Source organism: Mucilaginibacter sp. UR6-1, assembly GCF_020880975.1.
GTDB lineage: Bacteria > Bacteroidota > Bacteroidia > Sphingobacteriales > Sphingobacteriaceae > Mucilaginibacter.
The window spans coordinates 57,672-115,342 of record NZ_JAJIWP010000002.1; the positions used below are offsets into that span (position 1 = coordinate 57,672).

General features: G+C 45.0%; 46 protein-coding genes (1 of these 46 only partly in view). 28 read left to right on the forward strand and 18 right to left on the reverse strand.

Features of this window, described 5'->3' with window-relative positions; genetic code table 11:
* The 4 genes from recG to LJ707_RS05560 all read left to right on the forward strand — a co-directional run.
* A protein-coding gene (gene recG, locus LJ707_RS05545) for an ATP-dependent DNA helicase RecG (protein ID WP_228949818.1) crosses the window boundary here: on the forward strand, positions 1-1,375 show its 3' portion. 746 nt of this gene lie to the left of the window's left edge; the window shows 1,375 of its 2,121 coding nt (coding positions 747-2,121); its start codon lies beyond the left edge, outside the window; its stop codon occupies positions 1,373-1,375.
* 179 nt (positions 1,376-1,554) lie between these two features.
* Positions 1,555-2,934 carry a M20/M25/M40 family metallo-hydrolase gene (locus LJ707_RS05550; RefSeq protein WP_228949819.1) on the forward strand — a complete coding sequence of 460 codons (1,380 nt, stop codon included), beginning with the start codon at positions 1,555-1,557 and terminating at the stop codon, positions 2,932-2,934.
* A 41-nt stretch (positions 2,935-2,975) separates the two neighbouring features.
* A complete protein-coding gene (locus tag LJ707_RS05555; RefSeq protein WP_228949820.1) occupies positions 2,976-3,500 on the forward strand; it encodes a hypothetical protein in 525 nt (174 codons plus the stop codon).
* Between the two features lie 86 nt (positions 3,501-3,586).
* The gene (locus LJ707_RS05560) at positions 3,587-4,876 is read left to right on the forward strand and encodes an MFS transporter (protein ID WP_228949821.1); all 1,290 of its coding nucleotides are present in this window, start codon (positions 3,587-3,589) and stop codon (positions 4,874-4,876) included.
* Here the strand turns inward: LJ707_RS05560 and LJ707_RS05565 are convergent.
* The 3 genes from LJ707_RS05565 to LJ707_RS05575 are packed head-to-tail and all read right to left on the reverse strand — an operon-like array spanning position 4,869 to position 6,791.
* Positions 4,869-5,672, reverse strand: coding sequence for an ABC transporter permease (locus tag LJ707_RS05565; RefSeq protein WP_228949822.1), 804 nt, complete (start codon positions 5,670-5,672; stop codon positions 4,869-4,871). The genes LJ707_RS05560 and LJ707_RS05565 overlap by 8 nt on opposite strands.
* Before the next feature lie 13 nt (positions 5,673-5,685).
* A complete protein-coding gene (locus LJ707_RS05570; RefSeq protein ID WP_228949823.1) occupies positions 5,686-6,585 on the reverse strand; it encodes an ABC transporter ATP-binding protein in 900 nt (299 codons plus the stop codon).
* Complete coding sequence (locus LJ707_RS05575; protein WP_228949824.1) at positions 6,579-6,791, reverse strand: hypothetical protein; 213 nt, start codon at positions 6,789-6,791, stop codon at positions 6,579-6,581. The genes LJ707_RS05570 and LJ707_RS05575 overlap by 7 nt, the downstream gene beginning before the upstream one ends.
* A 243-nt stretch (positions 6,792-7,034) precedes the next feature.
* On the opposite strand from LJ707_RS05575, the gene LJ707_RS05580 reads away from it, so the two are divergent.
* Positions 7,035-8,048 (forward strand): sensor histidine kinase, encoded by a 1,014-nt coding sequence (locus LJ707_RS05580; RefSeq protein ID WP_228949825.1) that lies wholly within the window; start codon positions 7,035-7,037, stop codon positions 8,046-8,048.
* 35 nt (positions 8,049-8,083) lie between these two features.
* Here LJ707_RS05580 and LJ707_RS05585 read toward each other — a convergent pair whose 3' ends face one another.
* Positions 8,084-8,362, reverse strand: a complete 279-nt coding sequence (locus LJ707_RS05585) for a hypothetical protein (protein ID WP_228949826.1) — start codon at positions 8,360-8,362, stop codon at positions 8,084-8,086.
* 158 nt (positions 8,363-8,520) lie between these two features.
* On the opposite strand from LJ707_RS05585, the gene LJ707_RS05590 reads away from it, so the two are divergent.
* Positions 8,521-9,255 carry a LytTR family DNA-binding domain-containing protein gene (locus tag LJ707_RS05590; RefSeq protein ID WP_228949827.1) on the forward strand — a complete coding sequence of 245 codons (735 nt, stop codon included), beginning with the start codon at positions 8,521-8,523 and terminating at the stop codon, positions 9,253-9,255.
* Positions 9,256-9,312: 57 nt separating this feature from the next.
* Here LJ707_RS05590 and LJ707_RS05595 read toward each other — a convergent pair whose 3' ends face one another.
* Together LJ707_RS05595 and LJ707_RS05600 are read right to left on the reverse strand one after the other, a co-directional pair.
* Entirely contained in the window at positions 9,313-10,044 is a 732-nt protein-coding gene (locus tag LJ707_RS05595; protein ID WP_228949828.1) for a lysophospholipid acyltransferase family protein, read from the reverse strand.
* Between the two features lie 194 nt (positions 10,045-10,238).
* Entirely contained in the window at positions 10,239-10,664 is a 426-nt protein-coding gene (locus LJ707_RS05600; RefSeq protein WP_228949829.1) for an SRPBCC family protein, read from the reverse strand.
* Between the two features lie 270 nt (positions 10,665-10,934).
* Between LJ707_RS05600 and LJ707_RS05605 the strand changes: the two genes are divergently transcribed.
* From LJ707_RS05605 to LJ707_RS05630, 6 genes are all read left to right on the forward strand, one after another.
* Positions 10,935-14,153, forward strand: coding sequence for a TonB-dependent receptor (locus tag LJ707_RS05605; RefSeq protein ID WP_228949830.1), 3,219 nt, complete (start codon positions 10,935-10,937; stop codon positions 14,151-14,153).
* A gap of 25 nt (positions 14,154-14,178) precedes the next feature.
* On the forward strand, positions 14,179-16,074 hold the full coding sequence (locus LJ707_RS05610; RefSeq protein ID WP_228949831.1) for a RagB/SusD family nutrient uptake outer membrane protein: 1,896 nt from the start codon (positions 14,179-14,181) through the stop codon (positions 16,072-16,074).
* Between the two features lie 16 nt (positions 16,075-16,090).
* Positions 16,091-16,789 carry a DUF3823 domain-containing protein gene (locus LJ707_RS05615; protein WP_228949832.1) on the forward strand — a complete coding sequence of 233 codons (699 nt, stop codon included), beginning with the start codon at positions 16,091-16,093 and terminating at the stop codon, positions 16,787-16,789.
* 81 nt (positions 16,790-16,870) lie between these two features.
* A complete protein-coding gene (locus LJ707_RS05620; RefSeq protein ID WP_228949833.1) occupies positions 16,871-18,712 on the forward strand; it encodes a glycoside hydrolase family 2 protein in 1,842 nt (613 codons plus the stop codon).
* A 5-nt stretch (positions 18,713-18,717) separates the two neighbouring features.
* A complete protein-coding gene (locus tag LJ707_RS05625; RefSeq protein WP_228949834.1) occupies positions 18,718-19,734 on the forward strand; it encodes a family 43 glycosylhydrolase in 1,017 nt (338 codons plus the stop codon).
* A gap of 12 nt (positions 19,735-19,746) precedes the next feature.
* Entirely contained in the window at positions 19,747-21,756 is a 2,010-nt protein-coding gene (locus tag LJ707_RS05630) for a beta-L-arabinofuranosidase domain-containing protein (protein WP_228949835.1), read from the forward strand.
* A gap of 47 nt (positions 21,757-21,803) precedes the next feature.
* On the opposite strand, the gene LJ707_RS05635 is transcribed toward LJ707_RS05630, so the two are convergent.
* Complete coding sequence (locus LJ707_RS05635; protein ID WP_228949836.1) at positions 21,804-22,838, reverse strand: LacI family DNA-binding transcriptional regulator; 1,035 nt, start codon at positions 22,836-22,838, stop codon at positions 21,804-21,806.
* A gap of 197 nt (positions 22,839-23,035) precedes the next feature.
* On the opposite strand from LJ707_RS05635, the gene LJ707_RS05640 reads away from it, so the two are divergent.
* The gene (locus LJ707_RS05640) at positions 23,036-24,115 is read left to right on the forward strand and encodes a formylglycine-generating enzyme family protein (protein ID WP_370632392.1); all 1,080 of its coding nucleotides are present in this window, start codon (positions 23,036-23,038) and stop codon (positions 24,113-24,115) included.
* 25 nt (positions 24,116-24,140) lie between these two features.
* The gene (locus tag LJ707_RS05645) at positions 24,141-25,829 is read left to right on the forward strand and encodes an arylsulfatase (RefSeq protein ID WP_228949838.1); all 1,689 of its coding nucleotides are present in this window, start codon (positions 24,141-24,143) and stop codon (positions 25,827-25,829) included.
* 223 nt (positions 25,830-26,052) lie between these two features.
* On the opposite strand, the gene LJ707_RS05650 is transcribed toward LJ707_RS05645, so the two are convergent.
* Complete coding sequence (locus tag LJ707_RS05650; protein ID WP_228949839.1) at positions 26,053-27,855, reverse strand: DNA mismatch repair protein MutS; 1,803 nt, start codon at positions 27,853-27,855, stop codon at positions 26,053-26,055.
* 64 nt (positions 27,856-27,919) lie between these two features.
* Here LJ707_RS05650 and rlmH point away from each other — a divergent pair, with 64 nt between their 5' ends.
* A complete protein-coding gene (gene rlmH, locus LJ707_RS05655; protein WP_228949840.1) occupies positions 27,920-28,393 on the forward strand; it encodes a 23S rRNA (pseudouridine(1915)-N(3))-methyltransferase RlmH in 474 nt (157 codons plus the stop codon).
* Between the two features lie 79 nt (positions 28,394-28,472).
* The gene (locus LJ707_RS05660) at positions 28,473-29,393 is read left to right on the forward strand and encodes a cation diffusion facilitator family transporter (protein WP_228949841.1); all 921 of its coding nucleotides are present in this window, start codon (positions 28,473-28,475) and stop codon (positions 29,391-29,393) included.
* Between the two features lie 60 nt (positions 29,394-29,453).
* On the opposite strand, the gene LJ707_RS05665 is transcribed toward LJ707_RS05660, so the two are convergent.
* Positions 29,454-29,960, reverse strand: coding sequence for a DUF5606 domain-containing protein (locus LJ707_RS05665; RefSeq protein ID WP_228949842.1), 507 nt, complete (start codon positions 29,958-29,960; stop codon positions 29,454-29,456).
* Positions 29,961-30,064: 104 nt separating this feature from the next.
* Entirely contained in the window at positions 30,065-30,526 is a 462-nt protein-coding gene (locus LJ707_RS05670) for a peptidylprolyl isomerase (RefSeq protein ID WP_228949843.1), read from the reverse strand.
* Between the two features lie 326 nt (positions 30,527-30,852).
* Here LJ707_RS05670 and LJ707_RS05675 point away from each other — a divergent pair, with 326 nt between their 5' ends.
* Positions 30,853-32,034, forward strand: coding sequence for an asparagine synthetase B (locus tag LJ707_RS05675; protein WP_228950758.1), 1,182 nt, complete (start codon positions 30,853-30,855; stop codon positions 32,032-32,034).
* A gap of 137 nt (positions 32,035-32,171) precedes the next feature.
* Here the strand turns inward: LJ707_RS05675 and LJ707_RS05680 are convergent, their stop codons facing one another.
* The 3 genes from LJ707_RS05680 to lpxK are packed head-to-tail and all read right to left on the reverse strand — an operon-like array spanning position 32,172 to position 36,119.
* Positions 32,172-34,280, reverse strand: coding sequence for a putative porin (locus LJ707_RS05680; RefSeq protein WP_228949844.1), 2,109 nt, complete (start codon positions 34,278-34,280; stop codon positions 32,172-32,174).
* Positions 34,280-35,095, reverse strand: a complete 816-nt coding sequence (locus LJ707_RS05685; RefSeq protein WP_228949845.1) for a purine-nucleoside phosphorylase — start codon at positions 35,093-35,095, stop codon at positions 34,280-34,282. Before LJ707_RS05685 ends, LJ707_RS05680 begins: the two co-directional genes overlap by 1 nt.
* Complete coding sequence (lpxK, locus tag LJ707_RS05690; RefSeq protein ID WP_228949846.1) at positions 35,058-36,119, reverse strand: tetraacyldisaccharide 4'-kinase; 1,062 nt, start codon at positions 36,117-36,119, stop codon at positions 35,058-35,060. The genes LJ707_RS05685 and lpxK overlap by 38 nt, the downstream gene beginning before the upstream one ends.
* A 172-nt stretch (positions 36,120-36,291) precedes the next feature.
* On the opposite strand from lpxK, the gene LJ707_RS05695 reads away from it, so the two are divergent.
* The 3 genes from LJ707_RS05695 to can all read left to right on the forward strand — a co-directional run bounded on the left by LJ707_RS05695 (position 36,292) and on the right by can (position 39,257).
* Positions 36,292-36,621 (forward strand): hypothetical protein, encoded by a 330-nt coding sequence (locus LJ707_RS05695; RefSeq protein WP_228949847.1) that lies wholly within the window; start codon positions 36,292-36,294, stop codon positions 36,619-36,621.
* Positions 36,622-36,717: 96 nt separating this feature from the next.
* The gene (locus LJ707_RS05700; protein ID WP_228949848.1) at positions 36,718-38,325 is read left to right on the forward strand and encodes a SulP family inorganic anion transporter; all 1,608 of its coding nucleotides are present in this window, start codon (positions 36,718-36,720) and stop codon (positions 38,323-38,325) included.
* Between the two features lie 263 nt (positions 38,326-38,588).
* Complete coding sequence (gene can, locus LJ707_RS05705; RefSeq protein WP_228949849.1) at positions 38,589-39,257, forward strand: carbonate dehydratase; 669 nt, start codon at positions 38,589-38,591, stop codon at positions 39,255-39,257.
* 358 nt (positions 39,258-39,615) lie between these two features.
* On the opposite strand, the gene LJ707_RS05710 is transcribed toward can, so the two are convergent.
* Positions 39,616-39,783, reverse strand: a complete 168-nt coding sequence (locus tag LJ707_RS05710) for a hypothetical protein (protein ID WP_228949850.1) — start codon at positions 39,781-39,783, stop codon at positions 39,616-39,618.
* Positions 39,784-39,905: 122 nt separating this feature from the next.
* Between LJ707_RS05710 and leuS the strand changes: the two genes are divergently transcribed.
* Positions 39,906-42,728 carry a leucine--tRNA ligase gene (gene leuS, locus LJ707_RS05715; protein ID WP_228950759.1) on the forward strand — a complete coding sequence of 941 codons (2,823 nt, stop codon included), beginning with the start codon at positions 39,906-39,908 and terminating at the stop codon, positions 42,726-42,728.
* A gap of 266 nt (positions 42,729-42,994) precedes the next feature.
* Here the strand turns inward: leuS and LJ707_RS05720 are convergent, their stop codons facing one another.
* The 3 genes from LJ707_RS05720 to groES all read right to left on the reverse strand — a co-directional run bounded on the left by LJ707_RS05720 (position 42,995) and on the right by groES (position 46,195).
* Positions 42,995-43,780 carry a mechanosensitive ion channel family protein gene (locus LJ707_RS05720; RefSeq protein WP_228949851.1) on the reverse strand — a complete coding sequence of 262 codons (786 nt, stop codon included), beginning with the start codon at positions 43,778-43,780 and terminating at the stop codon, positions 42,995-42,997.
* 362 nt (positions 43,781-44,142) lie between these two features.
* Complete coding sequence (groL, locus tag LJ707_RS05725) at positions 44,143-45,783, reverse strand: chaperonin GroEL (RefSeq protein WP_194103638.1); 1,641 nt, start codon at positions 45,781-45,783, stop codon at positions 44,143-44,145.
* Positions 45,784-45,919: 136 nt separating this feature from the next.
* The gene (groES, locus tag LJ707_RS05730; RefSeq protein WP_228949852.1) at positions 45,920-46,195 is read right to left on the reverse strand and encodes a co-chaperone GroES; all 276 of its coding nucleotides are present in this window, start codon (positions 46,193-46,195) and stop codon (positions 45,920-45,922) included.
* Between the two features lie 363 nt (positions 46,196-46,558).
* On the opposite strand from groES, the gene LJ707_RS05735 reads away from it, so the two are divergent.
* Both LJ707_RS05735 and dctA read left to right on the forward strand, forming a co-directional pair.
* A complete protein-coding gene (locus tag LJ707_RS05735) occupies positions 46,559-49,087 on the forward strand; it encodes a TonB-dependent receptor domain-containing protein (RefSeq protein ID WP_228949853.1) in 2,529 nt (842 codons plus the stop codon).
* A 106-nt stretch (positions 49,088-49,193) separates the two neighbouring features.
* Complete coding sequence (gene dctA / locus LJ707_RS05740; protein WP_228949854.1) at positions 49,194-50,441, forward strand: C4-dicarboxylate transporter DctA; 1,248 nt, start codon at positions 49,194-49,196, stop codon at positions 50,439-50,441.
* Here dctA and LJ707_RS05745 read toward each other — a convergent pair.
* Positions 50,438-52,198: a hypothetical protein gene (locus tag LJ707_RS05745; protein WP_228949855.1), complete on the reverse strand. Its 1,761-nt coding sequence runs from the start codon at positions 52,196-52,198 to the stop codon at positions 50,438-50,440. The two genes, dctA and LJ707_RS05745, sit on opposite strands and share 4 nt — an antisense overlap.
* 157 nt (positions 52,199-52,355) lie before the next feature.
* On the opposite strand from LJ707_RS05745, the gene LJ707_RS05750 reads away from it, so the two are divergent.
* From LJ707_RS05750 to secG, 5 genes are all read left to right on the forward strand, one after another.
* Positions 52,356-53,849 (forward strand): MiaB/RimO family radical SAM methylthiotransferase, encoded by a 1,494-nt coding sequence (locus LJ707_RS05750; RefSeq protein ID WP_228949856.1) that lies wholly within the window; start codon positions 52,356-52,358, stop codon positions 53,847-53,849.
* A gap of 102 nt (positions 53,850-53,951) precedes the next feature.
* Positions 53,952-55,220, forward strand: a complete 1,269-nt coding sequence (locus tag LJ707_RS05755) for a sigma-54-dependent Fis family transcriptional regulator (protein WP_228949857.1) — start codon at positions 53,952-53,954, stop codon at positions 55,218-55,220.
* A gap of 6 nt (positions 55,221-55,226) precedes the next feature.
* Complete coding sequence (locus LJ707_RS05760) at positions 55,227-55,745, forward strand: LptE family protein (protein ID WP_228949858.1); 519 nt, start codon at positions 55,227-55,229, stop codon at positions 55,743-55,745.
* 21 nt (positions 55,746-55,766) lie between these two features.
* On the forward strand, positions 55,767-57,143 hold the full coding sequence (locus LJ707_RS05765) for a hypothetical protein (RefSeq protein ID WP_228949859.1): 1,377 nt from the start codon (positions 55,767-55,769) through the stop codon (positions 57,141-57,143).
* 10 nt (positions 57,144-57,153) lie between these two features.
* Positions 57,154-57,522, forward strand: a complete 369-nt coding sequence (secG, locus tag LJ707_RS05770) for a preprotein translocase subunit SecG (RefSeq protein WP_228949860.1) — start codon at positions 57,154-57,156, stop codon at positions 57,520-57,522.
* Positions 57,523-57,671 lie beyond the last annotated feature (149 nt).

Below are 57,671 nucleotides of genomic sequence, written 5' to 3' on the forward strand. Positions count from 1 at the left end.
GACGCAAAAATTCAAGGGGAATATATTTGATAAGGTAGGGCACTACTTTAATGGTTTTTATAATGATAAGTTGCCCTTTCCGCTTACTAATGCGCAAAAGCGGGTATTAAAGGAGATCAGGATTGATACCCAGCGCGGCGTGCAAATGAACCGCCTGCTGCAGGGAGATGTAGGCAGCGGTAAAACCGTGGTAGCGTTGATGAGCATACTCATCGCTATTGATAACGGTTTTCAGGCCTGTATGATGGCACCGACCGAAATTCTCGCCAATCAGCATTATCAAACGGTAAAAAGCCTGGTAGGTGATAATTTTGTAGAGGTGGCGTTGCTTACAGGGTCCACCCCTAAAAAGCAGCGTAAGGTAATGCATGAACGCCTGCTTAGTGGTGAGCTAAAAATACTCATAGGTACCCATGCCCTTATTGAGGATGCCGTACAATACCAAAACCTTGGCTTTGTAGTGATTGATGAGCAGCACCGCTTTGGTGTTGAGCAACGGGCTAAATTATGGCGCAAAAACATAGTGCCGCCGCACGTGCTGGTAATGACGGCCACACCCATACCGCGTACCCTGGCCATGACTATGTACGGCGATCTGGATGTATCGGTAATTGACGAATTGCCCGCAGGGCGTAAACCTATAGAAACCGTGCATTTTTACGAAAGCCAGCGCCTGCGCATGTTCGGCATGATGCGCGAGGAAATAGCTAAAGGCCGACAGGTTTACGTAGTTTATCCCCTGATAAAGGAAAGCGAAAAACTCGATCTTAAAAACCTGGAGGAAGGTATTGAAACCATGCGCCGCGAATTTCCGCTGCCAAAATACCAAATAAGCATTGTGCATGGTAAAATACCGGCTGCTGTAAAAGAAGAGGAAATGCAGCGATTTATCCAGGCCCAAACACAAATTATGGTAGCCACCACCGTTATTGAGGTGGGTGTGAACGTACCTAACGCCTCAGTTATGATCATTGAAAATGCCGAGCGGTTCGGGCTGTCCCAATTGCACCAGTTGCGGGGCAGGGTAGGCCGTGGTGCCGAGCAATCGTACTGTATATTGATGAGCAGTAACAAGCTGAGCAATGATGGGCGTATACGCCTGGATACTATGGTGAAAACCAACAACGGTTTTGAAATATCAGAGATAGACCTGCAACTGCGCGGCCCCGGTAATATTGAAGGTACCCAGCAAAGCGGTGTGCTCGACCTTAAGGTAGCCAACCTCGCTACCGACCAGGAATTGCTGATGCAGGTACGCAAATGTGTTGAAGAGATATTTGAAAATGATCCGCAGCTCACCAACCCCGAAAACCAGATACTGCACCAGGCTACCCAATCAAAAAATGCCGGCCTTTCGTGGGATAAAATATCGTAGACCTCACCTAAATCCTCCCCAAAGGAGAGGACTTTAAATTACTCAACCATTTTATATTCCCTCCCTCGGCAGGGTCAGGGAGGGGTAACAGATGCCATATTCTAAATTCCACACAATCTTCACCTCATCTGCATAAAATCTCCGTTAAAATTTATCTTTGTTGAAACTGACTTCAACACATGAAAAAACTCCTACTCTCTGCTGCTATATTGTTCGGTGGCCTGTCACTCCAGGCGCAGGACTCGCTGATGATGCGTAAAATTTACGATGAAGCCCTGGTTAACGGTCAGGGATATGAAAACCTGCGTTACCTGTGTAAAAAGATCGGGCCTCGTTTAAGCGGTTCGCCCAATGCCCAAAAAGCGGTTGAGTGGGGCAAAAAGCTGATGGAAGATTACGGTTTTGACCGTGTTTACCTGCAGGAAGTTATGGTGCCGCATTGGGTACGTGGTGCAAAAGAGCAAGGCGCTATAATTGATGGTGATAAAAAAATATCGGTGCCTATTTGCGCGCTGGGCATGTCAATAGCCACATCGTCGGCAGGTATTACCGCCAATGTTATCGAGGTAAAGAGTATTAAGGAGATGCAGGATTTGGGTGAGAAAGTGATAAAAGGCAAAATAGTTTTCTTTAACCGCCCGTTTGATCCGCGTTATATTGAAACCGGCCAGGGTTATGGTGCTGCCGGCGATCAGCGTTTTGTTGGCCCGGCCGAGGCTGCCAAGCTGGGCGCGGTAGGGGCTATCGTTCGTTCGTTAAGTCCGGCGTTGGATAATTACCCGCATACCGGCGGTACATTGAGTGAGCCGGGTACTAAAATGATACCTGCAGCGGCCATATCAACCATGGCTGCTGATAAGCTGAGCGGCATGTTGAGGCTGCGTAAATTGCCGCTGATCAAATTCTGGTTCAAACAAAGCTGCCAAACGCTGCCCGAAGTAAAATCATACAACGTAATAGGCGAACTTACAGGTACCGAGAACCCGAAGAAAGTGATCACTGTTGGCGGCCATTTGGATTCATGGGATCTGGCTGAAGGCGCGCATGATGATGGCACCGGCATTGTACAATCAGCCGAGGCATTACGCATACTGAAAGCCTTGAAGTACAAACCTAAAAATTCGGTACGTGCGGTGTTTTTTATGAATGAGGAGAACGGCACCCGCGGCGGTTTAAAATACGCTGAACTTGCAGCCAAAAATAAGGAAGACCATATTGCCGCTATTGAAACTGATGAAGGTGGTTTTGTGCCCCGGGGTTTCGGGTTTGATGCCTCGCCGGAAGTAGTGGCTAAGATTAACAAAAACTGGAAAAAATTATTTGAGCCTTATGAGGCCGATAGATTGGTGAAGGGCGAGGGTGGTACGGATATTGAACCTTTAAAAGAAACGGTACCAAACATTACCCTGATCAGCTTTTTACCCGATTCGCAGCGCTATTTTGATCTGCACCATACAGCAGCCGATGTATTCGAGAAAGTACATAAGCGCGAACTTGAATTAGGCTCGGCAGCCATGGCTTCACTGATCTATCTGATTGATCAGCACGGCTTAAAATAAATTGAATTTTATAATATAACAACTAAATCTTATCTCAATTAATGAAAAAATTAGTATTACTGGTAGTGACTTTTTTAAGTTTTATATCTATTGTATCTGCTCAAACTACGTTAAAGCAATACAAGGCTGGCCATACATTCAGCATCAGTTTGCCTGATTATATGTCAAAAACCATTGGTCTTAACAGTGACGCTACTATACAATACAAAAGCAAAATAAAAGATGTTTATGGCTTTGTAATAGTGGATAGCAAAGAAGATTTGGCTTTAGCCGAAATGAATTTTTCATCATTAAAAGAATTTTATGAAAACTTTATTGCCAAATTTTTAAAAGATGAAGAGAAGCGTGTGGTTTCTGCCCCGGTTTACAAAAAAGTTGGTGATATTAATTTTGTTGAAACTGATGTGACCTATTATGATAAAGAAGCTGAAGCCGAAATATATTATTTGGCCGGTGTAGTTGAAACCAAGGCGGCATTTTATAAAGTAATGTCATGGGCTACAAAGGAAAATAAGGATACTTTTAAAGCCGACTTTCAAAAAATACTTTATAGCTTAAAGGATTAAAATCACATAATAATATTACAAAGGCAGAACACTTTACAGGTTCTGCCTTTTTCATTTATCCTTATTTTTGCACAAAACATACACAAGTGCCCGAAGCTGACAGTACCACACCTCCCAAAACCGACTCGTTTGCCGCCCTGCGGTTCAAAGATTTCCGTTCGTACCTAACCATGCGTTTCTTTTTTACGTTCGCTTACCAGATGCAGAACGTAGTGCTGGGCATCTACATTTATGATGTTACGCATGATAAGTTTGCCCTGGGGTTGATAGGTTTGTATGAAGCTATTCCGGCAATCGGCTTATCGCTTTACGGCGGTTACATTGCTGATAAGCTGGAGAAGCGTAAAATGCTGCTGCTTATATTCGGTACCATCTTTTTTTCCTCATTAGTGATGATGGCTGCCACACACAAAGGCGCGGGTGATTACCTGCACATGCACACCGTTGTACCTATAATTTACGGGATGCTGTTTATTAACGGATTGGCACGCGCCTTTTATGCACCCGCTGCCTTTTCGGTACTCGCTAACAGCGTACCGCGTGAGGTATACCCAAACTCCAGCACCTGGAATAGTTCGAGCTGGCAAATAGCCTCCATTATAGCGCCGGTTGTGGGCAGTTTTATTTATGCTTACATGGGCATTACAGGTGCTTTTACCACTATAGTGATTTTTTTAGCGGTAGCTTTTATATCGGTATGCCTGCTTAAAAAAGTGCCGCCGGTATATACGCCTAAAGAGGGGATATGGAAAAGCCTTACGGAAGGGATACGCTTTGTATTTAATACCAAAATGATGGTGGGTGCACTAAGCCTGGATATGTTCTCGGTATTTTTTGGTGGCGCGGTGGCTTTGCTCCCGGTATTTGCCAAGGATATTTTGCATGTAGGCCCGGAAGGGGTAGGCGTTATGCGCGGTGCAACCTCATTAGGCGCGGTGCTGACCATGCTGAGCATGACCCGCTTTTCGCCAATGGGCAAACCCTGGCGAAACCTGCTTATAGCGGTAGCAGGCTTTGGCTTATCGATAATATGTTTTGGCCTGTCGCGAAATTTCTATTTGTCGTTGATATTCCTGTTCACCGAGGGAGCCTTTGACAGTATCAGCGTGCTGATCCGTGGCACCATTATGCAGATGCTTACGCCTGATGAGATGCGTGGCCGGGTATCGGCAGTAAACCAAATGTTCATCGGTTCATCAAACGAGATTGGCGAGTTTGAATCGGGCGTGGCGGCTAAGTTGCTGGATACCGTACCGGCGGTGGTATTTGGCGGCACCATGACGTTGATCGTAGTAAGCATCACCTATCTTAAAACCAAAAAACTGATACCGCTTACCCTGACAGATATTAACAAGAAGCCCGAACTGGCTACTTAATGCTCCGCTTTTGCAAAATAAAATATCCGGCAAAAAACACCACAACGGCTATGGCAAGGCTTACATAAACATCATCAGTAAGTATGTTGATAACCAGTTGCCTTGATTGAGCGGGAGTTTTGGTACGTGGCATCATGTTGGTTAATGCCAGCATTGGGTGCGAATAAGGGAAAAGGTATGCATATTTCCAGCCGGCCGAAGCCATGATAACGCCCGATATGGTACCTACAAAGCCGATGCCCATCGGTTTCAAAAAATCTTTCCATAAAAGGCTGAACAAAAACTGTATCGATAATATACCCAGCGACGAAAGGAACAGTTTAAAATACACCTGCAGCAGTGCGTACTCCATATGGTATTCGTTAAACCGCAGTTCGGGTTTTAATGCTGATAACAGGTTGGCAAACCCAAGCGTAAATATCACGAACAGTGCGAGGCTGATTAATATCAACAGCAAAGCGTAAACATACTTAGCCGCATAAACCGCGAACTTTGGCAGCGGCAGGCTGAACAGCATTTTCCAGGTATCGGCTTTATGCTCAATATTGTTAACCGAATAGGCGGTAAAAATTACAAATATTGGTAACAATAAAACACCCATAATATTTAATACACTACCAACATAACGTAGCCAAAGCAACTCGCCCGGCCAACTGGCCATTTTTTCGGCATTGGTTAAAAAGCCAATGGTCATTAACAGGCAAATGAGCAGGGGCAGCAGTATAGCACACCAAAAAGCCAGCGTTTTGCGGGTTTTATAAAATTCAGACCGTAGGGAGAGTAAAAATGCTTTCATGGTGATGCAGGGTTCAGACTTTTTTGGTGATAGATAAAAATAGGGTTTCGAGGTCTTGCTGCTGTTTACCGATACTGTAAACGGTGTATCCACTATTTATCAGCAGGGTATTGATCTCGCCGCTTTGCTGTTTTGACAGGTATGGTAGTCCAACCAACGTTTCAGTTACCTGCGCAACCTCATACTGATGGCGCTTTAACAGGTTGGCGGCATCAACCGTATTATCAACTTCTATCAGTAACAAAGCCTGGTTAAGCGCTTCCAGCTCGGCAATACTGCCCTGAAAAAGCATGGTGCCGTTATTAATGATGCCCACATGTGTAGCCATACGCTCTATCTCTGACAGTAAATGGCTACTGATAAACACTGTTTTGCCATGGTGGCGTGTTAGGTTAATCAGCAGTTCGCGTATCTCGATAATGCCATTAGGGTCGAGGCCGTTGGTGGGTTCGTCCAATATCAGCAACTGCGGGTCGCTTAGCAGGGCCAGGGCAATACCCAGGCGTTGTTTCATGCCCAGCGAGTATTGCCCGGCTTTTTTATTGGCTGCATGTTGCAGTTGCACCAATTCAAGCATCTCATCAACCCTGCTTGCAGGCAGTTGCAGCAGGCCCACACGGTTAACCAGGTTTTCGCGCCCGGTAAGGTGCAGGTATATAGCGGGCTGCTCAATCAGCGAGCCTATTTTTGAAAGTATCTCAATGCGGTTACGTTTCAGGTCTTTCCCAAAAACAGAAATGCTGCCTTCGTCCGTTTTTAACAGATTGAGCAGCAATTTAATGGTGGTGGTTTTACCTGCGCCGTTTGGCCCTAAAAAACCATATATACTTCCTTGCGGAACTTGTAACGATAGGGAGTTAACAACCTTTTGGTTGCCAAAATTAAAGGTTAGCCCCTCGGTGCTGATTACCATACATTCTCCTGGCTAATACCGCACACTGTTTTAAAAAGGCTTACACCTTTGTAAAATAATGAGGTGGCTTGTTTAGCTTTGATGCTGGCGCCTTTAATATTTTGTTGTTGTTGATTGAACTGGTAAGCAACACCCATCACCAGGGCAAACATTACTGGTACCAGTAGCATTACAAAAGGGTTTGAGTATTTGATTAACTTTTTCATTGCGATTGATTTGATGAAACAAAGAAATACTAAAAAATCAACCCCCTAAAAAGTATTAGACCAACAGGTTGTATTTATAGATAAACGCCCGCGCCTCGCCTTAAACCCGTTCGTCGAAGAAAAAGGCCAGTTCATCGAACAAACATCATCCTATATATAATAGACCACTGAATAAACCGGCTAAAACATTACTTTAGAACACTGAACAAGTAATAAAATAAATGCGCAGCACTATATAAAGGGATGAAGAAACAGTGGCAATTTTTCTGGCATGTATTTGTGTGGATATGCCTGATATCCTTCTTCTTTTTTATCGGTAAAATAAACAGCAAACTATCTACCGAGGCATTGCTGGTTTTGTTTGTGCTTTTTGGCGTGGTTAACATCAGCTTATTCTACACCAATTACTTGTTACTTATACCCAGGCTTTTGGATAAAAAGCGATACGGAACGTATATCATTATAGCGCTATTGGTAATATTAGCTTATGGTTTTATAAAATACGGGCTGGCCTTTGTTTACAAGGAGTATGCTTTAATGAAGCATAAAGGCGAAATGATCAGCTTTGCATCTTACTACCTCAGCGCGTTTTTTACCAGTTTAATATTTGTATTCCTGAGCATCGTACTAAAATTCTCAACCGATTGGTTTTTGAATGAGCGCATTCAGCGCGACCTGGAGAACCAGCGGCTAACGGCCGAATTATCATTCCTGAAATCGCAGGTTAACCCGCACTTTTTGTTCAATTCCTTAAACAGCATATACTCGCTGGCCTATCAACGGTCAGAAACTACGCCCGAGGCTATACTCAAACTATCGGAAATTATGCGTTATATGCTATACGAGAGTAATGATAACAAAGTTGACCTGGAAAAAGAGATCCATTATTTGCAGAATTATATCGATTTGCAAAAGATACGTTTTGGCTACAAAGCCTTTGTTGAGTTTGAGGTAAAGGGTGATGTTGGTATGCAGCGCATTGCGCCGCTGCTGCTCATCTCATTTATTGAAAACGCGTTTAAACATGGCGTGGCCAATGATCCTGAAACACCTATACGGATGAATATAGCGGTGGAAGACGGTATGCTCAACTTTCATATTGAAAATAAAAAACACACCAATAATCGTGATGCTTCGGGCGGTATTGGTTTAAGTAACGTAAAGCGAAGGTTAAACCTGTTATACCCTAAAAAGTATGATCTGCAAATTACGGATACCGAGGCTTACTACGTGTGTAATTTAAAACTTGTTCTTTAACAAAAAAAGCCGTTTGGTACGGCTTTTAACTGGGCTTATTTTCGTTTTTGCTTTGATTTGGTTGTGCCGGTTTTAGTGCTGTCAGTAGTAGGTGAGGCTAAAAAGGTTGAATTGTCTTTCTTTTTATCGGCATCACTTTTCAACCAATCGGGCGTTGAGGCAGGCTGCACCGGGTTGGCCGGAGATGATTGTGTGGTTGAACCGGCCTGACCTTTACTAACGGTATCGGCCTTTTTTGCCGGGCTTGTTTGTGCACTGGCGTTGTAACAAGCGAATGCAAATATGGCAACAATAGCTGCACTAAGTTTTTTCATGGGTAGCTAAGTGTTATGGTTAATATTATTTAGTTAACGTTGAATTTGATTAACTTGTTTTGCTGGTAAGTTGCTTTTTTAGAAATGTGTGTTGGTTGATTAGTGGCGTTGCGGATATTAAATTATTTATTTTAGCTTTTTAAAACTGATTATAGAAGATGATACGGTGCCTGGTTGTTGATGATGAGCCGCTGGCTTTGAACATACTTGAGGATTATATTGCCAAAATGCCTTTTTTACAATTGGTAAAGGCAACCACCAACCCTATTGAAGCGCTCACGCTGGTGCAGGCCGGTGAGGCCGACTTGGTGTTTTTGGATGTGCAAATGCCCGAACTTACCGGTATACAATTTTTAAAGATTGCCAACGGTAAGGCCAAGGTTATACTTACTACGGCTTACCCGCAATATGCTTTGGAAGGCTATGAACTTGATGTGGTTGACTATCTGTTAAAGCCTATCGCTTTTGATCGTTTTTATAAAGCGGTACAAAAGGCGCAGGGCATCATAAACCCGGCCGCCGCTGTAAGTACACCTGCCCCCGCTGCTACGCCCGCGCAGCAGCCCGATTTTTTGAGCGATTTTATTTTTGTAAAAACCGAGCATAAGATACAAAAGGTGTACCTGCACGATATTTTGTTTATTGAGGGACTGAAGGATTATATATCCATATTTACTACTAACGAGCGCATCATCACCCTGCAAAATATGAAGAAAATGGAAGATGCCCTGCCCGAAAAGCATTTTATCCGTGTGCATCGCTCATATATCGTATCGCTGGATAAGATAGACAGTATTGAGCGTAGCCGCATCTTTATCGGCGATAAGATCATTCCCGTAGGTGATACTTACCGCGACGATTTTTTCAGGATAATTGACGGGAAGAATGTTTAGTAGCCCCTAACCCCTAAAGGGGAACTTTTTTTATAACTCCCCTTTAGGGGCTGGGGGCTACCCCACCTTTTCCCTGATGCGTTCTTCGGCCAGTTTTACCAGCTCGTCAACAGGGGCGGTGCCGGGTTCAATAGGTTCAAGTACTTCCCAAGTCATGGGGGTAAAGGTATTTAGCGGGAACAGGCCGTAACGTGCCATCTCCCACGATCGGTTAATAGCTACCGGAACCAGCAACGCGTTAGGGCACTTTTTTAACAATGTGGCAATACCTGCCGATTGAAAGGCTTTTACATGGCCATCCTTTGAGCGTGTGCCCTCCGGGAATATCATGGCCGACCATCCTTTCTCCTTCATCCGTGTACTCAGCTTAAGCAGTTCGGTAACGGATTGACGCGGATCTTTACGGTCAATATTAGCGCCGCCGCCCACACGCAGGTTGTATGATATGGATGGTATGTTTTTAGCCAACTCTATTTTTGAAACAAACTTGGCGTGATACTTCCTGAAAAAATAGATCATCGGCGGTATATCTATCAAACTTTGATGGTTCGCCATAATAATCATCGGCCTGCCCTGCGGCAGGTTTTGATGATTGATAAATTTAACGGAGTTAAACAGGATATAGTAAGTACTCAGCAAGCATAAGTTAAGCGCATCTACCGATTTTTTGTGGGCTGAGTAGCCAAAGGCCTTATAACTTATCCACTGTATAGGCTGAAAAACAACCAGCACCAAAAAAAACGCGACAATAGCAAACGGCGAAAGGATGTATCCTAAAAACTTTCTCATAATGGAATGACAAAGTTAATAAAAGCCTGTAAATGTTGGTTGTGAGATGGTATCGATGTGAGTTAAAAATGCTTAGCTGTGTGTTATTCCAGATACTAAGGGTTGTCATTTTGAACGATAGCAAGAAATCTGTACGTATGCACATCAGGGGATATATTTTCCTCGTACCTTGTTCTAAGTAACATCGCGCCCGGTTAATTCTCCTCAGTATATTTTTTAAAACTATCCAATATAGCCTGCCAGCCGCCGCGCTGCATCTCAACAGGATTGGTGTTTTCCGGATCAAAGGTTTCAGTAACGGTAGTGGTTTGGCTATCGCCATTAAAGCTGATGTTTACCCTGCGGCCATCAGCCATGGTGTAGTTAATGTGTTTATATTCCTCAACCTTATCATATATACCCTCAAAATCAAAACTGAAGCTGCCATCCTTAGCTGCCATAGTAGTTTTGAATTTACCACCGGGGCGCAGGTCGTTATCAGCATAAGGCGCATGCCAGTCGGCAGATGCCTGGCACCATTGGGTAATATGTTCGGGCTGGTTCCAGTAGTTCCATACTTTTTGCACGTTGGCATTTACTGTGGCCTGTACGGTAATGGCTTTATTATTAATGGTATCCATGTTATTATCGTTTAGTGGTATTATACAAATGTAGCACGTATCTGCTAAAACCATAGTAGCCGTATGCGACAAATTTAGGGGGCATATGTGCATTGGCCAAATGCTATCGTATTGTACTGTAAAGGCAATTTTTTGCTAAATATATTGATACGATTTGATGAAGTATTGATACAAATAAGCGAATAGTTTGAGCCAAAAAACACCGTTTTTTACTCCATCAAATAAACGTCTGATTGACGTTTAAATCAATTAACCAAATTATACTATCTTATGAGAAAAGCTTTACTCTTGAAACAGGGTACACCAACCGTTTCAACCTGTCCTCCGGGCAGGGCACGGCTTATCAGGGCCACGTTCGTTTTTTTTCTTGTAGCTTATCTGATTAACATTACAACCGCGTTTGCTCAAACTAAAATAACAGGCTCGGTAGTTGATGACGGCGGTTTGCCATTACCCGGTGTTGCCGTACGTGTAAAAGGCACTACAATAGGTACCGCCACTGATGGCGACGGAAAGTTTAGCCTTAGCGTGCCGGCCAATGCCGTTATTGAAGCTACTTTTGTAGGCTTTACACCGCAGCAGGTAACGGTAGGCACACAAACCAACATCAAAATCTCACTAAAATCAGCAAACGCAAGCTTGCAGGAAGTAGTTGTAACAGGTTTTGGCACACAAAAAAAGGAATCTGTTACCGGTTCAATAACATCTGTATCCAGTAAAGATATTGACAGGGTGCATGGTGGTGCTACAGTAAGTACGGCTTTGGCGGGTAAGCTGCCGGGTGTAACATTCCGCATGCCTGATGGTCGCCCCGGTGCAAGCGCTAATATCCAGATACGTAACATGGGCCGCCCCTTGTATGTAATAGATGGTATTCAACAGGATGAAGGCCAGTTTAATAACCTGGCACCTAATGATATTGAGAATATTACCGTGTTAAAGGATGCCTCGGCGGCTATTTACGGTGTACGTGCAGCTAATGGTGTTGTTGTGGTAACTACCAAGAAGGGTACAGGCGAAAGCCGTATCAACGTTGATGCGTACATGGGTTTTCAAAACTGGTACCGCTTTCCGGATGTTGTGAACAACTCGTATGATTTTATGCGCTACAAGGCCGAGGCGGAAGTTAACTCAAACGGTAGCACCACTATTACGCCTGCCGAACTTGAAAAATACCGCCAGGGTACCGAGCGTGGCTACCAGAGTTTTGACTGGCGCGAGTACGTTTTAAAGGCTAATAACAATGCGCCCCAAAACTCAGTTAACATCAACTTTACCGGCGGTACAGATAAGGTTAACTATTACGTATCAGGTACACACCTGTATCAAAACTCGGTTTTAGGTAAAGAGTATGAGTTTGGCCGCTCAAACATCCAGTCAAATATCAGCGCTAAAGTAGCTACAGGTTTAAGGGTGAGCATGAACATTAATGGCCGTATTGAAAGCCGCGAAAACCCCGGCGTACCGGGCGGTGACGACTATTTTTTGGCACGTTTTGCCGTATTGCGCAATACCCCGCTTGAAAGGCCTTACGCTAATGATAATCCAAACTACCTGAACCGTATCAACAACATCGAGTCAAACTACGCTTTCCTGAACAAGGATCTTTCGGGCGTTTACCGAAGTGACTGGCGGGTTTTGCAAACCAATTTTAATGCTGAGTACCAGATACCGGGCGTTAAGGGCTTAACAGCAAAAGCCGTTTATTCATATTATATAGCCGATTATATACTCAACAACCATGAGTATACTTATGATGTGTACACTTATAAGCCCGAAACAGATGTTTATGAAAGATCAGGCGGCAGTACTAACCCATGGCGTGAGCGCGAGCAGCGTAAGGAGTTTAACAACACCTTTCAGGCCCAGTTAAATTATGCCAATACCTTTGGTAAACACAATGTAACAGGTACGCTGGTTGCCGAGCGTATTGAATTAAGGCACCTGCGTAATTATGTACATGCTACGCCTATATCAAACAATCTTCCGCTTATTTATTTTCCTACCATGGATAGGTATGACGATCAGGATGATAAAGAATCGCGTATAGGTTACATAGCACGTGCTAACTATAACTATGCTAATAAATATTACCTTGAAGTATCGGCAAGGCGTGATGCGTCTTATCTGTTCGCGCCTGATAAGCGGGTAGGTTATTTCCCAGCGGCTTCCGTTGGATGGCGTATTACTGAAGAGCCGTTCATGAAAAATTTACTGGGTGAAAATTCGATATTGAATGACTTTAAATTCCGTGCATCATACGGTTTATTGGGTGACGACAGGAACCCTAACGACCCTAATCAGCCTATTGTACCCGCTTACGCTTACCTTGCCGGTTACAATTACGCGCAAAACGGTGTGGCTATTTTAGATGGTAACGCGGTAACTGTTGCCCGCGATAAAGGTATCCCAACTACATTGATATCATGGCTGCGCAGTAAAACCCTGAACGTGGGTGCCGACTTTTCATTGTTTAACAGCAAACTAACAGGTTCGGCAGAGTATTTTCGCCGTAAACGTACCGGTTTGTTGGCAACACGTATAGATGTGCTTGTGCCCGAGGAGTTAGGTTATGCCCTCCCTCAGGAAAACCTGAACAGCGATGAGCAATATGGTGGTGAGTTTGCCCTTAGTTACAATAATAAGATAGGGCAGTTAAGCTACAATATTGGTGGAAATATATCATACAGCAGGGCAAAAAACCTGGAAAGCTATATGCCGCGTTTCTTTAACTCATGGGATCAATACCGTAACTCACCTGTAAACAGGTATAAAAATATGGATTGGGGTTACGAGGTTATTGGTCAGTTCACTTCACAAGATCAAATTAACAACTATACCATCAACAATGATGGCAAAGGTAACCGTACCCTCATTCCGGGCGATTTAATGTACAAGGATCAGAATGGCGATGGTAAAATTGACCAGTATGACGAAAGGCCGATAGGCTTTGGCTATGGCACGCAACCTAATATTAACTACGGGTTCAACATCGGGCTTGCATACAAAAGCTTTGATTTTCATGCTGATTTTTCAGGTGCTGCGGGTTATACCTGGTTCCAAAATTACGAAACCCGTTGGGCATTCCAAAACAATGGTAACCTGAACAAGATATTTGAAGATCGCTGGCACCGTGCTGATCCTTATGATCTGAACAGCCAGTGGATTCCGGGACGATATCCGGCTAACCGTAATAACGTTGGCTTTGGCCATGCAGATTATGAGTTGAATGGCCAGCGTAATTCAACCTTTTGGCTGCACAATGTTAAATATTTGCGCGCCCGTACTATTGAGTTAGGTTACACATTGCCGGCTAATGTACTGAGCAAGATCAAAATTAAGCGAGCCCGTTTTTATGTTAACGGATACAATCTGTTCTCATTTGATAACCTGAAAGATTTTGGCATCGATCCGGAAGTTGTTGATGACAATGGCTTGCAGTTCCCTCAAAATAAAGTGGTTAATTTCGGTGTTAACCTAACCTTTTAAATAGCGAATTCATTTTTTAAATGATATGAAAAAGATATTTTTAATTACAATGGGCGCGGCGCTGTTAGTTACAGCATCGTGCAAAAAGGATAGCGATTTTTTAGATATTCCACCAAAGCAGATATTGCCAAGTGATATTGTGTTCTCTGATCCGGCGCTGGCACTTGCTGTACTGGGTGATTTATATAACAGGCAGCTTGATTTTTCAGGTCTTGACAATGGCTGGGCAAGTTTTGTTGATTTTAGCGAAGCATTCCCTTCAGAGAACGGAAGCGCTTTTTTTGTAACCCGAAACGGTTGGGACTTTGGCGAGTGGAATACCTGGGACTATGCTTACATACGTGAGCTGAATTTATTTATCGAGCGTGCTACAGCTTCAACAGCTTTGGCCGCAGCCGATAAAACCAGATTTTTAGCCGAAGCGCGTTTTTTACGTGCCAACTATTATTTTGAAATGGTGAAACGTATGGGTGGAGTGCCTATTATAACTTCATCATTCACCTACAACGGTGATGTTACCGATCTGCAAAAACCTCGGGCTAAGGAATCAGAAGTATATGATTTTATAATAAGTGAGGCTGAGGCTATAAAAAATGATTTACCTGCGGATGTTAATCAAAAATCAAGAGCAAGTAAGGGTGCGGCACTGGCTATGGAAGCAAGGGCGGCTTTATACGCCGGCTCAATAGCTAAGTACGGTGCCTCTACGCCGCAGGTTACTTTAGCAGGTGATGAAGTAGGTATACCTGCAGCTATGGCTAATGGGTATTACACTAAGGCTTTAGCCGCAGCTAATGAAATTATTAACGGTGCAGCAGGCGGCTATAAACTGTATCAGGTATTGCCAAATCTGTCTGACAATTTTGCCAATCTGTTTATTGATAAAAGCAACGCCAACCAGGAGCCGATATTTATTGAGGACTTTAAAGTGGGCAGCGGTAAAGTGCATAGCTTTACTGTAAATAATCAGCCTTATTCTATATCTGATGAAGGCGCTGATGCCGGTCGTTTAAATCCGTCATTAAATTTAGTTGAATCATTTGAGAAACTGGATAATACTTACGCCCCCATTCCAACAACCGATGGCAGCGGAAACCCAATTTATTACGATGATCAATTAGATATATTTGCAGGCCGTGACGCTCGTTTGGCAGGTACAGTATTGTTGCCCAATGCACAATTTAAGGGTGAGCATACTGATATTTGGGCAGGTTATCAGTTGGCTGATGGAAGCATCTTTACATCGGGTAATGCCAATGATCTGAGAAATTTGCCGGGAACGCCTGAATCGGCTAAAGTTCAGGTTGTTGGTCAGGACGGGCCTATAAATGGTTTGGAATTCCGTACGCAAAGCGGTTTTTATGTACGTAAGTATCTTGATCCGGCAACAGGTTCAGGCCGTCGTGGCCGTCAAAGTGATGTAGCCTTTATACGTTACCGTTATGGCGAGGTATTACTAAATGCTGCAGAAGCTGCCTTTGAACTTGGCCAAACAAGTGTTGCTTTAAATTACATTAACCAGGTGCGTGCGCGTGCGGGTTTAACAACGGCCTTAACAACATTATCTTTTGACAGGATAGTGCACGAGCGCAGGGTTGAACTGGTGTTTGAAGGGCATACCTTATATGATATGAAACGCTGGCGCTTAGCGCACCGGGTTTGGAACGGCCAGCAAATGACAGTTGCTGAACTTGTAAGTAACATTGGCTCGGCAACAAAGAAAAATACACAGCCTTTTGGTTTATGGCCTTATAAAATCTATAATCCGGGTAATGTTAACAACGGCAAATGGATATTTAAAGAAGTTAAACCCTCGGCTGTAACGGGTGCTAATAATTTTCAGTTAGGTAATTATTATTCACGTATAAATGATAATATATTATCAGCCAACCCAAAACTTGTAAAACAGCCTAATCAATAATTTAAAACTAAGCATTATGAAATATAGATTTCATCTGATCATATTGATGATACTTACCGCAGGTTTGGCATCATGTAAAAAAGATAATTACGAAGCGCCGCAATCAACGTTTAAAGGACGGTTAGTGTATAACGGTAATCCTATTAATGTTGAATATGAAAAAGTATCTATTGAGCTTTATCAAAGTGGCTTTGGCAAGGTAGGCGCTATCAATGGTACTGTGGCGCAGGATGGGGGATTCTCGTTTCTGTTATTTGATGGCGATTACCGTCTGATCATTCCAAACAGCCAGGGCCCTTTTCGCTGGAACCAGACTACAGGAAACAGGGATACACTCTCAGTAAAAGTTAGCGGCGATCAAACGCTTGACCTGCAGGTAACCCCTTACTATTTGGTTGAGGACGCGCAGTATAATGTAAGCGGCCGCGAAGTAACTGCTACTTTTGATATCAATAAAGTTATTACTGACGCTAATGCTAAGGATATTGAGAACGTTACCCTGTTTATTAATAAAACACAGTTTGTTTCAGGTACTGATAATATTGTTAACGCCGGTGTTGCCGGTGCTGATATTACCAGCCTTAACAACGTAACATTAAAGGCCACAGTGCCTAACATAACGCCTACTCAAAATTATGTGTTTGCAAGGGTAGGTATAAAAATTGCCGGTGTTGAAGATCTTATCTTTTCGCCGTTGCAAAAGCTAACACTTTAAATTTATAAGGTTGGGGTTTCTGCTGTAAAGCGGAGGCCCCTTTTTTATCTGCTTATTTAGCAACAAATTCATAATTCAATAATGAGAAAATTTTTATCCGCAGCAGTAATTACCCTAACGGCGTGTGTAACAGCTAACGCGCAGCAGGGGCAATGGCATCTTATTAAAGATCGTATTGTTACCCCCTGGGCCGAAAAGGTTGACCCTAAAAACCCTCTGCCTGAGTATCCGCGCCCTATGCTGGTACGCAGCAATAACTGGAAAAACCTGAATGGCTTATGGAGCTATGCCATTACGCCAAAAAATGCTTCAACGCCAACCAAGTACGAGGGCAGCATTCTGGTGCCTTTCGCTGCCGAGTCGGCACTGTCAGGCGTGGGCCGTACTGTGGGTAAGGATAGTTTGCTGTGGTATAAAAACACCATCAATGTGCCATCATCAATGAAAGGCAAAGAGGTGCTGCTGCACTTTGGCGCGGTTGACTGGCAAACCGAAGTGTTTGTTAATGGTAAGAGCGCGGGCAAGCACGAGGGCGGCTTTGATCCGTTCACATTCAATATCACCCCATTCCTTAAAGGTGGCTCAAAGCAGGATGTGGTAGTTCGCGTGTGGGACCCAACCAATGATGGCCCGCAGCCAACCGGCAAGCAAATGAAAAAGCCCGAAGGCATATGGTACACCCCGGTAACCGGTATATGGCAAACTGTGTGGTTGGAGGCTGTGCCTAAAGCATACATCGCGTCAACCAAACAAACCCCTGATATTGATGCGCATACCATCACCATATCTGCTGATATTGAAAATAAGCAGGCTGGCGATAACCTGAAGATAGAGGTGCTTGATGGCAAAACCGTCATCGCCCAAAAGCAACAAAACGCAGGCGAAACCGCTGTTATTTCGCTAAAGAATGAAAAACTGTGGTCGCCGGAGAGCCCTAATTTGTATAACCTGAAAATTACCCTGCTGCGTAACAACAAGGCGGTTGATGTGATCACCAGCTATTTTGCTATGCGCAAAATATCAATGGCGCCTGATGCCAATGGCATTCAACGTATGATGCTTAACAACAAATTCGTGTTTCAATATGGCCCGCTTGACCAGGGCTGGTGGCCCGATGGTTTGTATACCCCGCCAACTTACGAGGCGATGATATATGACATTGATCAGCTTAAAAAAATGGGCTTTAACATGATACGTAAGCACATTAAGGTTGAGCCTGCTACCTATTACACTTATTGCGATAAGGTAGGTATGCTGCTATGGCAGGATATGCCAAGCGGCGATTTGGGTAATGGCTGGGAAAACCGCCCTGGTGTTTTAGATCATGGCACTGACCAAAAACGTACGCCCGAATCAGAAGGTTACTATCGTAAGGAGTGGAACGCCATTATGGACGTGCTGCATAACTACCCAAGCATTGTGGTTTGGACGCCGTTTAACGAAGCCTGGGGCCAGTTTAAAACCGTTGAAATTACCGAGTGGACGATGAAGAAAGATCCATCCCGCCTGGTGAACAGTGCCAGCGGCGGCAACTTCTATCTAACCGGTCATATTATCGATTTACATAACTACCCGCACCCGGCTATGCCAGCGCCTGATGTTTTTGGGCAAAAGCGTATACTGGTATTGGGCGAGTTTGGCGGCTTGGGTTTACCGCTTGACGGCCATACCTGGCAAAAAAAGAACTGGGGCTATCAAACCTTTAAAACCTCTGATGAAATGTTCGAGAAGTATGCCTCGTTCACCAAGCGTATCGCAGAGTTGATTCCGCTGGGCCTTTCAGCCGCGGTATATACTCAAACTACCGATGTTGAGGGCGAAACCAACGGCTTTATGACCTATGACCGAGCGGTTGATAAAATGCCGGTTAATAAGCTGCACGAAGTAAACACTAAATTATACGACCCTTCATTGGTTAAATAAACTTGATGGTGTTAAAAAAAGTAATTTATTATTTAGCAGGCCTGTTCGCGTTAAGCGGGCAGGCTTTTGCGCAAAATAATGGCGGTATGCACAAAGCACCTTCGCCCCTGTACCGCGACCCAATTTATGACGGCGCGGCCGACCCCATTGTGGTTTACAACCAGGCGGAAAAGTTATGGATGATGCTGTACACCCAGCGCAGGGCCAATGCGCAAACGCAGGACGTGGCATATTGCTATGGTACAGCCATCGGCGTCGCTACTTCAAAAGATCATGGGCAAACATGGGCCTACCGGGGTACGCTTAAGCTTGATTTTGAGCGTGGCACCAATACTTTTTGGGCACCCGAGGTTATTTATGATAAAGGTACCTACCACATGTTCGTTACCTACATTCAGGGTGTGTATAACCATTGGGCGGGCAACGCGCGGCTGGTACATTACACCAGCAAAAACCTGTGGGACTGGAAATTTATCGGCGACCTGAAATTAGCCGGCAGCATCATCGACCCGACCCTGATGAAACTGCCTGATGGTAAATGGCATATTTGGTACAAAGGCCCTGATGCCAACACGCTAACTGCCGAAAGCAGCGACCTGGTAAACTGGAAAGCCGACCCGAAGGTAGCCATTGGCGGCCCGGAGCACGAAGGACCCAAGATATTCAGGTTTAAGGATTATTACTGGATGATAACCGACGAATGGCATGGCCAGCGTGTACACCGCTCAAAGGATGCCAAAACCTGGGAGCGTCAGGGCATGGTGTTGGATAAGCCCGGCCACCGCCCGGAGGATACGCCAACCGGCGCCCATGCGGATGTGGTAGTTACCGGCGATCATGCCTACATTGTTTACTTTACGCATCCCGGTCGTAAATCGCACCAAAATGATGGCGGGCATGATGCCGACGACGCTTTTACTTATTCAACCAAACGTACCTCTATACACGTAGCCGAGTTGGAGTATAATGATGGTACTTTGGTGTGCGACAGAGATAAACCATTTGATTTTTATCTGCCTTAAAATATTATTGATATGAGATTCAAGTTATTACTGGCTTTAACATCAGTATTAGGAATTACCACCGCCGCTAACAGCCAAACGGTCAATTACACAAGCAGCCGTGCGCCACTGCGCCAAAACCCATATATCGAACTGCCGCTTGGTGCTATAAAACCGCAGGGCTGGCTGCGCGAGATGCTTGTACGCCAAAAAAATGGCGCTACGGGTAGGCTGGATGAACTTTATCCGCTGGTAATGAACCAGCGCAACGGCTGGCTTGGCGGCGATGGAGACCAATGGGAACGCGGCCCGTACTGGATTGATGGCTTGTTGCCGCTGGCTTATATATTGCAGGACAAGGCACTCATTGCCAAGGTAAAACCCTGGGTAGAGTGGTCTATAAAAAGCCAGCAGCCTGATGGATACTTCGGCCCATCAAAGGATTACCCTTACGAGGCAGGCATACAGCGCGATAACAGCCGCGACTGGTGGCCAAAGATGGTAATGCTTAAAGTGCTGAAACAATACTACATGGCCACCGGCGATAAGCGGGTGATTGGTTTGCTAACCAATTACTTTAAATATCAGCTAAAGGAATTGCCCGCCAAACCGCTTGACCATTGGACGTTTTGGGCGCGCCTGCGCGGCGGCGATAACCTGATGGTGGTATACTGGCTATATAATATTACCGGCGATAAGTTTCTGCTTGATCTGGCTGATTTGCTGCATAAACAGACTTATAACTTTACCGGTGAGTTTTTAGATACCGATATGCTTAGCCGCATGGGCAGCATTCACGGCGTTAACCTGGCGCAGGGCATGAAGGAGCCGCTGATTTACTACCAGCATCACCCTGAACAAAAATATGTGGAAGCCATGAAAAAGGGTTTTCATGACCTGACCAAATACAATGGCATGGCGCATGGCCTGTATGGCGGCGATGAATCCTTACATGGCAACAACCCGACCCAGGGTTCGGAATTATGCTCGGCAGTAGAGATGATGTTCACGCTGGAGAGCTCGCTCGAAATTACGGGCGATGTGGATTATGCCGACCGTTTGGAGAAAATAGCCTTTAACGCCCTTCCGTCACAAACTACCGGGGATTACCTGAACCGCCAGTACTTTCAGCAGGCCAACCAGGTAATGCTTACCCGCCACGTGCATAACTTTGATGTTAACCATGCCGGTACCGATGTAGTGTATGGTTTGTTATCAGGCTTTCCGTGCTGTACGTCAAATATGCACCAGGGCTGGCCCAAATTTGCGCAAAACCTGTGGTATGCCACTGCCGATAGGGGCATAGCCGCGCTGGTATATTCGGCGAGCGAGGTAACGGCAAAAGTAGCTGATGGTAAGGAAATAACTTTTAAGGAGGAAACCAATTATCCGTTTAACGAAAATATAAAGTTCACTTTAACCAGCAAAAAGGCTAAGCAGTTATCGTTCCCGTTCCACTTGCGTATACCGGCATGGTGTAAAAACGCGGTAATAAAAGTGAACGGACAGGAGTTGCAGCAGGCCAAAGGCGATCAGATCGTACAGATTAACCGTGAGTGGAAGAACGGTGATGTGGTGGAACTGCAATTGCCAATGCACATCTACAAAAATTTCTGGTACGAAAACTCGGTATCGGTTGAGCGTGGGCCGCTGGTGTATGCCCTCAAAATTGGTGAGGAAACCAAGTTGGTTAAGAATGATAAAGACCCTATCGCCTATGGTAAAGAATATATTGAAATAAGGCCGACCACCCCGTGGAACTATGGTTTGGTAGCCCTGGATGATAACAAATTTCAGCAAAGCATCTCCATAGATAAAAAGGCGATAGCGCCTTACCCCTGGACGCCGGACAATGCCCCGCTGATATTAAAAGCGAAAGCCAAACGCATACCCGACTGGACTTTGTATAACGATATGACGGGTCCGATACCGTTCAGTGTGATCTATAATGAAGGTATGCCAAACCAACCCGAAGAGGAAGTAACGCTGATACCTTACGGCTGTACACGGTTGCGTATCTCGCAATTTCCGCAAGTTCGATAAACCCTTATCATTAATAATTGAAAGGCAGGCTGTAATGGCCTGCTTTTTTATTGCCAGATGATCTCGGCATCCAGTAAACGGGTTTCAAATTCGTAAACCGGGTATTTACTTTCGATGAGTTTGATGAGCATTTGCGTGGCTATCTGCCCCATTTCAAAAGCGGGCTGCCTGATGTATGATATGCCCGGCGAAAGCAGGTCGATAACATCGGCGTTTGAGTAACCCACAATAGCCAGGTTTTCAGGATACTTTATACTCTTCAAGGCACGTATGCTTGCCGTGCTGATGAGGTCGCTTGCAATAAAAAGGGCTCCGGGCTTTTTATCATTATCAAACAAAGTTTTAATTGCTTCAGCTACCTCTATATCGTTGCGGCCGCCCTGGTAACAATATTTAATATAGTTTTCATCAATACTGATGTTGTTATCAGTAAGCGCCTGTTTGTACCCGTTAACCCTTTCGGTAGTGATGGATATTTGGGGCGTACTGGCCAGCAGCGCAATATTTTTAAACCCTTTGCTGATAAGCAGGCTTGTGGCGTTGTATGATGTTTTAAAATTATCGCTGCTTACGCGGTGTGTTTCTATCTCGTTAAGTATCCTGTCAAAAAATACAATGGGCAGTCCCTGGCGGTGCAGCTCATGGATATGGGTATAATCAGTTGTTTGAGCCGATACCGACATCAGCAAGCCATCAACCGATCGGCTGGCCAGGTGCTGCATGTTGGCTTTTTCGCGTTCATACTCCTCATGGCTTTGCGATATAATGATGTTATATCCGTTTTGATAAGCAACCGACTCAATACCATTGATTGCCTGGGCAAAAAAACTGTTGGCAACATCAGCCACTAAAACACCGATGGAATTGCTGCGCTTGTTGCGCAGGCTTTGCGCTACCGGGTTGCCATGGTAGTTTATCTGCCGGGCATAATCGAGCACCTTTTGTTTGGTTTCGGCACCTATCTCATAACTGTCACGCAGCGCCCTCGATACAGTTGACGGTGAGATACCGAGCGCCCGGGCAATATCTTTTATGGTAGCTGCTTTGAACATGCGTTTTAAAGCTACAAATAAAAATAACATCCGCTAATAAAGCGGTTATTATAGTAACAGTATAAATACACTTTTGAGGGGTTTAATCGCGCTTTGTTTTATATATTAGCCATGCTGCAAGCACAGCTTGCGCGCTTAACCAGGCTAAAAAACTATACAAATTGAATAAAGCAAAACATAAGGTTTTTGCGGGTATTGCCGTGTGCTTATTTTTTTTGGAGGCTTGTATGCCCAAAAGCGAAGATAAGCAGGCTGTGAAAAAAACGGCTCCTGCTAAAAAGGCGCTTTGCTGCGAATCAAATATGCCTTCCCGCTTTGGCATGGCAGGTATGGCCGATCAAAAAATTGCCGATACCGGTGTGTTAAAAGGCCATGCCGGTATGGTGTTCATCAAAGGAGGTACATTTAGCATGGGAGGAGATAACGCGCAGGCGGCCGACGATGAATTTCCGAAACACGAGGTAAGGGTTAATGGCTTTTGGATGGATGCTACCGAGGTAACTAACGCGCAGTTTGCCCGCTTTGTAAAGGCTACCGGTTACGTTACTACCGCCGAACGCAAACCCGACTGGAATGAGCTAAAAAAGCAACTGCCCCCGGGTACACCAAAACCTGATGAAAGCATGCTGGTACCTGCATCGCTGGTGTTTACCCCGCCCGATCATCCTGTACGGCTGGATAACTATGCCCAGTGGTGGGCCTGGGTTCCGGGTGCCAACTGGCAACATCCGCAGGGCCCCCAAAGTAATATCAAAGGCAGGGATAATTACCCGGTTGTGCAAATAAGCTATTACGATGCATTGGCTTATTGCAAATGGGCAGGTAAGCGTTTGCCAACCGAGGCCGAATGGGAGTGGGCCGCACGCGGTGGCCGGCAAAACAACATCTATCCCTGGGGTAACGAGCCGGTTGATAAAGGGGCGCCAAAAGCCAATAGCTGGCAGGGCGAATTCCCCTGGAAGAACACCGTGGCCGACAAGTTTGAGCGCCTGGCCCCGGTGAGCAGCTTCGCCCCCAATAATTACAAACTGTTTGATATGGCAGGTAATGTATGGGAGTGGTGTGCCGATCTGTATAACAATACTTACTATAAAACTATCAGTAAACCTGCCGGGGTAAGCAACCCCCAAGGCCCTGTTAAAAGTTACGACCGGGATGAGCCTTACGCGGTTAAGCGGGTTATCCGCGGCGGATCATTTTTATGTAACGATAGTTATTGCTCAGGCTACCGTGTGGCGCGCAGGATGAAGAACACCGAGGATAGCAGTACCGAGCATGTGGGCTTTAGATGTGTGCGTGATAAATAATATTGTTGAACTATAACACTATACTATGAAATGGCTTTTAGGATCAATCCTGCTGATAGGGCTGGCATCAACCCTCATATTTTTTAAAACAGCACCGGCCCCCGCAAATACCTCTGCTGATGATCGTCCAAACATCGTGGTGATCATGGCCGATGATCTGGGTTATTCAGATATTGGCTGTTACGGCTCCGAGATCAGCACGCCCAATATTGATTTTCTGGCCAAAAACGGTATTCGTTATACGCGGTTTTACAATACCTCAAGGTGCTGCCCTACACGTGCCTCATTGCTTACAGGTTTATACAACCAGCGGGCGGGTATCGGTAAAATGACGGATGCCGAGGATGAACCGGGCTACCTTGGGCATCTGTCTGAAAACGCGGTAACTATTGCCGAGGTGCTGAAACAGGCAGGTTACCAAACGGCCATGTCGGGCAAGTGGCATGTATCAAACACGCCGGGTTTAAAAGATCCGAAAGAGCAGATGAAATGGTTGAACCACCAAAGCTTTCAACCAACTTTTTCGCCGGTTGAACAGTACCCGACCAGCAGGGGATTCGACAGGTTTTATGGCACCATTTGGGGCGTGGTTGATTTTTTTGACCCGTTTAGTTTAGTTAATGGTACCGAGCCGGTTAAGGAAGTGCCAAAGAATTATTACCATACCGATGCTATTAACGATACCGCGGCATCCTACGTAAGGCAGATGGCTAAAGGTAAAAAGCCGTTTTTTTTATACCTGGCCGAGAACGCGCCGCACTGGCCGCTGATGGCCCTGCCCGAAGATATTGCTAAATATAAGGATACCTACAAAGTGGGCTGGGATGCCATCCGCAAAACCCGTTATGCCAAAATGGTAAAGGCCGGATTGATAGACCCGAAAACCACACCGCTTTCGCCGCGCTGGGGTGCTGATTTAAAATGGGAGAATAACCCCGATAAGGAATGGGATGCCGCCGCGATGGCTGTCCACGCCGCCATGATCGACCGTATGGATCAGGGTATAGGCAGGGTTATAAAAGCTTTAAAAGAAACCGGGCAACTGGAAAATACACTCATTGTGTTTTTGAGCGATAACGGAGCAAGCAATGAAAACTGCACGGCCTATGGCCCGGGTTTTGACCGCCCAAACCAAACGCGCACCGGCGAGCCGATAGTTTACGATATGAAAAAGACCGTGATGCCGGGCAAACAAACCTCCTACGCATCAATAGGCCAGCGCTGGGCTAATGTAGCCAATACGCCATACCGGTTTTGGAAAGCAGAATCATACGAAGGTGGCGTACGTACCCCCATGGTGGCTTACTGGCCTAAAGGCATCAAAATGAAAAGCGGGAGTATATCGCCACAAATGGGACATGTAAAGGATTTTATGGCGACTTTTATGGAATTGGCAAAGGCAAAATATCCTAAAACCTATAAAGGGCATACGGTGATGCCAACCCAAAGCCACAGTTTTGCCACCTCGTTTAAAGGTAAGCCTACGGCTGATGAACCATTGTTTAACGAGCACTTTGGCGCGCGCTACGTACGTTACAAAAACTGGAAAATGGTATCGCACGGTGGCCGTGATACCGCCTGGCACCTGTATGAGATCAACAAGGATGAAACAGAGTTGAATGATATAGCCGCGGCGCATACGGCAGAGGTGACGCGTTTAAGCAACCAGTGGCAGCAATGGGCTAAGGATAATTATGTGTACCCGAAGCCGTAGCAATTCCGACGCTTGATTAACTGCCCTTAACTTCTTTTGTGCGAGAAGTAAAACTAAGCGTCAGCGATTTTATGAGCACCACTAAAAAACAAAATGTAGCGAATAAACGGCCGGCTGCGCCCTGCTCGGTGAAAGGTGTGCCTGGGCAGAGTTTGTGCTGCTCCGGGCATTCCTGATGCCGGTAAGATTGGTTATATGTGGTTTGTGCTTTTAATTTTCGCTATTACTCTTCCACATTAATACCTATCTGCTTCAGTAATAACGATGCGTTAAAGGTTTTGCATTCGCCGTGTTTCAGTTTATAATCAAACAGCATTTCGCCATCAATAACCTGTATGTCAAAGTAATAATTATTTACATAGGCAGGATACTTATCTTCGAGCCGGGCAATTTGCAGGTCGTGGGTGGCAACCATGCCTACAGCGCGTTTGGCTATCAGTTGTTCAATCACCGCTTTTGAGCCGAGGTACTTATCAACAGAATTGGTGCCGCGCAGCATCTCATCCACTAAAAAGAAAACCTTAGGTACGGTTTCAACAGCGCCGAGCAGCATTTGCAAACGGTCAAGCTCGGCTTTAAAAGTTGAGGTGCTTTCGTTAAGTGAATCCTTAATACGCATGTAGCTGATGATGTTGATCACCGAAACCTTCATAACATCCGCGCAAACCGGCGCACCGCTTAGTGCAAGCACCGTATTAATGCCGATGGTACGCAAAAAGGTACTCTTACCCGCCATGTTTGATCCGGTGATGATGTCAACCTTAAAGGCATCACGCAGCTCATAACTGTTTACCACCCTTTTGGCCGGCTGAATAAGCGGATGGCCGATGTTTTGTGCCGTCAGCGTGTACCCTTCGCCTTCAGCAATTTGTGGTATGGCCCAATGGGTGTAGTTAATATGGAGGCTCGCCAAGCTAATCAGCGCCTCGTAATCAGCCAGTACATCAAAAGCATCTTCCAGGTTTTGCCTGTTGGCGCGCTTCCATTCTTCAATGGCGATGATCTGCCTTAAATCCCATAAAAAAAAGATATTTAATATTGATCCCACCAGCAAATTCAGCCTGTTATTAAATTTGTTTATCAGCCGCGAGAGCTCCTTTATCTCTGCCGATGTTTGTTTTTCTTTCAACTTGTTTGACAGACCGGTACAATAAGCCGATTGCCACTGCTCATCTTCCGCTTTCTTAAATGCCTGTGCATATTTACCCAATGTATCTCCTATTTTGCCGATCACCAGGTCGGCCATTTTTATCTGCTTCCCCCTTGATGCCACTAAACCCAGATGCACCACGGCCACAATTACCGGCAAGGCTTTAGCGCCGTAAAAAGCGGAGAACAATATGGCGGCAAGCATAACAAAGGGTGCTATGCGGCTGTATTTTTTTAGCCAGCCCTCGCCGGGCATGTTAAGCGGTAAGGCTAAATATTTTATCAGGTTGCTAAGCTGCCCTGAATCGGCTGTTTTGGCAAATAGCAGCAGGGCCTGTAATTCCAGTTTCCAGTTGCTTTTTACAGATAGCTCACGCACCGCCTCCTGTCTTAACAAAATGGTCGGCTTATCGGCCGGTGCGCTTAGCCAGCCCGCAAGTTTGTTATTGCCCGGCGTTGTAGCCGCACGGTTAATCAGGTTGAACAGCGATGCCTTGCCGAATATATCCAGATCAGAAGTATAAAAATGCTTGTCGTTACCATAGCGGGTGCCGTCATCATACAGGTTGCCAAAATTTTCAATGCTGGCTATCTCGTTGTTGTTGATGCTTACCAGATCGGTATAATAATCGCGCTCGCGCTCAAACTCGCTTTGACGTTTTACCAGCCAGGCAAAAAGGAGTATGAGCACAATGGCGCTGATAGCTATAATGGTAAAGGTATTATTTGCTACCCCGATGCTTACAAAGGCAATAAGTGAAACAAAAATAGCCAGCCGTATAAGAGAGTATTCATTGATCTGCTTTTTAAGGCGGTTCGCCTCAGCCTGAGCTGTGGCGGCATTATTGCGATAGGTGTTCAGTATGTCCTGCGTCATCGGTTAAAAACAAAATGGTAAAGTAAGGGCTTTATTTCAAAAATAACGTTATTTGTACCGTTTTATGAAGATAACGCTTTTAACCGTTGGCAAAACTGAAGATGCTTACCTGAAAGATGGTATTGAGAAATATGTTAAGCGCCTTAAACATTATATTAAACTTGAGCTTGTTGACCTTGCCGAGCTAAAAAATACCAAGGCGCTCTCTCAGGATCAGCAAAAAGCCAGGGAGGCCGAAATGATCCTCAAAAAGATCTCCCCGCTTGATCATGTGATACTGCTTGACGAAAAGGGCAGCGAACTTACCTCCACCCAGTTTGCCAACACCATTAATAAGCACATGATAGGCGCTGCCAGTCATCTGGTATTTATTGTTGGCGGGCCGTATGGTTTTGATGCTTCGGTATATCAGCGGGCTAATGATAAGCTTTCGCTATCGCGGATGACGTTCTCACACCAAATGGTGCGTTTGTTTTTTATTGAGCAGTTGTACCGTGCCTTTACCATTATAAAGGGCGAACCTTATCATCACGAGTAACTAAAAATATAATATCAGGTAATGGTCATTCAATGGATCATACGCCTATAGTCGGTATAAAAATTGCTACATTGCACACATGGGAGCAGGACACGATCATTCTCATCATCACCACGATCATAGCGTAAAGCTTGACCATTTGAACAAGGCCTTTATTTGGGGCATAGTACTTAACCTCACGTTTGTTGTGGTTGAAGCCGCCGCAGGTTTATACAGCGGATCATTAGCGTTACTTACCGATGCCGGCCATAATCTGAGTGATGTAGCCAGCCTTGCTCTTGCCCTGCTGGCCTATAAGCTTACCAAGGTAACCAGCAATAAGATTTATACTTACGGTTACAAACGTTCAACCATACTGGTTTCCTTTTTTAACGCGGTGATATTGTTTGCTGCTATTGGCGTTATTGTTTACGAGGCCGTTGAACGCCTTACCCAGCCACAGGCCGTACCCGGCGATACCATTATTTGGGTGGCGCTTACCGGCATAGCCATCAATGGCTTTACTGCCTGGCTATTTATGAAGGATAAGGAAAAGGACCTGAATGTTAAGGGCGCTTACCTGCACATGGCGGTGGATGCAATGGTATCATTAGGAGTAGTAATCTCCGGGGTTGTTATTGCCTACACCGGCTGGTTTTGGCTGGATAGTGTGGTAAGTATTATTATAGCCGCGGTAATATTGTTAGGTACCTGGGGATTGTTTAAGGATAGCCTGCGCCTGGAGATGGACGGTGTACCCAAGGATATGGACATTGCAGCCATAAAAGCCGAATTGTTAAAAGCTGATGGTGTACTGGATGTGCACCACATGCACGTATGGGCATTAAGTACCACCGAGAACGCGCTCACCGCCCACCTGGTTATTACCCCCGAGGCTGTTGACCGGTTTGATAAAATTAAGCATGACCTGCGCCACCGCCTCGAGCATCTGGAAATAACCCACAGTACCTTTGAGCCCGAGTTTAGCGAAAAAAAGTGCGATGACCCGGTGTGCTGTTAAATAAAAAACGCCATTACAGATGTACTGCATGGCGTTTTATATTTTAAAGCTCGCTGAAAATTACTCGGCCTTTTTAGCTCTTGGCTTTTTAGCCTTTGGTTTTTCCTCGGCAGGTGCTTCGGTTACCTCAGCCTCAGCAACCGGTGCAGGCGCTTCTTCTTCAGTTGCAACAGGTTCGGCAGTTGGCTCGGCCTCGTTAAACTGTGGCAGATCTTTCAGGATGTTGAACCATGAAACGATCTTCTTCATGTCCGATGCGTAAACCTTTTCCTCATCATGGTCAGGCGCTACTTCTCTGAAATATTCGCGCAGTTTTTTACCGTCGGCCTTTGCATCCGGTGGGGTTGAGGTTTTCATGCGCTCAAAAATATCTTTCAGCTTAATATCATCATCCAAACCAAAAACGGTAATCTCCTCTAAAGCCGCCAGTTTAGCGGTTGACAGGTTAGCCACCAATTTGGTTTTCTGCGCATCAAGGCTTTCCAGTATAAACCCGGTTTTGTTTTGCGCCAGCGCTTTCCATAAACCCGGCTTGCCCGATACTGCTACTATTCCGTATAAATTCATGTGTTGGTGATTGGAGATCGGAGATTAATGATTAGTAGTTGGAGATTAGTAATATGTATTTTAATTACTAATCACTGACCACTAACCTCTGATCACTAAAAAAATTATTCCTCTATTACTTCGATAGTTGTTATTTTATCGCCCTGGCGAATATCGTCAACTATGTCAACGTTCTCGATAACCTTACCGAAACAAGTGTGGTTACGATCCAGGTGAGCGGTGTTGGCACGGCTATGGCAGATAAAGAACTGTGAGCTGCCTGTGTTACGGCCCGCGTGTGCCATTGAAAGTACACCACGGTCATGGTATTGGTTTTCGCCGGTCAGTTCGCAATCAATATGGTAACCCGCACCGCCTGAACCTGCTTTGTAAGCTGTTGCCGGATCTTTTGAGAACGGACAACCACCCTGTACCACAAAATTTGGGATAACACGGTGAAAGGCTATACCATCGTAAAAGCCTTCTTTGGCCAGTTTTTTAAAATTAGCTACTGTATTAGGTGCATCATTGTCGTAAAACTCTACGGTCATGTTGCCCTTTTCGGTTTTTATAATCGCTTTACTCATCTCTTTACTAAATAGTTTGCAAAGGTAGTAAAAAAGGAGAAAGGGTAAAGAGGTGAAAGCGGAAAGGTGGTTATTGAGGGTGAAAGCTGAAAGGCGAAAGCGGAAAGACCAAAGCAAATACAATGACTATTGCCAAATGACTAATGACCACCAACAATTGACAATCAAATTATTCGTTACATTTGAATATGAACGCACTCCCAAAAAAGCTTTCACCTTTCCGCTTTCGCCTTTCAGCTTTCCGCTTTTGCCTTTCGCCTATAACCATCTTTCTGCTTTTAGCTTTCAGCTTAAGCATCACTAAAGCATCATCGTTGCTTATACCGATGGATGAGGAGCAAAAGGATCACCTGAAATCGTACGGAATAGCTTTTTGGATATTACAAAACGGGGGCGAAGTGGATTGGTTGCTAAATTACCGGGGCGGCAGTTTTATGATGGCTTACAGCCAGAAAACTGAGGCCGAATGCAAAATTCGCGGTGTGAGCTTCCAGGTTATTGCGGATGCTGCCGCTACTGGCATACTTACCGAGGTGAGCGATCCATCAGTTAATATGGATGTGGTAAAGCTGCAAAAGCCACCCAAAATAGCGGTGTATTCGCCCAAAAGCAAACTGCCGTGGGATGATGCCGTTACCATGGTACTAAAATATGCCGAGATACCCTATACCGTTATTTATGATGAAGAAGTAATAAAAGGCGAACTCCCAAAATACGACTGGCTGCACCTGCACCACGAGGACTTTACCGGGCAATACAGCAAATTTTACGGCGCTTACCGGTACGAGCAATGGTATGTTAACGATGTAGCCACACAGCAGGCAACAGCAAAAAAACTGGGCTTTAGCAAGGTGTCAAAAATGAAGCTGGCCGTGGCACAAAATATACAGAGTTTTTGTGCCGGCGGCGGATTTTTATTTGCCATGTGCGCCGGTACCGATACGTTCGACATAGCTTTAGCCGCCGCGGGGACGGATATTTGCGAGGCCATGTTTGATGGCGATGGTGCTGACCGTGCCGCGCAAAGCAAACTGGATTTTACCCAGACCTTCGCCTTTCAGAGTTTCAGGCTGGATATGAACCCGATCTCGCACCAGTTCAGTAATATTGATATGAGCCAAACGCGGGCGGTTGAGCGCAGCAAGGATTTTTTTACTTTGTTTGATTTTTCGGCCAAGTATGATGTGGTGCCCAGTATGCTTACGCAAAACCATGATAAGGTAATTAAAGGCTTTATGGGGCTTACTACCGCCTATGCCAAAAGCGTATTAAAACCGGGCGTAACCATTATGGGCGAAATGAAAACCGCCAACGAAGCCCGCTACATACACGGCGAATACGGCAAAGGCCAATGGACTTTTTACGGCGGCCACGACCCGGAAGATTACCAACATGCCGTAGGCGACCCGCCAACCGATCTAAAACTTCACCCCAATTCGCCCGGTTACCGGTTAATCCTAAATAATGTGCTATTTCCGGCAGCTAACAAGAAGAAGCAAAAGACGTAAAAGCCCCCCAACCCCCTAAAGGGGGAGTTTGTCCCCAGTCTCTAAAGGGGATATGCCCCAACCCCTAAAGGGGAGTATATAATAATATTGTCTGAAAATCTGCTAATAGGCTCCCCCTTTAGGGGGGCGGGGGGCTTCTACTGAAAGAATGTCCAGCTTACACCCAGCTTTAGCAGGGCATCCTGCATGGGGTAGCGGTTAACGGTATAAAAGCCTTTGCTGAACAAGCCCTGGTTAATGTAATCGTACTGAACGAATATGTTAACATGGTCAATAGTGCCTTTAAAAAAGGCGGTCGCAACCGGGTATGAGCTAAAGGTAACATCGGCGCCGTTGTAAAACTGGCCCAGGCCGGTAGCATACGATGGTGCTACGTAGCGCGAATTATACCGAAGCGTTACCCCAAGGTTATTGTACAACACCTTAAACCAGGTTGATGCAAAATACAGGCTTCCGTAAGCGTACATCTCCGGCGTACGCAGGGTGCTTTGGTAATCGGTTTTCTGGTAAACGCCGTAGGCATCCAAATGCCATTTACGCCAGCTAAGGTTTTTGCCCAGGCTCACCTTTATCATGTTGATAGGCGTACTCATCTGCTCCGGGTGTGCATCAGTACCGCCTGGCTGTGCCGTAAAATAAATGTAACCGTTTATTAAAAAGTACTCCGCCTTTAAATCGAGCTGGAGTGGTGTGTTAATATAGTTGAAAGACAGGTTGGTGGTTTTAACATTGTTAAAACTGTTATCAAAAATATAGTGGTTTGATATCCATCGCGTAGCAACCAGCGGCGGCGAGGCGTTTTGCAGGTAAGCGCCCAAAATAATACGGCCTACTTTGTTGCTGCCGCCGATCATCAGCTTGGCATCATACAAAAAGTTACCAAAATCTCGCCCGGCAACTATTTGCCGTACTTCTCCGTCCAATAAAATACGGTCGCTCAGGCGATAACCTATACGCCCTTTAACGGTAATGTTTTGAAACAGCTCGTTCTGCATTTTATTGTTGCGGATGTACAGGTTACCAAACTCATTGGCACCGGTATCTAACACGTGCTGGGTATAATTATACAAGTCATGCTCCAGCCCGATATCCAGTTTAGCTTCATTTTTAGCCGATTTACCGCGCAGGTAAAAACTGTATGCAAAATCGTTATGCAGGCGGTTCACGGTCAGCGAATCGTTTGAGCGGCGAGAGCTGAAATAATAATCAGGAAATACGTTGTAGGTATCAATATCGTCCTGCAAAAACTGGTATTTGCTGCGGGTATAGCTAAAGGTATGTGTTACCCGTTGCGTAGGCAACAAGGTTGCTTTTCCCTTGGTTTTTACACTATCAATATGCCCAATAAAATATGATTGCCGCAGGTGTATGCCCGCGGTTTTCCACTGTGTATAGCTTTGCGGTAGGCGTACCTGTTCCAACGTTTTATCAAATGTAGGGTCGGGGTCGGTAAATATAATGTCGTTTTTTAATATCGCCCCGCTTTCAGGCGCTTTAAGGTTATTGTAGATCAGGTTGGCCAGCATGTTGTAACGCTTGCTTTTTGATTCGTACCAGGTAAAAAATGCCGCGTTAACATCACTCACGTTTTGCCTTAAAACGCTATTGCTGCTATAAAAACCCTTGGAGCCGTTAAAGTTGAGGTTAAAGCCCACATTAAGGCGCGGGTTTACGTTTTGCGCATGGGTAATTCTTACAAACTGCTCCTTTGAGCCGCCGCTTACATAGAACAGGTTGGTATATTGTACACGGGCACGGTAGTAATTAATATCCTCCGGCTTTATCATATACGGGTCGAGCGCGTGCAGGCCCACATCAAAACCGATGGTTTTAGCAGGTTCAAAAAGCAAGGCGCGCTGCTGTATACCGGTGTAACCGCCCAGGCTTATCCGCGGGCTACGCGGCTGGTTAAGCGGCCCGTAGTTCTCAAAATTGCGTAAGCTGGTATCAAGTGCAAAATCCTGTGTGCTGTCGCCCATAAAGCGTTCGGCGCTAACCCGTATCCACGAGGCATCAAACACTATTGAATCCTCTTTTTCCTCCTCGCGCTTGCGTAGCGTATCCATCAAGGCATCACCGGTAAGTTGCTTTTGGGCCTTGCTTGTACTGGTATCGCGCATGTAATTGGGCGTACGCTGGCCGGGGTATTGCGTGTTGCCGTTACCGTTTGACGGAAACTGCGCGAACACCGCCTGAACGCTCAGGCTGAACAGTAATATTAATATGTATCTCAGCTTTGCAAGCATCAGTTTCCTGCTATCAGTTCTTTTAAAATCAGCGTAAGTTTTGGTTCAGCCTCCTGTGCCACGGCAATTATTTCCTCTAATGATACCGGCGTAAGCACCTCCGGAAAACCTTCATCGGTTAATACCGATATGGCAAACACCGGCAGATCCATGTGGCGGGCCACAATTACCTCGGGTACGGTGCTCATGCCTACCGCGTCGCCGCCAATAATGCGCAGGTAACGGTATTCGGCACGGGTTTCAAGGTTAGGGCCCGTAACCGCAACATAAACCCCCTTGTGGCAAATAATATTGTTGGCCGATGCTATGTTAAGCGCCTTCTCTATCAGGTCTATACGGTAAGGCTGGCTCATATCCGGAAAGCGCGGACCAAGATCAAACTCGTTCCTGCCTATCAGCGGGTTTTGCGGTTGCAGGTTTATATGATCCTCGATCACCATCAGGTCGCCTTTTTTAAAGCCCGGGTTCAATGATCCGCTGGCATTTGATACGTAGAGGGTTTTGATACCCAGCATCTTCATCACCCTTACCGGAAAGGTGATCTGCTGCATATTGTACCCCTCGTAATAATGCAGCCTGCCCTGCATGGCTACCACATTAACGCCACCCAGCTTGCCAAATATCAGCTTGCCTGAATGGAATTCAACGGTAGAGATCGGAAAGTCGGGTATGTTGGCATACATCAGTTGTTTTTCAACCTCAATTTCATTAACCAGGCCACCCAAACCGGTACCTAATATAATGCCTGCTTCGGGTACAAAATCGCCAATGCGGCTTTTAATGTATGCTGTTGTGCGATGAATATTCTCTAACATAATTTTTTATAAGGCCGGCAAACTCCTGTTCGCCATCAATAAATTTAACACCTATAGGCAACACTAAAAAGGGCAATTTATTAACCAGCGGCAGCAGTTGCTGTTCACCTAAACGTTGCGCGTCCTTTTCTGTTGTGATAAGCAGTTTTTTTTCTGCCGTGCACGCCTCAAATTCATCAGCAAGTTTAGTTATATTTTTTAAGCTGAACTGATGATGATCAGGATATTTATGATGAATAATTTTTGTGCTGAACCCTTGCAGATGCTGTAAAAGCGGCGTAGTGTTGGCAATACCGCTTAGCAAAAACACAGTAGTATCGGCATCAATAATATTGGTTGCCATAGCGCCATTTAAACTTTGCAACGGCTGATAAGCTATCGACGTAAAGTAAACCTTTTGAAATGGGAATGGCTTTAAGCGTTCGGTAAGCTGTTGTTTCTCCTGATGGCTGAGTGATGGCGGGCATTTGCTTACTACGAGTACATCGGCACGCCAGCGGCCTAAAAATGGTTCGCGCAGGTTACCGGCAGGCAGCATCAATCGCGGCTCGTTAATCCGGGTATAATCGAACAATAAAATACTGAAACCCGGTTTTACTGCACGGTGCTGGTAGGCGTCATCCAGTATTACAACATCATGTCCCGGTATCAGCTTTTTAATACCGGTTACCCTATTGGCGCAAACGGCTACGGTAATATCGGTAAATTTATTTTTGAACTGCGCGGGTTCGTCGCCAACCTGGGTAGCGGCGGCGTTTTTTCCGGCTTCGAGATAACCTGTTGTTGAACGGCCGTAGCCCCGGCTCAGCGTAGCTACTTTATTATCGGCTTTAAGCAGGCGGATAAGGTATTCCGCCATGGGGCTTTTGCCCGCGCCGCCAACATCAAGGTTACCTATACAAATAACCGGAAAATTGAACAGCGTGCTTTTAAGTATATCTGCATCATAACACCAGTTACGTATGCTTACCACCAGCCCGTAAATGAGCGATAACGGAAATAATAACCAGCGCAGGTATTTCATAACAAGCGGTAAAGATAAATAAAAGCCCTTGTTATACTATTAATATACCCGTTACCTGTTGATAACGCTTTATTATTTGCAAGCGGGGGCATTCAATAATTTTTAATGTATAATTGCGTTATATTGCACAACCAATTTAACAAAGCCTCCTGTTTTTTATATTTATAGTAAGATGAAAGTGAGGGATTTTAAGGTTTTAACGGCTATGCTGTTCATTGCTATCTTTTTTTCAAAGATGGTAATATCGGTAGCGCCTGTTATTTTTCATCTCGACAACAAGGTGGTTAAGGCTGTGATCATGCAGCTTGAAAATGAAAGCAAGGAGAAGGATACTGCCGAAAAAGACATTTGTAAGGAAAAAAAATCATTCGACGAATATTATACCCAACTGGTGCGCCTTAACCTGCATGTGGTTGAGGTAAACATACTGCACAATCAGGAAACCCTGATATACCATTACGCTTACGCTCCTGTAATACTTACCCCTCCGCCCAACGCTTAAGCATTATTGCTGAAATTTTTTCGGTTATACGTCTTTTCCCGGTATCAGGCGTGGCAGCCATTTTCTATAACACACCAAACCAGTTTTTTAATTTTTATGAATCAGCATGATCATGGCGGTAACGCTGCGGGCTTTTTTGACCTGCACAAGTATTTTTTAGGCAAAAACCTTAAAAGGGATCTGCCCTCCAGTATTGTTGTATTTTTAGTTGCACTGCCTCTTTGCCTGGGTATCGCGCTGGCATCGGGCGCACCGCTTTTTGCCGGTTTATTAACGGGTATAATAGGCGGTATAGTAGTTGGCGCGGCAAGTGGTTCGCAGCTTAGTGTTGCCGGGCCTGCGGCCGGGCTTACCGTTATTGTGCTTAATGCTATAGCCACACTCGGCTCATACGAAACCTTTTTATTAAGCATAGTAATTGCCGGTGGCATACAAATTATACTTGGCCTGGTTAAGGCGGGTACCATTGGTAACTACTTTCCGTCGGCGGTAATTGAGGGTATGCTTGCCGCTATCGGCATTATCCTGATCATGAAACAGTTGCCGCACGCCGTGGGGTACGATGCCGATTTTGAGGGCGATGAGAGCTTTTCGCAGGCCGACTCGCACAATACCTTTTCAGAGATCACACTGGCATTATCAAAACTCAATTACGGGGCAGTAATCATCAGTGGGATATCGTTGGTACTGCTTATTTACTGGCCAAAATTCAAAAAACTGGCCATAGTGCCGGCGCCATTGCTGGTAGTAATTGCAGGTATTGTGCTGGGTATTGTTTTTGCCGGAACTGACCTGGCCCTGCTCGACAAGCAATTTGTAACTATACCGATTGTTAAAAATGGCGAGGAATTCTTTAATCTGTTCAAATCGCCAAACTTTAGCGCAATAACTAATAAGGACGTTTGGATAGTTGCCGCAACCATAGCCATTGTGGCCAGTTTAGAAAGTTTACTTAGCCTGGAGGCGGTTGATAAGATAGACCCTATTAAACGCGTATCGCCGACTAACCGCGAGCTTGTAGCCCAAGGCCTGGGCAACGTAATTAGCGGTATGCTGGGTGGCCTGCCCATGACGGCCGTTATCGTTCGTTCATCAGCCAATGTAAACTCCGGGGCGCGTACAAAGGTTAGCGCTATTGTGCACGGTGTGTTTTTACTGCTATCGTTACTGTTCATTCCGGGGCTGATCAACCTGATCCCGCTGTCGTGCCTGGCGGCAATACTGCTGATGACAGGTTATAAACTTACCCGCATCGAGCTGTTCAGGCATGTATGGCGCAAAGGCCTGTCGCAATTCATCCCCTTTGTGGTTACTATTGTTGCTGTAGTGTTTACCGACCTGCTGAAGGGTGTGGGTATAGGTATGCTGATAGGTATATTTTATATATTGCGTACTAACCTGCGCAACCCGTATTTTTACCGGATACTTAAAAATGATAACGGTAAAAAAACTATCCACATCAGGCTGGCCGAGGAGGTGTCATTTTTAAATAAGGCTGCTATACAAATAACACTCACCAGCTTGCCCGAAGGCAGCGATGTACTGATAGACGGATCGAACTCAAGGTATATTGACCCTGACGTGCTCGAAACTATTCACAATTTTAAACACAACGCTTACACTAAAGGCATTATAGTGCAGTTACAGGATATAAAGGACCGGTATGATGTACCGAAACTAAAGGAACTTATTTACAAACCCTGATACAAGCACAAAGTTATAAACACCCGTTAAGTATTAATAGTTATATAAGATGGGGGAGCTGTAAACATTTTTAGTTAATTCACTGTTCATCAACACAAAAAAATTTATGCAGATACAAACCAATATGAAACGATCATTAAATTTTACCGGTAATATAACTTGCCGTACTTAACCAACCGTTGGTGCATGTATTTTTGCATCATATACAAAGCTTATAAAAGCGATTTAAAAGCAACTTATTAACAATCAAAAACACAAATATTATGTGCGCACAAACCACTGAATTACACGATACAAGCCACATTACTTACGAAGGCTTGCTTGAAGGCAACAAACAATTTGTTGCCGATACGCTGAAACTTGACCCGCAGTATTTTGATAAACTGGCCAACGGCCAAAAACCACCCGTATTATGGATAGGCTGCGCCGATAGCCGTGTACCTGCCAACCAGATAACCCATACCCAGCCGGGTGAGATATTTGTTCACCGCAATATTGCCAATATGGTAATACATACGGATATGAACATGCTTAGCGTGCTGGATTATGCTGTGAACGTACTGAAGGTAAAACACGTGATAGTTACCGGCCACTATGGGTGTGGTGGTGTATTAGCCGCCATGGGCAACAGCTCGGTAGGTATTATTGATAACTGGCTGCGCCATATTAAGGATGTTTACCGTTTACATGCTGATGAATTGAGTGCCATTGAAGACGAAAAGAAACGCGGCGACAGGCTGGTTGAACTGAACGTTATTGAGAACGTGCACAACCTTTGCAAAACATCAATTGTACAAAACGCCTGGAAAAACAACCAGGAACTAAGCGTACATGGCTGGGTTTACGCACTCAATACCGGCTTAATTACCGATATGAAGGTTAGCCAGTCATCAAACTCAAGCCTTGAGAGTGTGTTTAAATTTGTTTTATAATCACGGAGCAGATTTAAACTATTAATATAATATGAGAATCCGTCTTCATAAAGGGCGGATTTCTCATTAAATGTGATTACATCTAAGTTATTTTGTTCCGTATTTAATAGGTTGAAAGCATATTTACCACCTGTCCTAAACTTCTTTTGTGCGAACAAAAGAAGCAAAAGTCGCCGGCTACGTCCTGCCCGGTGAATGGTTTTGCTTTAGCAATTTCTGTGCTGCTCCGGGCATTACTGATGCCGGAAGGTTGGTTATTTACGGGCTGTACTGTGGGTTTGTGGTTGATATTGATTCCCTCCCCATGGGAGGGTTAGGGAGGGGTTTAGCAAGCATTTCTTTAAACGCAAACACTCATCTACCTTAACTTTTTGATCAACCCCTTTTTCAACACTTTCTTCTCAAACCCTTCAACAACCGACCGTTCAATCGGCTTAATCAGTTCATCACTCACCTTATCGTCCCGATAGGCAACCGGTACCCACTCCGTGCGCAGGGGGCGGCAGTTTTTTGGATCGTTGCTCATAATCCAAATTTAAAATATAAAAAGGTTAAATACTACGCAATCAATCAACTTAATCAACCTTTTAATAGGCGGTTATGGGCAAACTTTGTTATTTTCGCAAGCATTTTTTGGAGTACAGGTATATGGATTATCAATTTAAGGATATAGAACAGAAGTGGCAGCAGTTTTGGGCCGACAATCAAACCTTTAAGGTTGAGAACAACAGCACAAAGCCCAAGTATTATGTAATGGACATGTTCCCTTACCCATCAGGGGCGGGGCTGCATGTTGGCCACCCGCTGGGCTATATCGCATCGGATATTTTTGCGCGTTACAAACGCCTGCGTGGTTTTAACGTATTACACCCGATGGGGTATGATTCATTCGGCCTACCTGCCGAGCAGTATGCCATACAAACCGGGCAGCACCCATCAGTTACTACCGAAGATAATATTGCTACCTACCGCCGCCAGTTAGACCAGATTGGTTTCTCGTTCGATTGGAGCCGCGAGGTGCGCACCAGCTCACCCGATTATTATAAATGGACGCAGTGGATATTCATGCAACTGTTTAACTCGTGGTATAACAAAGCCGCCGGTAAAGCCGAAAGCATTGCCCAACTTGTTGAGCACTTTGAAACATCGGGTTCAAAAGGAATTGATGCCGTGAGCGATGAGGATACCTTAACCTTTACTGCCGATGAATGGAAGGCATTTGCCCATAATGCAAAACAGGAAGAATTGTTAAAATACCGCCTTACCTACCTGCGCGAAAGCACCGTTAACTGGTGTGCCGCACTGGGTACCGTATTAGCGAATGACGAGGTGAAAGACGGCTTTAGCGAGCGCGGCGGTTATCCCGTTGAGCAAAAGAAAATGATGCAATGGAGCATGCGCATCACGGCCTACGCCGAGCGCCTGCTGCAAGGCCTTGACACCATTGACTGGCCCGAGCCGCTGAAAGAAATGCAGCGTAACTGGATAGGTAAAAGTACTGGTGCGAGTGTTAAATTTCGAATTTCGGATTTTGAATTTCGGAATTCAGATAAATCCGAAATTGAAAATTCGAAATCCGACTTTATAGAGGTTTTCACCACCCGCGTTGATACCATTTTTGGTGTTACCTTTTTGGTGATTGCCCCTGAGCATGAACTGGTTGATGCCTTGACCACGCCTGAACAAAAGGCTGACATTGAGGCTTACATCACCCAAACTAAAAAGAAAAGCGAACTGGACCGCATGGCTGATACAAAAACTGTATCTGGCGCATTTACGGGTAGCTATGTGCTTAATCCGCTTAACGGCGAAAAGATACCGGTTTGGATAGCCGACTACGTTTTGGCAGGTTACGGTACCGGTGCAGTTATGGCCGTTCCGTCAGGCGATCAGCGTGATTATTTGTTTGCCAAGCATTTTAACTTGCCGATAGTACCTATTATCGACATACAAAATATTGAAACCGAAGCCGACCCTACCAAGGAAGGCAAATACATCAACTCCGATTTTATTAATGGGTTGACCTATAAGGAAGCTGCCGCTGCCGTGGTTGCCAAACTGGAAGAAGCGGGCGCAGGTAAGGCAAAGGTGAACTTTAGGATGCGAGATGCCATTTTTGGCCGCCAGCGTTACTGGGGCGAGCCTGTACCGGTATACTTTAAGGATGGTTTGCCATATTTAATCAGTGAAAACGAGCTGCCTTTGCTGCTGCCCGAAATTGATAAATATCTGCCGACCGAAAGCGGTGAGCCGCCATTAGGCCGCGCAGCGGATTGGAAGCACCCCGAAGGTGAATATGAGTTAAGCACCATGCCGGGCTGGGCCGGTTCAAGTTGGTATTGGTACCGCTACATGGATGCCCATAACGATCAGGAATTCGCATCAAAAGAGGCTATTGAATACTGGAAAGATGTTGACTTGTACATTGGCGGCAGCGAGCACGCTACCGGTCACTTGCTGTATAGCCGTTTTTGGAACAAATTTTTGAAGGATCTTGGGTTTGTGGTAGAGGAGGAGCCGTTTAAAAAGCTGATTAACCAGGGCATGATACAGGGCAGGAGTAACTTTGTTTACCGCCTGATAGATGCCGAAGGACATGGTACCAACACCTTTGTGTCATACGGCTTACTGGCAGATTATAAAACATCGCCGTTGCATGTAGATGTGAATATAGTAGAGAACGAAGTATTGAATCTTGAAAAATTCAAAAAGTTTCGTGCTGAGTTTGAGAATGCCGAGTTCATTCTTGAAAATGGCAAATACATCTGCGGTGTCGAGGTTGAAAAAATGTCGAAATCAAAGTTCAACGTAGTGAACCCTGATGACATTATAGAGCGCTACGGTGCAGATACGCTGCGTATGTACGAGATGTTTCTTGGCCCGCTGGAGCAGAGCAAGCCATGGAATACCAATGGTATTGAGGGTGTGTTTAAGTTCCTGCGTAAATTCTGGCGCTTGTTTCATAACGAGCAATGGGATTTCCGCGTATCAGACGAAATGCCGACTAAAGCCGAGCTGAAATCACTGCATAAGATCATCCGCAAGGTGGAAGAAGATATTGAGCGTTTCTCGTTCAATACTTCAGTTTCAAGCTTTATGATAGCCGTGAACGAGCTGACAGATCTGAAATGCAGCAAACGCACCATATTGCAGGACCTGGTAATAGTACTTGCACCTTACGCGCCGCACATTACCGAGGAGCTTTGGACGTTGCTGGGTAACCCTGCCGGATCATTATCATACGCGGCTTACCCTATTTTTAACCCGGAGTACCTGGTTGAGGATGAGTTTGCCTACCCGATCTCGGTGAATGGTAAAACTAAAATGAACCTTAGCGTATCATTAACCCTCGAACCAAAAGATGTAGAAGCTTTTGTTTTAGCCAATGCCGATGTGCAGAAATACCTGGACGGCAAGACACCTAAAAAGGTAATCGTGGTAAAAGGGCGTATAGTAAATATTGTGGTATAAACCACACCCCTCCTAAATCCTCCCCTAAGGGGAGGACTTCAAAGAGCTGCGTCATTGCGAGGTACGAAGCAATCTCTAAAGCGATTTGCCTGAAGAGATTGCTTCGTTCCTCGCAATGACGTTTTTTATTTTATAATCTGTCGCTTTATCATGAATACAGATAGATCCCTCAATATCGGTCGGGATGACAAAATAAAGCGCCATACTTAATTCCCTCCCCTGGGAGGGCAGGGAGGGGTCAATAAAGCGGCAACGCAAAAAAGCCTTTACGTTCCCGGAAACTTGATACCATCCTGGTTAAGGCGGCTAATCACTTTCTCCTGCAAGGCTATCTTAACATTTAAAAACTCGGCAGGCGTTACCCATACGTTTACGATATAGGTGGCACGGTCAAAACTTATTTTTACCAAACCCACCTTAATTGGTTTGTTTTTTACTATGCCCGGCGTGTTCTGTATGGCCTCGTTGATAATGGCTATCACCGTTTCAGATTTGGCAGAATAACCGAGCTCTATCTCAAAATCGAGTCTGCGGCTGCCTGAGCGGGTAACGTTAACAATTACCTCGTTAAACAGCTTTCCGTTAGGGATTATGATTGTCTTGTTATCGGCAGTAAGCAGTACAGTGTAAAATATTTGTATTGACGTTACCTTGCCATCCTGCCCCTGGGCAATAATGTTATCATTCAATTCAAATGGCTTTAACAGGAGGATAAGTACTCCGCCTGCAAAGTTTTGCAGTGTGCCCGAAAGGGCCAAACCGGCTGCAACACCAAAAGCGCCTACAAGTGTGGTAAAAATGGCCGCGTCAATACCCATCAGTGTCATCACCAGTAAAACCAGTAATACATTAAGCGCGGTAATGCTTAGGCTAAGCAAAAAGGGTTGTAATGATGAATGCACCTCTTTGGTGCTCATTTTATTGCGGATGCGTGTTTTAAGCAGCCTGATGAACCAAAGGCCAAGGATAAGTACTATTAAACCGAAAATGATGTTGGGGCCGTGGGTAAGCAACCACACGTAGGCGGTATCGTAAAACTGAGTGAGCTTCATAAATTAATCCAGAAGCTCCGAAATTAGGAATTACAGCAGAGAAACCAAAAATTCCGGCGACTTTAGGATAACCCACTCAAAAATGCGGGTTTGTATATGTTTCCGTTTACGGGTTAAATGCTTCATGCTTTTTTATTATCAAATGCCATGCCTTCGCGGCTATGCTATAAGTGTTTACGAAAAAACAAACTCAATAATTACATAAAAGCCGGTAAATTAATATTCAATGACATTTGCCTTAACGCGCAGCATGACAAGGCATACAGTAAAAAGGTCAGTAAAAAATAAACCCCTGTATGCAATTGCATACAGGGGTTCTATATAGCGATCCCCTCAGCAAGGAGGGTACGAATGATGTGCTATTACATCATGCCGCCCATGCCGCCGCCGCCCATAGGAGGCATACCGGCACCGCCTTTTTCATCTTCCGGATCATCAGCCAACACACACTCGGTGGTTAACAGCATCGCGGCGATTGAAGCAGCGTTCTCTAAAGCTACACGGCCTACTTTAGTTGGGTCGATTACACCGGCGCCAATTAAGTTTTCGTAAGTATTGGTACGTGCGTTGTAACCAAAGTCGGCAGTGCCTTCTTTAACTTTTTGCACAACAATTGAACCTTCAATACCGGCATTCTCGCAGATCTGACGAAGAGGCTCCTCAATAGCGCGACGGATGATCTGGATACCAGTGTTCTCATCTTCGTTAACGCCTTTAAGATCTGCCAGGGCAGCAACCGAACGGATGAAAGCAACACCACCACCGGCAACAATGCCTTCTTCAACAGCGGCACGGGTTGCGTGCAGGGCATCGTCAACACGGTCTTTTTTCTCTTTCATTTCAACCTCGGTAGCAGCACCTACATAAAGTACAGCCACACCGCCCGAAAGTTTAGCTAAACGCTCTTGCAGTTTTTCTTTATCGTAATCAGATGTTGTAGTTTCAATCTGAGATTTGATCTGGCTTACGCGGGCTTTAATATCGTCAGCAGCACCGGCACCGTTAATGATGGTTGTGTTATCTTTATCAACAACAATTTTCTCGGCAGTACCCAGGTAAGAAAGGTCGGCATTCTCTAATTTGAAACCTCTTTCTTCTGAAATTACGGTACCACCTGTCAGGATAGCGATATCCTCAAGCATCGCTTTACGGCGATCGCCAAAGCCAGGGGCTTTAACAGCCGCAACTTTCAGTGAACCACGGATCTTGTTAACTACTAAGGTAGCTAAAGCTTCGCCGTCCAGATCTTCAGAAATAATTAAAAGTGGCTTGCCGGTTTGTACTTGTTTTTCCAGTACCGGTAAAAGCTCTTTCATTGAAGAGATCTTTTTGTCGTAGATCAGGATGTATGGGTTATCCAGTTCTACTTCCATTTTATCAGCATTGGTTACAAAGTATGGAGAAAGGTAACCACGGTCAAACTGCATACCTTCAACAGTTTTAACTTCAGTTTCGGTACCTTTTGCTTCTTCAACAGTGATAACACCATCTTTACCTACTTTGGCCATAGCCTCAGCAATCAGTGAACCGATCACTTCGTCGTTATTAGCAGAGATAGAGGCAACTTGTTTGATCTTGTTGTTATCCTCGCCAACAGTTTGTGATTGTGTTTTCAGGTTCTCAACTACGGTAGCAACCGCTTTGTCAATACCGCGTTTCAAATCCATTGGGTTAGCACCTGCAGCTACGTTTTTTATACCTGCAGTAACAATAGCCTGGGCTAAAACGGTAGCGGTAGTAGTGCCATCACCTGCAATATCAGCAGTTTTTGAGGCAACTTCTTTAACCATTTGAGCACCCATGTTCTCTAAGGCATCTTTCAGCTCGATCTCTTTAGCTACGGTAACACCATCCTTAGTGATTGCCGGTGAGCCGAATTTTTTATCGATAATTACGTTACGACCTTTAGGGCCTAAAGTTACTTTAACCGCGTTGGCTAAAATATCAACACCGCGCTTTAAAGCGTCGCGTGCTTCAACATTGTATTTAACTTGTTTTGCCATGTTTTTTAAGGATTGAATTAGTGAGTTATTGAGTTTTCAATGCTCAATTAATTTTTAATGATTGAATTACTGATTTAGTGAATTATAGATTTGTTTTAACATCAATAATTCAACCCTCAATAATTCAGTAATTGATTTACAGTACCGCGTATATATCAGATTCGCGCATAATTAAATACTCTTTGCCTTCGTAAGTGATCTCAGTACCGGCATATTTACCGTAAAGTACCTCGTCACCGGTTTTTACGGTTAAAGGCTCGTCTTTTTTACCTTCGCCTACAGCTACTACAGTACCGCGTTGTGGTTTTTCTTTTGCAGTATCAGGGATGATGATGCCTGAAGCGGTTTTTTCTTCGGCCGGTGCAGCTTCAACTACTACCCTGTCTCCGATAGGTTTAATGTTTAATGACATAACTATGCTTAAATTTATAATTTATTAAAGTTGTTATTTGCCTGCATTGCTACATCAATTGTGCCAAGCGTTCGCCCGTCATTGTTTGGCATGTAAAACTGATGTATTGTCAGCTAAATGTTTGGCGGCATATGTTCGGTTAACATTTTGTTAAACTGTGCCGTGTCATCATGTCAGTGATGTAGTCTGTCATTATCAGTAATCATTCTTAATAAAACACTATGGTTAAACATGTAAAAGTGCGTTACAACGATATTCTTGTAACGAATTAATGACATGGTGTATTTATTACAATTTGTTTAAAAATGGCTGTAACATTTTAAACAATTTCGCCTCAAAATCCAAATTGATCAAAATTACACCATGAAACGTATTTACTTAATCCTATTCCTTTTATGTTCTGCAGTGGCAGTTAAGGCACAAGTGGGCCTTGGCGGCGGCGGTGGCTCGAGCATTGTTGGCCGTATATCGGGCACGGTGATCGATTCGCTTACCAAAAAGCCGCTTGACTATGCTACGGTGAGCGTTTACCGCAGCGGCGGTACCGCCCCCATGAACGGTGTACTTACCGACGAAAAAGGGAATTTTAAAATAGACAATATAAAACCCGGCGCCTATAAAATAGGTGTGTCATTCATTGGCTATCCTACTAAATTTATTGACCCGGTTACCACCACTTTAGGTAAACCTGATGCCAATATGGGCCAGATAGTAGTTGCTCCAAGCTCAAAGGCTTTGAATGAGGTTACGGTAACCGGCCAGGCCGGGCTTGTTGAAAACCGCATTGACAAGATTGTGTACAATGCCGAAAAAGACCTCACCTCAGCCGGTGGTAACGCTACGGATGTATTGCAAAAAGTGCCGCTGGTATCAGTTGATATGAATGGTAACGTAGCCGTACGTGGTGACCAGAATGTGCGCGTTTTAATTAACGGTAAACCATCAGGTGCTACCTCAGCCAGCCTGAGCGATGTATTGAAAACCATCCCTGCCGACCAGATAAAGAATGTTGAGGTGATCACCTCGCCATCCGCTAAATATGATGCGGAAGGTTCAGGCGGTATCATCAACATTGTTACTAAAACCAAAAATGCCTCAGGTGTTAGCGGTAGCGTAAGCGGTGGCGTGGGTACACGCCAAAACAATGGTAACTTAAACTTTAACTACAATAAAAACCGCTTTAACTTTTCAACCAATATTGGTGGTAACGCAGGTTGGCCTCAAACATCATATACTGATTTTAACCAGAGCCTGACCGCTGATGGTATTGACCAGCGTAACACCAACAGTTCGCACAACGAGATTAAGCGCCATGGTATTCGTGGTTCAGTAACAGCAGGCTACGAGTTTAACGGCTTTAACAGCATAAACAGTACTATCGCCCTGAACGATGGCGGCTTTAACGCTGATGGCGGTGGTAATTATTTATTTGAGAATTTGCTTGATTCGACCCAAAACCTGAGCTACACCGGCCGTACCATATCGCACAATAAATTCAGCGGTTTTGACTGGAATATTGATTATACCCACAAATTCAAAAAACAAGGGCACGAAATCATTTTCTCAGGTCAGTGGAGCCATAGCATCATCAAAACAGATTATACCAACCTGTTCTCTGATCTGTACCAAAGCCAACTGGCTAACAATAACGGTAAAAACAATGAGTATACCGCCCAGGCAGATTATACATTGCCAATTAACAAAGTATTTAAGCTTGAGGCCGGTGGTAAAACCATACAAAGGCGCATAAACAGTAATTACGATATTTTTGCCGTAAACCCTGATGGCAGCAACCCGATACTTGACAGGCAAAACTCAAACCTGTATGATTATACACAAAATGTATACGCAGGTTACGGTGTATTAACCATCACCCTGCCTAAAAGCTATTCGGTTTTGGCTGGTGCACGTTTAGAGAATACTAAAATAGAGGGCGACCCTGAAGCACCGTATGCTGATGGAACAAACTCGCAAACGCTTGAGCCATTTAAAGCAAACTACAATACATTTATACCAAGCTTAACCATACAAAAAGTATTTGGTGCCAACACGCTTAAATTATCATACAGCAAGCGTATACAGCGCCCGAGCTTACAGGTGTTAAACCCGTTCATCAACCGTAGCAACCAGCAAAGCCAAAGCGTAGGTAACCCTAACCTGGCGCCTGAGGTATCGCAAACAGTAGAGTTGAACTATAACGCGTTCATCAAAACATCGGTGGTTAACTTCTCGGTATACTATAAAAATACCAGCAACCTTATTGAAGGTATAGCCAGCCCGGTTCAGGATGGTGATGTAATAATTAACCGTACCGTACAAAACAACGTTGCCGAAAATAACTCGATTGGTGGTAGCTTCTTCGGTTCAATAAACCCGATCAAGCCGTTAACCATTCGTGCTAATATTAACGTGTTTACTTATAACCCGAGTGTGTACACAGCTTATGCTGATTTTATTAACCCGGACGCGTTAAAAACCAGGCTGATGACCACCGTTTTCGGTAGCGCTACGCTGAACCTGCCTAAGAACTTTATATTCGAGGCATTTGCTTTCAATAACTCAGCGCGCCGTACCATACAGGGTACAAGCCCCGCGTTCGGTATCTATGTATTCGGTATCAAAAAGCAGTTTATGGATAAAAAGGCCTCTATCGGGTTCAATACCATACAGCCTTTCGCGGTCGACAAATCATTCAACCAAAGCATATCAAGCCCGGGCTTTACGCAAAGTGTACGCACACGTATCCCGTTCCAATCGTTCGGTGTAACGTTTAGCTACAGCTTCGGTAAAATGAGCTTCAGCAACCCGCAGCAAAAGAAAAAAGGGGTTAATAATGACGACGTTAAAAGCGGCGACCAGGGCATGGGCGGCGGTATGAACGGCGGCAACTAATTCCTGATAAAAAAATCATAATTATTCAAGGCCTGCTACACGCAGGCCTTTTTGGTTTAAGGCACTTTGCATCGCCATAATTAAAAAACCGTATACTTGTTAATTAATGAAGAGCCTGCTTAATAATCTTACATTTCGCGTTATTGTCGCCATTATTTTAGGGGTGATAGTGGGTTATTATTTTAAAGGGTTCGCGCCTGCCGCGCAAATGATCAGCAAGATATTTATCAACCTGATAACGATGCTGATTGCACCTATCATATTTTTTACCATTGTGTTGGGCATAGCCAATATGGGCGATATGAAGAAGGTAGGCCGTGTAGGCGGAAAGGCATTATTGTACTTTGAGATAGTGACCACCTTTGCCCTGATGATAGGCCTGCTGGTGGCTAACCTGCTTAAACCGGGTAAGGGGATCGATGTAAACAGGAGTGTTGATGCCTCAAAAATAGCCGACTACCAAAAGGCCGCGCATAATATGCAATGGGGCGATTTTTTTCTGCATATCGTGCCCCATAATGTTTTTGATGCCTTTACCCGTGGCGATATTTTGCAGATCCTGTTCTTTGCCATTCTGTTTGGCTACGGGCTGAGCAAAATGGGCGATGCCGGTAAATCATTGCTCACTACCTTTGATAAATTAAGCAAAGTGTTCTTCAATATTATGAAGGTGGTAATGGCGCTGGCACCTATAGGTGCTTTTGGCGGGATGGCCTATACCGTGGGCACTTACGGCACCAAAGCACTGCTGCCTATGGCCAAGCTGATGGGGTCGGTATACCTTACCATGTTTTTGTTTGTATTTGTGGTGCTCAATATAATTTGCAGGCTGTATAAGTTCAGCCTGTGGCAATACCTCAAACACATAAGGCAGGAAATACTGGTGGTACTGGGCACATCATCATCCGAATCGGCCCTACCGAGTATGATGGAAAAGATGGAAAAGTTCGGCTGCTCGCGCTCGGTTGTCGGCCTGGTTATTCCAACCGGTTACTCGTTTAATTTGGATGGCACCACCATTTACCTGAGCATGGCCACCATCTTTTTGGCACAGGTGTTTAACATTCCCTTATCTATTGAGCAGCAGCTCACCATTATTGGTATACTGATGGTTACCTCAAAAGGGGCGGCGGCGGTAACTGGCGGCGGCTTTATTGTGCTTACCTCAACATTGGCGGCTATTAAAGTTATCCCGGTTGAAAGTGTGGCGTTGCTGCTGGGCGTTGACCGTTTTATGTCAGAAGCGCGGGCTATTACCAACCTGATCGGTAACGGAATAGCTACTGTGGTGATCGCGAAGAGTGAGGGGGAGTTTCATCAGCCGGATGAATTACGTAAAGGCAGTGCGGTTTAATCCTTCTTCTTTTTCTCTTTAGCTTTTTTCTCTTTTTCCAGATCGCCTTCGCTCAACTTTGAGTTGGCCTTTTTCTCGTCCATATCGCTAACGCCGGCGCATTCTTTAATACCCGAAAACAGGGTTTTCCATACCAGCTTAAAAAACGCGTAATTAACCGGCCGAATGAAATTGATATTTGCCGAGCGCGGCGTTTTGCCAGGTTCATCCGGGTTATTACGCTCGATTACCAGGTGATTGGCCAGTATGGACATCAATCCTTTTTTCTTGAGTTTACCGTCGTCCTCATCAAGTTTCAGTATGCCTATCTTCAGGTCATCATACAACATGGTCACCTTACCTTTGGCGCGGTAACGGTTAGCATCGATATTAAAATCGAGCCGCTTTAAATTGCCCGATGTTACCTTTACCATTGATATTGGCGCAACCCCACGGTTAATGCCCGATAGCTCCATGGGGCCTAAACTGCCGCGATAACTAAAGGCGGCATCCTTATCGGTAAGGTTAAGGCCAAACTTAACATCAAGCCTGCCCTTGCCCATAAAGTAGCTGGTAATATCAATGCGGCACATGTTGTTTTTTTGCAATGCCCGCTTGTTGTTGGTAATATTGAACATTCGGCCACTTGTATTGCTAAAAGTGAGCGTGCCGGTTTTTTTAGATTTTTTATTGTATTCGGTATAAAGTATGTTCAGCTTTTTTAAGGTAACGGTATCAACCCGTAAACCAAAATCAAGGTTACGCAGCGCCACATGCGGAAAACTGTTCACGTTTTCTTTGGCGGGTGTGCTTAGCTTGTTGGGTGCTTTGTATATGTTAATGGTTCCGTTAACCAGTCTTAAACCTGCTACCGTAAAAGTGCGGTACTTGTAATAATTCATAAAGTCGAACCGGTTAAGCTGTACCGAATCCAAGGATATATTAAAACGATCGCCGCGTGTTTTATTAAAGAACAACAGGTTGTTAAATGGCTTCAGCTTTATGCCCTGTATGCAAAGCTGTTTATATTGGGTAGATAGTTTGATGCTTTTAATATCATACAGATACAAAGCATCCGGCGTTTTGCCGCTGTAATTCTTTATCTCGGTAGTAACATCCCGGCAATAAAAAAAGCGGGAAGTGTCATTTTGAGTGGTCGAGTCAATAAATAGATCGGCAGCATGCAGGTTTACCTGGCTTATTTCGGTAAGCAGTGGGCGTTTGTGCGAATAATCAATATGCCTGAATTTTAATCCGTCCAGTACAATCTCACCTACACGTATGCTGCGCAGGCTTTTTGATATACGCTGCCATATGGTGCGGTTATCCTTAGCGGGTTTGTCCTCGGTATTATTGGCCTCATAGCTCATGTCTATCTCGGGCTCTATCAATATCACACGCCCTACATCAATTTTTTTACTGAAATAAAATTTGAGTGCCTTTACACCGGTAAGCATTACCTGCTTTACTTTAAGGCTGTAAAGGTTATTGGGTGCCCCGCCTGCTTTCTTTTTAGCGTGATATACTGCAGTATCAACCTTTAGGGTAGCGTTATCAATAACTATTTTGCCTTGCAGCAGGTTTATTTCGGCCTCGGTAAAATCGGCAATGTAAAGGCTGTCGCTGCTTTCGCGTATACTGCTGCGCAGCTTATCCTGCAGCATGGGTTTAAGGTAGTGGTTAAGTATAAGGGCAGCGCCAACTACCAAAACAGCAACAACCAGCAACGCATAAACCGTTACCCTTTGCCATTTATGTTTAAAAAATTTTGCTGCCATTAAATTAATTAGTGTTTATACAGGTTAAAGGCCTATCGCCTCAATTTAGTGCTATTTAATCAGCATAACAACAAAAAGCCTATTTTGTTAATTGGCTGACAAAGTGTCACCCAATATTTAAAAGATTGTGTATTTTTGCAGCCACAAGAATTTAAGCATGATAGATTTGGTAATTCCGGATAAGACACACGACGAGAGCAGGCAGGGCGAAGCTTTGATTTTAGAGCCAACGGGCAAAAACAATGGCCGCAAGCTGTATATTGAAAGCTATGGCTGTGCCATGAATTTTTCGGACAGCGAGATCGTAGCATCTATTTTAGCCGAGCAGGGTTTTGAAACCACCAAAGACTATAATAATGCCGATGTGATATTTATCAATACCTGCTCAATACGTGAAAACGCCGAGCAGCGCGTGCGTAACCGCCTAAAGGAGTTTACTATTGCCAAGGTGAAAAACCCGGATATGGTGGTAGGTGTGCTGGGCTGTATGGCCGAACGCCTCAAATCAAAATTTTTAGAAGAAGAAAAACTGGTTGACGTGGTAGTGGGTCCTGACGCTTACCGCGACCTGCCCAACCTGATAGATAAAGTTGACGGCGGGCAGAAAGCCGTTAACGTATTATTATCCCGCGAGGAAACTTATGCCGATATAAGCCCGGTGCGTTTAAACAGCAATGGCATTAACGCCTTTGTATCTATAATGCGCGGGTGCGATAACATGTGCTCGTTTTGCGTGGTGCCGTTTACACGTGGTCGTGAACGCAGTCGTGATGCACACTCCATTGTTGCCGAATGTACTGACCTGTACAACAAAGGCTACCGCGAGGTTACCTTGCTGGGCCAGAATGTAGACTCATACAAATGGAGCGCGACAACATTGCCCCAATATGCCGCTGAGGGAACGGCTCCAGAAGCCGCAAATGCTCAAGTCCTCCCCCTCGGGGAGGATTTAGGAGGGCTCGGGGTGGTGAACTTTGCCAACCTTTTAGAAATGGTAGCGCAGGTTAGTCCTGAACTGCGTGTACGCTTCTCTACATCGCACCCCAAGGATATTACAGACGAGGTGCTGTACACCATGGCCAAATACGATAATATTTGTAACTATATACACCTGCCGGTACAATCAGGCAACAGCCGTGTGCTGGAACTGATGAACCGTACCTACGACCGTGAATGGTATCTGGACAGGGTAAACGCCATACGCCGCATCATCCCGGGTTGTGGTATATCAACCGATGTGATCACCGGTTTTTGTACCGAGACTGAAGAAGAGCATGCTGATACATTAAGCATGATGGATTACGTGCAGTACGATTTTGCCTACATGTTCATGTACTCCGAAAGGCCGGGCACGCTTGCCGCCAAGCGCTATGCTGATGATATACCCGAAACTGTAAAAAGCCGCAGGTTAAAAGAGGTTGTTGCCAAGCAGCAGCAGTACTCTTACGTCAAACTGCAACAGCAGTTAGGTAAGGTACAACGTGTGCTGATCGAGGGTTTCTCAAAAAAATCAGACCAGGATTATTGCGGCCGTAACGATCAGAATGCCATGGTGGTATTCCCGGTACATCCGGATTATAAGCCAGGCCAGTACGCCAACGTGCTGGTTGAACGAACTACAACGGCAACGTTAATTGGAAAAATAATTTAATGTGCAGATGTGCAAATGTGTAAATGTGCAGATGAAAACATTTCATTATCTGCTCATTTGTAATCAACGCATCTGCACATCTACATATCTGCACATCTAAAAATGGATATACAAGAAATTAAACAACGCTTTGGTATCATCGGCAATTCGCCGCTGCTAAACCGGGCTATAGATATTGCCAACCAGGTTGCCCCTACTGATATTTCGGTATTAATTACCGGCGAAAGCGGTAGTGGTAAAGAGGTTTTTTCGCATATTATACACCAGATCAGTCCGCGTAAGCATGGTCCTTTCATTGCGGTTAACTGCGGTGCCATACCCGAGGGTACTATTGATTCAGAATTGTTCGGTCACGAAAAAGGTGCCTATACCGGTGCGGTGGGCGAACGTAAGGGTTATTTTGAAACCGTTAACGGCGGCACCATATTTTTAGATGAGATAGCCGAAATGCCGCTGGGTACGCAGGCGCGTTTGCTGCGTGTGCTGGAGTCGGGCCAGTTTATCAAGGTAGGCTCATCAAAGGTTGAAAAAACCAACGTGCGCGTTATTGCCGCTACCAACGTTGATGTATATGACGCGGTTAAGGCAGGCAAATTCAGGGAGGATCTGTACTACCGCTTAAACACGGTACCACTGCGTATACCACCACTGCGCGATCGTAAGGAAGATGTTTACTTATTGTTCCGCAAGTTCACGTCAGATTTTACCGATAAATACCGTACCCCGCCCATCCAGCTTGATGATGAGGCGCAGCAGGTATTGGTAAATTATTCATGGCCGGGTAACGTTCGCCAGTTAAAAAATATGGCCGAGCAGTTAGCCGTGCTGGAGCGCGACCGCATCATTACTGCGCAAACGCTGCTTACCTACATACCGCACGAAACAAGCCGCAGCAATTTGCCTATGCGTTTGGATAATCAGCCTAAGGAAGATTTTTCGGAGCGCGATATACTATACAAAGTGCTTTTTGATATGAAGCGCGATATGGTAGAGCTGAAAAAACTGGTGGCCAATATTATTGAGCATGGCGGCGTACCTGCTAATTACGACGACCATTCGCAGGCCATAAACCAGCTTTATCGCGATATTGAATTACCGCAAAGCACCGAGGCACAATTTACTTTGCATCATCCCGTTAATGCCAGTATCAATACGCCGGTAAGCAACCATAATCACAATAATAATAATAACGATTACCATATAACCCACGAAGCTGAGGAAGTAGAAGAATCGTTATCGCTGATTGAAAAGGAATCAGACCTGATACGCAAGGCCCTTAAGAAACATAAAGGCAAACGTAAACTGGCCGCTGGTGAGCTGGGCATATCCGAGCGTACGTTGTACCGCAAGATCAAAGAGCTAAATTTATAGGGCTAAATGAGAAGAATACTTGTTTTTTTTGTAGCGATGACCGGGCTTATGCTCCTGTCGCAATCATGCAGCATTACGCTTAACGGAGCCTCTATACCCGCCGAACTTAAAACCATCAACATTGAGTTTTTTGAAAACAACGCGCCGCTGGTAGTAAGCAACCTGAGCCAGGATTTTACCGAGGGGCTCAAAGCCCGTATCCGTTCGCAATCAAGATTAAATATTGTGCGCGATCCGGCGGCTAATGCCACCATGTCCGGCTCAATTGTAAATTATACCATTACGCCGGTGTCTGTTGAGGCTACCAACCCTAATACGCCGCCTATTGCAAACGCATCGCGTTTAAGCATTACCGTTAATGTGAAATATACTAACGAAATAGACAAAAAGTATAATTTTGAGCAGCAGTTTACCAAGTACCAGGATTTTCAGGGCGATATTTCATCGCGAGAGCAAACCCTGATACAGAACATTATACGGCAATTGGTTGATGATATTTTTAATAAAGCTTTTGCCAATTGGTAAGCAATTCGTAGTTTCAACCTCGTGGATCATTACAGCAATAATCAGCAGTACCAGTTTTTAGCACATTTGCTAAGCAATCCCGCCGGGAGCGGGCAGGCTTATGTTAATGAGCTGCAACAACTGGTAAAAAGCTATCCGCAAAGCGGCATTTTACAGGCATTGCTGTCGCAGGCGCTTAACGAAAAGGCGGCACCGGCCGCAGCATTGTATTTTGATCCGCGCGCGCTGTATACGCTGCTGAATGATCCGGCTGCATTGCCCGTAGTACAAGCCGAACAGATTTATTATCAGCAGGAAAATATCGCCGTAAGGCAAAAGGAAACAGTAGCCGAAGTTGCGGAGGACGTAGCAGCAGTGGAACTAATAACAGCACAGCCAGAAAATGAAGCTATTGCCGCCGAACCGCTGGTTGATGAAACCGGGGTGTTTGAAGAGATAACGCCGATTGAGCAAATAGCCATTAAACCGGTAGAGGACGAAGAAATCAGATCATCTGATGAACCTATTGACGAAGAGGTTTACGAGGAGATAGTAGGCATTGATGATATAACTACCGTTGTTAAGCTGCCTGAGCCGGAAGAAACTGAAGCTACCCATTTTACTTACGAAGACCCGTACAGCGCCGAAGATACACGTGAATTGATTGAAGAAGCGGGCAATACAATTGAAAGTAACAGCGCCGCACCTGTTGAAGCAGAGCCTAACTTTAAACTTAATGATGAAGAAGAAAGGCTGATTGTTGGCAATATTGCGGCTACTGATTATTTTATGTTTGATAAAGCCTTCGGCAGGATTGAAGAATCAGCACCGGAACCTGCAGCCGAAACTGCTCCAACAGTTGAAAATACCCAAACTGAAACGGCTTTAGAACACAAAAAATATACATCGCGTTACCACGATGAGCAAATGCCATACACCTTTTTATGGTGGCTGGATAAAACACGCCGCGAATATTCAGGCATATACCGCCCATACTCAAAATATACACCCGAGCAGCAGGCTATAGTAGCCGAAAAAATGGCTGCCGCCGATGCCCTGCAGCAGCAGTACATTGAAAATATATTCCATCTTTCATCAGTTGAAAGCCTTGACCAAAATACAGCCGATAACCAGGCTACTGAGGTTAAACACAAAGGCGACGAGATTATTGAGCGCTTTATAAAAGAAGAACCGCAAATTAAGCCGCCAAGCAGTGAAAAACTGGATAACGAGAACAAGGCCAAGCGCAGCTCAGAAGATAGCAGCGAACTGGTAAGCGAAACCCTGGCCAACATTTATGCCGACCAGATGCTTTACCACAAAGCCATAGTGATTTACAGAAAATTAATGTTGAAATTTCCGGAAAAAAGCCGTTACTTTGCCGACCGTATAGAGAGTTTAGAAAAGAAAACAAGTTGATTATAAACAAATGACCATTTTATTATTAGTTATAGCCGTTATAGTGTGCATACTGTTAGGGCTTATTGTGTTGATACAAAACCCTAAAGGTGGTGGCTTAGCTTCAAATTTCTCTGCTTCATCACAACTGATGGGCGTACAAAAAACAGGCGACTTTTTAGAAAAAGGTACCTGGATACTGGCTATTACCCTGATGGTACTGTCGTTAGCTATCAACGTATCTGTAAAAAACGGTGGCCCGGCAGGCGACAGCGATCTGCAACGCCAGATAGATAACGTATCAAAACCATCAGCACCGGCTACTACAGCACCGGCACCAACGCTTCCGGGCGCAGGTTCAGGCGCGGCACAAAAACCGGCTGACACGGCTAAAAAATAAAGATTAGTCCTTTAAAGATACCAAAGGCCTCAACAGTTCATCTGTTGAGGCCTTTTTTGTGTTGAATGAGTTTTGATGCCAAGTTCGTTTACCCCTCCCTGACCCTCCCGGGGGAGGGAATTATTTTGCATTAGCTTAACGAATATGAT

Coding starts and splice junctions, on each gene's coding strand:
- LJ707_RS05550 (WP_228949819.1), top strand. CDS start 1,555: ATGAAAAAACTCCTACTCTCTGCTGCTATATTGTTCGGTGGCCTGTCA.
- LJ707_RS05555 (WP_228949820.1), top strand. CDS start 2,976: ATGAAAAAATTAGTATTACTGGTAGTGACTTTTTTAAGTTTTATATCT.
- LJ707_RS05565 (WP_228949822.1), bottom strand. CDS start 5,672: ATGAAAGCATTTTTACTCTCCCTACGGTCTGAATTTTATAAAACCCGC.
- LJ707_RS05570 (WP_228949823.1), bottom strand. CDS start 6,585: ATGGTAATCAGCACCGAGGGGCTAACCTTTAATTTTGGCAACCAAAAG.
- LJ707_RS05575 (WP_228949824.1), bottom strand. CDS start 6,791: ATGAAAAAGTTAATCAAATACTCAAACCCTTTTGTAATGCTACTGGTA.
- LJ707_RS05580 (WP_228949825.1), top strand. CDS start 7,035: ATGAAGAAACAGTGGCAATTTTTCTGGCATGTATTTGTGTGGATATGC.
- LJ707_RS05585 (WP_228949826.1), bottom strand. CDS start 8,362: ATGAAAAAACTTAGTGCAGCTATTGTTGCCATATTTGCATTCGCTTGT.
- LJ707_RS05590 (WP_228949827.1), top strand. CDS start 8,521: ATGATACGGTGCCTGGTTGTTGATGATGAGCCGCTGGCTTTGAACATA.
- LJ707_RS05595 (WP_228949828.1), bottom strand. CDS start 10,044: ATGAGAAAGTTTTTAGGATACATCCTTTCGCCGTTTGCTATTGTCGCG.
- LJ707_RS05600 (WP_228949829.1), bottom strand. CDS start 10,664: ATGGATACCATTAATAATAAAGCCATTACCGTACAGGCCACAGTAAAT.
- LJ707_RS05605 (WP_228949830.1), top strand. CDS start 10,935: ATGAGAAAAGCTTTACTCTTGAAACAGGGTACACCAACCGTTTCAACC.
- LJ707_RS05610 (WP_228949831.1), top strand. CDS start 14,179: ATGAAAAAGATATTTTTAATTACAATGGGCGCGGCGCTGTTAGTTACA.
- LJ707_RS05615 (WP_228949832.1), top strand. CDS start 16,091: ATGAAATATAGATTTCATCTGATCATATTGATGATACTTACCGCAGGT.
- LJ707_RS05620 (WP_228949833.1), top strand. CDS start 16,871: ATGAGAAAATTTTTATCCGCAGCAGTAATTACCCTAACGGCGTGTGTA.
- LJ707_RS05625 (WP_228949834.1), top strand. CDS start 18,718: ATGGTGTTAAAAAAAGTAATTTATTATTTAGCAGGCCTGTTCGCGTTA.
- LJ707_RS05630 (WP_228949835.1), top strand. CDS start 19,747: ATGAGATTCAAGTTATTACTGGCTTTAACATCAGTATTAGGAATTACC.
- LJ707_RS05635 (WP_228949836.1), bottom strand. CDS start 22,838: ATGTTATTTTTATTTGTAGCTTTAAAACGCATGTTCAAAGCAGCTACC.
- LJ707_RS05640 (WP_370632392.1), top strand. CDS start 23,036: ATGCCCAAAAGCGAAGATAAGCAGGCTGTGAAAAAAACGGCTCCTGCT.
- LJ707_RS05645 (WP_228949838.1), top strand. CDS start 24,141: ATGAAATGGCTTTTAGGATCAATCCTGCTGATAGGGCTGGCATCAACC.
- LJ707_RS05650 (WP_228949839.1), bottom strand. CDS start 27,855: ATGACGCAGGACATACTGAACACCTATCGCAATAATGCCGCCACAGCT.
- rlmH (WP_228949840.1), top strand. CDS start 27,920: ATGAAGATAACGCTTTTAACCGTTGGCAAAACTGAAGATGCTTACCTG.
- LJ707_RS05660 (WP_228949841.1), top strand. CDS start 28,473: ATGGGAGCAGGACACGATCATTCTCATCATCACCACGATCATAGCGTA.
- LJ707_RS05665 (WP_228949842.1), bottom strand. CDS start 29,960: ATGAATTTATACGGAATAGTAGCAGTATCGGGCAAGCCGGGTTTATGG.
- LJ707_RS05670 (WP_228949843.1), bottom strand. CDS start 30,526: ATGAGTAAAGCGATTATAAAAACCGAAAAGGGCAACATGACCGTAGAG.
- LJ707_RS05675 (WP_228950758.1), top strand. CDS start 30,853: ATGGATGAGGAGCAAAAGGATCACCTGAAATCGTACGGAATAGCTTTT.
- LJ707_RS05680 (WP_228949844.1), bottom strand. CDS start 34,280: ATGCTTGCAAAGCTGAGATACATATTAATATTACTGTTCAGCCTGAGC.
- LJ707_RS05685 (WP_228949845.1), bottom strand. CDS start 35,095: ATGTTAGAGAATATTCATCGCACAACAGCATACATTAAAAGCCGCATT.
- lpxK (WP_228949846.1), bottom strand. CDS start 36,119: ATGAAATACCTGCGCTGGTTATTATTTCCGTTATCGCTCATTTACGGG.
- LJ707_RS05695 (WP_228949847.1), top strand. CDS start 36,292: ATGAAAGTGAGGGATTTTAAGGTTTTAACGGCTATGCTGTTCATTGCT.
- LJ707_RS05700 (WP_228949848.1), top strand. CDS start 36,718: ATGAATCAGCATGATCATGGCGGTAACGCTGCGGGCTTTTTTGACCTG.
- can (WP_228949849.1), top strand. CDS start 38,589: ATGTGCGCACAAACCACTGAATTACACGATACAAGCCACATTACTTAC.
- LJ707_RS05710 (WP_228949850.1), bottom strand. CDS start 39,783: ATGAGCAACGATCCAAAAAACTGCCGCCCCCTGCGCACGGAGTGGGTA.
- leuS (WP_228950759.1), top strand. CDS start 39,906: ATGGATTATCAATTTAAGGATATAGAACAGAAGTGGCAGCAGTTTTGG.
- LJ707_RS05720 (WP_228949851.1), bottom strand. CDS start 43,780: ATGAAGCTCACTCAGTTTTACGATACCGCCTACGTGTGGTTGCTTACC.
- groL (WP_194103638.1), bottom strand. CDS start 45,783: ATGGCAAAACAAGTTAAATACAATGTTGAAGCACGCGACGCTTTAAAG.
- groES (WP_228949852.1), bottom strand. CDS start 46,195: ATGTCATTAAACATTAAACCTATCGGAGACAGGGTAGTAGTTGAAGCT.
- LJ707_RS05735 (WP_228949853.1), top strand. CDS start 46,559: ATGAAACGTATTTACTTAATCCTATTCCTTTTATGTTCTGCAGTGGCA.
- dctA (WP_228949854.1), top strand. CDS start 49,194: ATGAAGAGCCTGCTTAATAATCTTACATTTCGCGTTATTGTCGCCATT.
- LJ707_RS05745 (WP_228949855.1), bottom strand. CDS start 52,198: ATGGCAGCAAAATTTTTTAAACATAAATGGCAAAGGGTAACGGTTTAT.
- LJ707_RS05750 (WP_228949856.1), top strand. CDS start 52,356: ATGATAGATTTGGTAATTCCGGATAAGACACACGACGAGAGCAGGCAG.
- LJ707_RS05755 (WP_228949857.1), top strand. CDS start 53,952: ATGGATATACAAGAAATTAAACAACGCTTTGGTATCATCGGCAATTCG.
- LJ707_RS05760 (WP_228949858.1), top strand. CDS start 55,227: ATGAGAAGAATACTTGTTTTTTTTGTAGCGATGACCGGGCTTATGCTC.
- secG (WP_228949860.1), top strand. CDS start 57,154: ATGACCATTTTATTATTAGTTATAGCCGTTATAGTGTGCATACTGTTA.